The 57,671-nt window shown below is 41.3% G+C and carries 46 protein-coding genes and 2 pseudogenes; 4 read left to right on the top strand and 44 right to left on the bottom strand.

Features of this window, described 5'->3' with window-relative positions; genetic code table 11:
• Positions 1–125: 125 nt before the first annotated feature.
• Entirely contained in the window at positions 126–647 is a 522-nt protein-coding gene (locus tag QR40_RS06105; protein WP_027296290.1) for a peptidylprolyl isomerase, read from the bottom strand.
• Positions 648–991: 344 nt separating this feature from the next.
• Here QR40_RS06105 and QR40_RS06100 point away from each other — a divergent pair, with 344 nt between their 5' ends.
• Complete coding sequence (locus QR40_RS06100; protein WP_044293895.1) at positions 992–2,407, top strand: alanine/glycine:cation symporter family protein; 1,416 nt, start codon at positions 992–994, stop codon at positions 2,405–2,407.
• Between the two features lie 59 nt (positions 2,408–2,466).
• Here the strand turns inward: QR40_RS06100 and QR40_RS06095 are convergent, their stop codons facing one another.
• The 10 genes from QR40_RS06095 to QR40_RS06050 form a co-directional block, all read right to left on the bottom strand.
• A complete protein-coding gene (locus tag QR40_RS06095; RefSeq protein WP_027296288.1) occupies positions 2,467–3,000 on the bottom strand; it encodes a hypothetical protein in 534 nt (177 codons plus the stop codon).
• Positions 2,991–3,608, bottom strand: coding sequence for a J domain-containing protein (locus tag QR40_RS06090; protein WP_027296287.1), 618 nt, complete (start codon positions 3,606–3,608; stop codon positions 2,991–2,993). The genes QR40_RS06095 and QR40_RS06090 overlap by 10 nt, the downstream gene beginning before the upstream one ends.
• Positions 3,598–4,446, bottom strand: coding sequence for a DUF5685 family protein (locus QR40_RS06085; protein ID WP_027296286.1), 849 nt, complete (start codon positions 4,444–4,446; stop codon positions 3,598–3,600). The genes QR40_RS06090 and QR40_RS06085 overlap by 11 nt, the downstream gene beginning before the upstream one ends.
• A gap of 100 nt (positions 4,447–4,546) precedes the next feature.
• The gene (locus tag QR40_RS06080; protein WP_152614174.1) at positions 4,547–5,611 is read right to left on the bottom strand and encodes a hypothetical protein; all 1,065 of its coding nucleotides are present in this window, start codon (positions 5,609–5,611) and stop codon (positions 4,547–4,549) included.
• Between the two features lie 285 nt (positions 5,612–5,896).
• Positions 5,897–7,711, bottom strand: coding sequence for an ABC transporter ATP-binding protein (locus QR40_RS06075; RefSeq protein WP_242858457.1), 1,815 nt, complete (start codon positions 7,709–7,711; stop codon positions 5,897–5,899).
• Between the two features lie 254 nt (positions 7,712–7,965).
• Positions 7,966–9,000 carry an ArsR/SmtB family transcription factor gene (locus QR40_RS06070; RefSeq protein WP_044293893.1) on the bottom strand — a complete coding sequence of 345 codons (1,035 nt, stop codon included), beginning with the start codon at positions 8,998–9,000 and terminating at the stop codon, positions 7,966–7,968.
• Between the two features lie 176 nt (positions 9,001–9,176).
• Entirely contained in the window at positions 9,177–9,512 is a 336-nt protein-coding gene (locus QR40_RS06065) for a cyclic-di-AMP receptor (protein WP_027296282.1), read from the bottom strand.
• A 21-nt stretch (positions 9,513–9,533) separates the two neighbouring features.
• Positions 9,534–9,875 (bottom strand): hypothetical protein, encoded by a 342-nt coding sequence (locus QR40_RS06060; protein ID WP_044293892.1) that lies wholly within the window; start codon positions 9,873–9,875, stop codon positions 9,534–9,536.
• Positions 9,872–10,828, bottom strand: a complete 957-nt coding sequence (gene dapA, locus QR40_RS06055; RefSeq protein ID WP_027296280.1) for a 4-hydroxy-tetrahydrodipicolinate synthase — start codon at positions 10,826–10,828, stop codon at positions 9,872–9,874. Before dapA ends, QR40_RS06060 begins: the two co-directional genes overlap by 4 nt.
• Positions 10,829–11,144: 316 nt before the next feature.
• On the bottom strand, positions 11,145–12,272 hold the full coding sequence (locus QR40_RS06050; protein ID WP_044293891.1) for a glycoside hydrolase family 88/105 protein: 1,128 nt from the start codon (positions 12,270–12,272) through the stop codon (positions 11,145–11,147).
• Positions 12,273–12,480: 208 nt separating this feature from the next.
• Between QR40_RS06050 and QR40_RS06045 the strand changes: the two genes are divergently transcribed.
• Complete coding sequence (locus tag QR40_RS06045; protein ID WP_027296278.1) at positions 12,481–13,368, top strand: AraC family transcriptional regulator; 888 nt, start codon at positions 12,481–12,483, stop codon at positions 13,366–13,368.
• On the opposite strand, the gene QR40_RS06040 is transcribed toward QR40_RS06045, so the two are convergent.
• The 16 genes from QR40_RS06040 to QR40_RS05960 form a co-directional block, all read right to left on the bottom strand.
• Positions 13,358–14,665 (bottom strand): TRAP transporter large permease, encoded by a 1,308-nt coding sequence (locus QR40_RS06040; protein WP_027296277.1) that lies wholly within the window; start codon positions 14,663–14,665, stop codon positions 13,358–13,360. The genes QR40_RS06045 and QR40_RS06040 overlap by 11 nt on opposite strands.
• Position 14,666: 1 nt before the next feature.
• Positions 14,667–15,134: a TRAP transporter small permease gene (locus tag QR40_RS06035; RefSeq protein ID WP_027296276.1), complete on the bottom strand. Its 468-nt coding sequence runs from the start codon at positions 15,132–15,134 to the stop codon at positions 14,667–14,669.
• Between the two features lie 69 nt (positions 15,135–15,203).
• Positions 15,204–16,226, bottom strand: coding sequence for a TRAP transporter substrate-binding protein DctP (gene dctP, locus QR40_RS06030; RefSeq protein WP_027296275.1), 1,023 nt, complete (start codon positions 16,224–16,226; stop codon positions 15,204–15,206).
• 351 nt (positions 16,227–16,577) lie between these two features.
• Positions 16,578–17,390, bottom strand: coding sequence for a sugar phosphate isomerase/epimerase family protein (locus tag QR40_RS06025; RefSeq protein WP_044293890.1), 813 nt, complete (start codon positions 17,388–17,390; stop codon positions 16,578–16,580).
• Positions 17,391–17,480: 90 nt separating this feature from the next.
• Positions 17,481–18,272 (bottom strand): zf-HC2 domain-containing protein, encoded by a 792-nt coding sequence (locus tag QR40_RS06020; RefSeq protein ID WP_044293889.1) that lies wholly within the window; start codon positions 18,270–18,272, stop codon positions 17,481–17,483.
• Positions 18,257–18,760 (bottom strand): RNA polymerase sigma factor, encoded by a 504-nt coding sequence (locus tag QR40_RS06015; RefSeq protein ID WP_027296272.1) that lies wholly within the window; start codon positions 18,758–18,760, stop codon positions 18,257–18,259. Before QR40_RS06015 ends, QR40_RS06020 begins: the two co-directional genes overlap by 16 nt.
• Before the next feature lie 352 nt (positions 18,761–19,112).
• Positions 19,113–19,319 carry a hypothetical protein gene (locus QR40_RS06010; protein WP_027296271.1) on the bottom strand — a complete coding sequence of 69 codons (207 nt, stop codon included), beginning with the start codon at positions 19,317–19,319 and terminating at the stop codon, positions 19,113–19,115.
• A gap of 106 nt (positions 19,320–19,425) precedes the next feature.
• Positions 19,426–20,118 carry an Ig-like domain-containing protein gene (locus tag QR40_RS29550; RefSeq protein ID WP_052430719.1) on the bottom strand — a complete coding sequence of 231 codons (693 nt, stop codon included), beginning with the start codon at positions 20,116–20,118 and terminating at the stop codon, positions 19,426–19,428.
• Positions 20,119–20,136: 18 nt separating this feature from the next.
• Positions 20,137–21,261 (bottom strand): anti-sigma-I factor RsgI family protein, encoded by a 1,125-nt coding sequence (locus QR40_RS05995; protein WP_052430718.1) that lies wholly within the window; start codon positions 21,259–21,261, stop codon positions 20,137–20,139.
• Between the two features lie 2 nt (positions 21,262–21,263).
• Positions 21,264–21,845 (bottom strand): RNA polymerase sigma factor, encoded by a 582-nt coding sequence (locus QR40_RS05990; RefSeq protein ID WP_027296269.1) that lies wholly within the window; start codon positions 21,843–21,845, stop codon positions 21,264–21,266.
• A gap of 291 nt (positions 21,846–22,136) precedes the next feature.
• Positions 22,137–22,829: an L-ribulose-5-phosphate 4-epimerase gene (locus QR40_RS05985; RefSeq protein WP_044293888.1), complete on the bottom strand. Its 693-nt coding sequence runs from the start codon at positions 22,827–22,829 to the stop codon at positions 22,137–22,139.
• 1 nt (position 22,830) lies between these two features.
• Positions 22,831–24,507: a ribulokinase gene (gene araB, locus QR40_RS05980; RefSeq protein WP_027296266.1), complete on the bottom strand. Its 1,677-nt coding sequence runs from the start codon at positions 24,505–24,507 to the stop codon at positions 22,831–22,833.
• A 50-nt stretch (positions 24,508–24,557) separates the two neighbouring features.
• Entirely contained in the window at positions 24,558–26,054 is a 1,497-nt protein-coding gene (araA, locus tag QR40_RS05975) for an L-arabinose isomerase (RefSeq protein WP_027296265.1), read from the bottom strand.
• A gap of 22 nt (positions 26,055–26,076) precedes the next feature.
• Entirely contained in the window at positions 26,077–27,174 is a 1,098-nt protein-coding gene (locus tag QR40_RS05970) for a GntR family transcriptional regulator (RefSeq protein ID WP_044293887.1), read from the bottom strand.
• A 299-nt stretch (positions 27,175–27,473) separates the two neighbouring features.
• Positions 27,474–28,115, bottom strand: a complete 642-nt coding sequence (locus tag QR40_RS05965; RefSeq protein ID WP_044289697.1) for an NUDIX hydrolase N-terminal domain-containing protein — start codon at positions 28,113–28,115, stop codon at positions 27,474–27,476.
• A gap of 30 nt (positions 28,116–28,145) precedes the next feature.
• Positions 28,146–28,631, bottom strand: a complete 486-nt coding sequence (locus QR40_RS05960; RefSeq protein WP_027296262.1) for a flavodoxin family protein — start codon at positions 28,629–28,631, stop codon at positions 28,146–28,148.
• A gap of 481 nt (positions 28,632–29,112) precedes the next feature.
• Between QR40_RS05960 and QR40_RS05955 the strand changes: the two genes are divergently transcribed.
• A complete protein-coding gene (locus QR40_RS05955) occupies positions 29,113–29,754 on the top strand; it encodes a YczE/YyaS/YitT family protein (RefSeq protein ID WP_156043041.1) in 642 nt (213 codons plus the stop codon).
• 130 nt (positions 29,755–29,884) lie between these two features.
• Here QR40_RS05955 and QR40_RS05950 read toward each other — a convergent pair whose 3' ends face one another.
• The 10 genes and pseudogenes from QR40_RS05950 to QR40_RS33025 form a co-directional block, all read right to left on the bottom strand.
• Complete coding sequence (locus tag QR40_RS05950) at positions 29,885–30,205, bottom strand: putative signal transducing protein (protein ID WP_063837261.1); 321 nt, start codon at positions 30,203–30,205, stop codon at positions 29,885–29,887.
• Positions 30,206–30,551: 346 nt separating this feature from the next.
• Entirely contained in the window at positions 30,552–32,567 is a 2,016-nt protein-coding gene (locus tag QR40_RS05945) for an endonuclease MutS2 (RefSeq protein ID WP_044294023.1), read from the bottom strand.
• Between the two features lie 148 nt (positions 32,568–32,715).
• On the bottom strand, positions 32,716–33,507 hold the full coding sequence (locus tag QR40_RS05940) for an ABC transporter permease (RefSeq protein ID WP_044293886.1): 792 nt from the start codon (positions 33,505–33,507) through the stop codon (positions 32,716–32,718).
• Positions 33,504–34,298, bottom strand: a complete 795-nt coding sequence (locus QR40_RS05935; protein WP_044293885.1) for an ABC transporter permease — start codon at positions 34,296–34,298, stop codon at positions 33,504–33,506. Before QR40_RS05935 ends, QR40_RS05940 begins: the two co-directional genes overlap by 4 nt.
• Complete coding sequence (locus QR40_RS05930) at positions 34,295–35,287, bottom strand: ABC transporter ATP-binding protein (RefSeq protein ID WP_044293884.1); 993 nt, start codon at positions 35,285–35,287, stop codon at positions 34,295–34,297. The genes QR40_RS05935 and QR40_RS05930 overlap by 4 nt, the downstream gene beginning before the upstream one ends.
• Before the next feature lie 592 nt (positions 35,288–35,879).
• A complete protein-coding gene (locus QR40_RS05925) occupies positions 35,880–37,052 on the bottom strand; it encodes an NAD(P)-dependent malic enzyme (protein WP_027296256.1) in 1,173 nt (390 codons plus the stop codon).
• A gap of 24 nt (positions 37,053–37,076) precedes the next feature.
• The gene (locus QR40_RS05920) at positions 37,077–38,030 is read right to left on the bottom strand and encodes an L-lactate dehydrogenase (RefSeq protein ID WP_027296255.1); all 954 of its coding nucleotides are present in this window, start codon (positions 38,028–38,030) and stop codon (positions 37,077–37,079) included.
• Positions 38,031–38,274: 244 nt separating this feature from the next.
• Positions 38,275–38,706, bottom strand: a complete 432-nt coding sequence (locus QR40_RS05915) for a DUF1648 domain-containing protein (RefSeq protein WP_027296254.1) — start codon at positions 38,704–38,706, stop codon at positions 38,275–38,277.
• A 187-nt stretch (positions 38,707–38,893) separates the two neighbouring features.
• On the bottom strand, positions 38,894–39,946 hold the full coding sequence (locus QR40_RS05910) for a hypothetical protein (protein WP_044293883.1): 1,053 nt from the start codon (positions 39,944–39,946) through the stop codon (positions 38,894–38,896).
• A gap of 806 nt (positions 39,947–40,752) precedes the next feature.
• Positions 40,753–40,983, bottom strand: a pseudogene (locus tag QR40_RS33025) (DUF6783 domain-containing protein); the annotation flags it as partial.
• Between QR40_RS33025 and QR40_RS33020 the strand changes: the two are divergent.
• Positions 40,873–41,133 (top strand): annotated as a pseudogene (locus tag QR40_RS33020) (DUF6783 domain-containing protein). The pseudogenes QR40_RS33025 and QR40_RS33020 sit on opposite strands and share 111 nt — an antisense overlap.
• Here QR40_RS33020 and QR40_RS29545 read toward each other — a convergent pair.
• The 7 genes from QR40_RS29545 to QR40_RS05875 all read right to left on the bottom strand — a co-directional run bounded on the left by QR40_RS29545 (position 41,051) and on the right by QR40_RS05875 (position 57,654).
• Positions 41,051–47,011, bottom strand: coding sequence for a beta-N-acetylglucosaminidase domain-containing protein (locus tag QR40_RS29545; RefSeq protein WP_052430716.1), 5,961 nt, complete (start codon positions 47,009–47,011; stop codon positions 41,051–41,053). The pseudogene QR40_RS33020 and the gene QR40_RS29545 sit on opposite strands and share 83 nt — an antisense overlap.
• Positions 47,012–47,129: 118 nt before the next feature.
• Positions 47,130–51,947 carry a discoidin domain-containing protein gene (locus tag QR40_RS29540; RefSeq protein WP_052430715.1) on the bottom strand — a complete coding sequence of 1,606 codons (4,818 nt, stop codon included), beginning with the start codon at positions 51,945–51,947 and terminating at the stop codon, positions 47,130–47,132.
• Between the two features lie 274 nt (positions 51,948–52,221).
• The gene (nagE, locus tag QR40_RS05895) at positions 52,222–53,673 is read right to left on the bottom strand and encodes an N-acetylglucosamine-specific PTS transporter subunit IIBC (protein WP_176731027.1); all 1,452 of its coding nucleotides are present in this window, start codon (positions 53,671–53,673) and stop codon (positions 52,222–52,224) included.
• A 76-nt stretch (positions 53,674–53,749) separates the two neighbouring features.
• The gene (locus QR40_RS05890; RefSeq protein WP_044289696.1) at positions 53,750–53,998 is read right to left on the bottom strand and encodes an HPr family phosphocarrier protein; all 249 of its coding nucleotides are present in this window, start codon (positions 53,996–53,998) and stop codon (positions 53,750–53,752) included.
• A gap of 10 nt (positions 53,999–54,008) precedes the next feature.
• Complete coding sequence (locus tag QR40_RS05885) at positions 54,009–54,488, bottom strand: PTS sugar transporter subunit IIA (protein WP_027296244.1); 480 nt, start codon at positions 54,486–54,488, stop codon at positions 54,009–54,011.
• Between the two features lie 18 nt (positions 54,489–54,506).
• Positions 54,507–55,334: a BglG family transcription antiterminator LicT gene (gene licT / locus QR40_RS05880; RefSeq protein ID WP_027296243.1), complete on the bottom strand. Its 828-nt coding sequence runs from the start codon at positions 55,332–55,334 to the stop codon at positions 54,507–54,509.
• A 298-nt stretch (positions 55,335–55,632) separates the two neighbouring features.
• Positions 55,633–57,654, bottom strand: a complete 2,022-nt coding sequence (locus QR40_RS05875) for a beta-galactosidase (RefSeq protein WP_044294016.1) — start codon at positions 57,652–57,654, stop codon at positions 55,633–55,635.
• Positions 57,655–57,671: the final 17 nt, after the last annotated feature.

Genomic DNA, 57,671 nt, shown 5'->3' with positions numbered 1-57,671 from the left:
TGTAAATTGACCTAGTATTTCCAAATAACAAAAAAATATTCCCCAGGTCCGGCGGTTTATTTCGTTAATAAAATGCCAAACTCTGAGGAATATTTATATGAAATTTGTTTTAGTTTGTTAAAAAATTAGCATTTCTCCGGTTCCGGATAATCAACACCAAAAGTATCTACTGTCATAGATTTAATCTTTTGCTCATCTAATGGACGGTCGCTGTAATCTGTATCTGTTTCTGCTATCTTATTTACAACATCCATACCCTCCGTAATTTTACCGAAAGCCGCATAAGATCCATCCAGATGAGGTGAATTCTTATGCATAATGAAGAACTGGGAACCTGCAGAGTTGGGATCCATAGCTCTTGCCATGGAAAGAACACCCGGTGTATGTTTAAACTGGTTTGCAAAACCATTCTGTGAGAACTCTCCTTTAATACTATATCCCGGACCTCCCATACCATTTCCGTTAGGACATCCGCCCTGGATCATAAATCCATTGATTACACGGTGAAAAATAATTCCATCATAGAAACCTTTTTTTATAAGGCTGATAAAATTGTTTACACTGTTTGGTGCAATCTCCGGATATAATTCTGCTTTCATAACATCGCCATTTTCCATAGTAATGGTTACAATTGGATTCTGTGCCATAGTTTTATTCCTTTCATTAAATGTAATTCCCGCCATAAAGGAGGGCTGTGTTACAAACAGTTACTTTTTCCTGCCTGTACCAATAAATTATAATATGTAATCTTCAATGTTGCAAGGCATATTTACAGCATATCTCTACATAAAATCACAAAGAAACACTCCTTGCCCCCACCTCTTATCCATGCTATAATTATTTAATTATACACTACCGTGTTAACTTGTTAAGTCAAATATCCCGCCTCAGGCGACGGGGGATTTGAACCTCGTGGCAGTCGCCAAATGAACACGCAAGCGCGTCCGTCTGGCTTGTTGCTCACGGGAATAATTATCAGGAGGAAACCAACATGAATTTCTCAACGATCTTATCCGATGTTAACAGTTTTGTCTGGGGGCCTGTCATGCTGATACTGCTGGTCGGAACCGGCATTTTCATGACTATTCGCCTCAAATTTCTTCCCTGGCGCAACCTGGGTTACGCTCTGCGGTCCGTTTTTCAAAAAGCCGATCCGGATATGGACTCTAACAGTGGTGACATCTCACCTTTTCAATCTCTGATGACAGCTCTTGCTGCTACAATTGGTACAGGAAATATCGTTGGTGTTGCTACGGCTATGGTTATAGGTGGTCCCGGAGCTCTTGTCTGGATGTGGATCAGTGCTCTGTTTGGACTTTCTACCAAGTATGCAGAAAGCGTTCTCGCTGTAAAATACCGTGAAACCAATGTATTTGGTGAAATGGCAGGCGGCCCTATGTATGCCATGAAAAACGGTTTTCGCATCAAATGGATCGGCTCTGTTCTTGCCGCACTCTTTTCCGTCTTTGCGGTTGTGGCATCTTTTGGAATCGGCAACATGACCCAGGCAAATTCCATATCCCTTGCCCTGCATGATACCTTTGGCATTCCGCTCTCTGTAACGGGTGCAGTGATTATGATTCTGGCTCTGATCGTGCTTGTGGGAGGGATTAAAAGTATCGGTAAAGTATGCTCCCTGATTGTTCCTTTCATGGCCGTCCTCTACTTTATATGCGGTCTTATTGTCATAATTCTGAATTTTAAAAATCTTCCAGCCGGTATTGCACAGATCATACATATGGCTTTTTCACCGGACGCCATTGCCGGAGGGGTGGGCGGTACCATTATCGCCAGCATGCTTTCTGCAATGCGCTGGGGCGTCGCAAGAGGGGTATTTTCTAATGAAGCAGGGCTTGGATCTGCTCCAATCGCCGCTGCTGCCGCCAAAACGGATCATCCGTCCAGACAGGGTTATATCAACATGACAGGTACCTTCTTTGACACTTTGGTTGTCTGCTCCATAACCGGACTTGCAATCGCTTCCTCCGGTGTTCTTGGTACACTGGGTGTGGACGGAAAAGTAATCACCGGAGTAAACCTGACCATACAGGCTTTTTCTACCGCTCTTGGTGGTGCCGGGGGTTGGCTTGTCACCATCGGCATTACATTATTTGCTTTCTCCACCATTTTAGGCTGGGAATACTATGGTGAAAAATCTTTGGAATATCTGGTGAAGTCCCCAAAGATCACTTATCTTTACCGTATTATCTTCTGCCTGATCATTTTTCTCGGCGCTACTACTACTTTGCAGGTAGTATGGGATTTTTCAGATACAATGAACGGACTTATGGCAATTCCCAATCTGATCTGCCTGTTAGTATTGAATAAGACAGTTGCAAAAGAATGTTTTCATTTCCAGGATACAGTAATAACCCCGGATCGTAAAAAGAAGAAACGATTGAAGTAAAAAATGTAAAAAAGCCCATATCGCTGACGCACAATTACGTACAGCCATATGAGCTTTTTTTAAAATCCTAATTGTTTCCGGTATTTTCCCCATATACTTGCCTGAAAATACTCGTATGCTTTATCATAAATAAAAAGAACAATCTGTCCCAATACTACTGCTACCAGAAGAATCCATCCTGATATCTCCCCAGCAAACAGAAGCTTTGGAAAAAGAAACAGCATCGGTAAGAATAATACATTAAAAATGAGATATTTGAAAATCCAGAATATCCTGCGGCCTTTGGCATTTGGACATACTTTTCCAAGTTTCAGCCATACAAATTCAATCGCCAGAACATAGAGTCCCATAATCGCAAAAGTAAGGCAGTGCAGTTTATCCGGCGCTATCAGCAGGCCCAGAATGACCGCTCCTATGTAAAAGCCGGCGCCCAGCTTTAATCCAAATTCCCGGATCATAATTCCCACGAAAAACGAAGCTGCTCCCAGTAAAAACAACGTGTTAAACTGAAAGACACCGCTCAGCACCATAAGTACAATCGTAAGCGCCAGTAACAGGCCTGAAAATGCCATTTTTTTGCCACTTACATGCATGAACAAAGATCTCCTCCCATACATTCGCAAAGTGAATCTGCACACCACAGATCACAACAACAATTACCGGTCGTACATCCGCCGGCAGAACGCCCGTTCCCATAACTGTTAGACTGGTAACGCTGACCGCTCCACTGCAATTGATTAACCAGATTTCGGTACTCCTGGTTGTTTGGTTCCATACTGCATGCCTGCTGTGCCTGGTTCATCGCCTGCACATTATTGCCGATACCGGAATTAGCCACCGCACTGTAGTAATACCACTTCGCGGTACGATTCTGCATTCTTGATAACATATTCAATGCATCCTGATAATATCCCGAATTTATATAATTCGTTACAGACTTCATCTCATTGGAATCATCCTGGCTGCTCTGATATCCTCCGGCAGTATAACCGCCTGAACTATAGCCGCTTTCCCGTTCCTTCATAATCTGATCATAGGCTTCCTGCACTTCTTTAAACTTTTCTTCAGCCAGACCCGCCAGTGGATTATTCGAATAAGAATCAGGATGGTATTTCCTGCTCAAATCTCTGTATGCTCTCTTTACTTCATCATTGGTCGCATTGGATGAAATCCCCAATACGCTATATGGATCACTTACCATTTTTCTGTTCCTTTCCTTCTTTCATTTCTTTTTGTATTTTATCATATTTTGTCCATACTCCGACGTAGAGTATATTTTTCAGGATATCCACATCCCAAAGACAGGGCAGCAGCTCAAATTCTCTGCTGCACTCTCCCATCATCATATTAAGCATCTGCTCACAAACCGCTTCATAATTCTCTTTTCCCTGTAATGGGATGAGAGGATTATAATTACCTTTTTCAATATCTTTTTTCACATCCTCATAGGCATCCATGATATATATAAATTTACCAAGGAAAAATCCCATTTTACGAAGTCTGTCTTCCCACTGGTCTTTCCTGTAAACCAGAAGTTCACCCATTAATTCGCCAAAGCTTCCGGCAACGGCATCCATATCCGTTATCTGCTTTTTTTCATATTCCTGAAGTTTTTTTAAACAGCGCTGTATGGTTTTACACTTATCCGGATATTTCGAAATGATGCTTTTTACGCTTTTGCCAAGCAGCTTACTGCCTGCAAGCCCAGCCATACTCTTTTCATCTTCCCAGTCATCTATAAAATGATAATAAGATAATATTACATTCATCTCTGCTGCATATTCTGTAAAGTCATTTTGCAGCATGTCCATTTTTTTAACCGGATGTACTACACAATGATATTTGCTGTTCTTCATTTTATGTTCGTACAGTGAAGTAAGCAGAATGACTACAAAAGTCATATCATAGGTCAGCGTCATTTGGCCGCGGAATCCGAAGTTCTCTTTTAGGGTTCTGCATAAACCGCAATAATATGCTTTATATTTATAATAATCTTTAACTTTTAACTCCGGTTTATAAATGGTAACATAGCCAAACATGTACAATCTCCTAATCTTTTTGCCTTCATAGGGGATTATACTATATTCGTTTCAAAAATACCAGTTAACTTTATATAAAATATTGGCCTTATCCCAGTATCTACTGCCAGCTGTCATTCTCCTGCGGCAAAGACTGATTCTCTATATCACCAGGCCCGCTGACATCCGGCTCCTGGTAATTTTCCTGCCCATCTGTTACTTCTGGCTGTTCATTTTCTTCGCCACCCTGCACTCCGGGCTGCTGGTAATCACCTGCTCCATCCTGCACTCCGGGCTGCTCATAAGCTCCACTCTCTGCTGTCCCCGGCTGTTGGTAACCTTCCTGCCCATCCTGTACTCCAGGCTGCTGATAGCTGCCGTCTCCTTGTACCTCCGGCTGTTCATAATTTCCTTGTCCATCTGTAGTGTTACCTGCATCCGTCTGTCCATAAGCTTTAGATCCCCGAACATTACCTCCTGCATTCGTTGAACCAGTACCGGTAGGTGCATCAGCATGCTGAAACAGCTTTGCCAGCACTTCATGGGTATAAGGCTGATCCATGGGAATTGTAACATCCAGATTATCAATGCGTATGGGCACATTCCCTTCCATACAATAATAAATATCTACACTTTCCGGATTTTTTGGACTCGCATAAGTCTGAAGTGTTTTCTGGATACTGTCCAGTACGGCATACACCATACTTTGCGCATCGTAAACATGGAAGTTTTCCTTCTGGTTAAATGGTGGTCCCATAAAAACAGCGCTTTCTCCGGTAATGCACACCGTCATTCCGCCTTTTCCCGTGGTTATCTGATCAGCCAGAGATATATTCCATCCGGTCAGTGTTTCCATTGCTTTTACCAGGCTGTCGGGCGTGGCTTCCTCTGTCTCAGAATAGTCGTAACTCTGAAACTTACCATCTCCCGTAGATATGTATAATTTCACTCCTTCTGAATTCTGGGAATCACCGACAGCATTTGTCTGTGCTCCGCCGCCGCTTTCCGTTACTTTCATAATTTCAGAAGTACTGCTTTCTGCCGTTCCTTTTGCTGCATCTGCTTTGCCATCTTTCTGGCATCCTGCATTAAATCCCAATATACTGCATAGCAAAACTAGTAAAAGTACCTTTTTTCTCATATTTATTCCCATTGCATATTGCAGGTAAGGCTGCAATACTGCCACAATCAAACAGATTGAAAGAATCACATCGTGGCATCCTTTCTGCGTTATTTTCTTTCAACCCTTCTACTCCTCTTTCGGCAATACATTTCTTATGTATCCTGATTATATGCCAGTCGATCATGAAATTCAATAATATGGAATGAACGACTGTTATATTAATTATTTACAATCCTAATTCTTTTAGCGCCGCTTGTCAAACGCTTCTGCATAAAAGTAGATAAAATCTTTTTTCTCCTGTTTGTAGTTTAAACCATTACATTATGAAAAGAAAGTACTTTTATAAAATTAGTTCTCTATTTTTTCCTGTAAATTCATAAAATCAAAAAATGCTCCCTGTTTTTCTTTTAACTGATTGTAAGATCCTTTTTCTACAATCTCTCCATTTTTCATAAAAATTACCTGGTCATACTGTTTCAGCAATTCTTCCTTCAGATTGTGGGTAATGGTAATCAGCGCCAGTTTTTCCTGGGCCAGAAGCCGATTTTCCATATCATATGCCGTCTGCATATCTACCGCTGAGGTGCCTTCATCCAATATTAACAGGGGGGTTCTTCGGATCAGTGCTCTTGCTACTGCTACTCTTTGGCGCTGCCCCCCGGACAGGTGTATTCCATTTTCTCCAGCCGGAGTCTTTAGCCCATTTTCCATCTGGTCCAAAAATAAACTGATGCCGCTTCTGTCTATTACATCCTGCAGTTCTGTGCCGGAATACTCCCGCTCCAGGCAGATATTCTGGTAAATATCCGTATCAAATAAATATACATTCTGATGAATCATCGATACAATATTACTTAAATCCTTCCCATTCATATCCCTGATTTCACGTCCGTCAAACTGGATACTGCCACTATATCTGTCTGAATATCCGGTCAGCAATTTTACCAGCGTGGACTTTCCGCTCCCGCTTTCCCCAATAATGGCATATTTTTTGGCAGGTTCTATTTGCAGATCCACTTCGTTCAAAATATTTCTTTCCTCCTGGTATGAAAAACTAACTTTTTCTATGTTCAACAGACTTTTAAAAGAAGATCCGGATACCCCTTTGCTCACTGTTCCCAAAATCCTGCTATCCTGTGTGTCTTGTGTGTCTTGTGTGTCCTGTTCCTGGCTAAGCCGTGAGAGACGCTCTAACACAGGTTTCATTCCCGTAATTTTAGGTAAATTCTGCATAATCATCATTACCGGCGTTATAAATGTTCCGCTTAACTGGACAAGTGCCAAAAGGGTTCCTACCGTAGACCTGCCTGTCAAGACAAAATAGGCTGCTACAAAAACGATAATTACAGTGGAAAGCGCTGATAAAATACTGGCAAAACACTCATTAACCGCCAGCAGCCGGTCAGCCATAAACTTGCTCTCTGCAGTATCCCGGTTTTCCTTTTGGAATTCTTTTCGAATATAACCCTCAATGGCAAATCCCCGTATTACCTCATAACCGGACAAATAATCTTTACATTTTGCCGTAAACTCTGCTATTTTTTCTGAAAAATTGTTCTGCCTTACCTGAAGCGCTTTCCCAAAAAATGCAGGTATTAAAAACATTAACAGCATAAAGAAGATTAGAATCACCGTTACCAGCCAGCTTAAATAAAACAGAATTCCAAGAGTTGCTACAAACAAAACGACCATTTTAGCCAGGAGCTGAATTGGTACTAAATAATTTTCTTCCACAAGCTTCACATCGTTTACTATTGCTGACAGATAATCCGCGGTATTAACCTTATAGAAACCCTCCGGGTTCCTGCTCAGCAATCCCTGAAACGTCTTTTTTCTAAGACTCTTCGTTACATTCCGGATCAGAACCTTTCCACAGTAAGCTTCCAGAAAACCAAATCCGCCCAATATAAGAAGATAAATCATAGTAAATGTAAACAGACGCCAGAAAGTATTTACATCCTGCCCAATCGCCGCATCCACTATCTTTTGCAAAATAATTGATATAAATGCGGATGCTACTGAACTTAGTGCTCCAATGCCAATTACCAATGCAAGAATCCACTTATTTTCTTTTAAACATGCTTTCAAATCAGATACCTCTCTTTTTCGTTTATTGGAATGCATTGTTTTATATATTCTATATTCATCAAATACATTCGTCATTTACAGAATATATTACTATTTTATTTTTGTCAACTATATTTGATCATTATCGAATAACTTTAATGCAGGATCAGGATTTTTTATTGAACCTTTCGAATTTTGGGCAAAAAATCAACAGAAGCCTTAAGTCTGCAATAAAATACAGATTTAAGACCCCTGTTGATCTCAACTTTTTCCTATATAACGGGATTCTTACAGTAGAGTGTGTTTGAAAATTGATTTCCTGCAGCTGTGCGTCACGCATTCCCTCATTTTTATAATAGCAGCTGCTTCAGATCCCCGATCAGATCCATAACTGCGTCTTCTTCCAGGCAGTAGTATACTTTGCCATTCTTTTTCTCAATATTCACCAACCCACAGGAAAATAATACATTCATATGATGGGACATGGTGGACGCTGATAATTTCATGGTTCCCGCCAGTTCCAGGTTGTACTTTTTGGATTCCTTTAAAATACACAGAATATCCAGTTTGCTTCTGTCACTCAGTGCCTTCAGCTTCATGATAACAGCATCTTTTGCGGCATCCGTACTTTTTCCTCTCCTGGGCAGGAGCTCTAAGAATAATCCCTGATAACCATGGGAATATAAAATCAGCTGTATTGCCGGAGCCACCAGGGTAGGATAGACTACTGCCTGGGATAAGAAACTCGTAAACAGCCGGTCAAATCTCTCAACCTTGTGTGCTGCATAACGTTCCAATAAGGTCTGCAAAGGTTTTTCCACTGATGCAAGCGCTTTCTCATACACAGGTATATTTTTACGGATTGCTTCCATGAGGTATTCCATCCAGAACCTGGGCCGGTGTAGAAATTTAAGTAAATGCCACTTTTTTCCTTCATCCATGTCCAGAGGTTCTAAAAACTCAATAATATCCAGCTCGTTTTTGATACAGGGAATTTTCTGTCTGGAAAGCTCTTCCGAATTAACTCCATCATCAATAATAATTGACATCAGTGTATCTCTAAGCTCTTCGTCTGTTACTCCATCCAGGGATTGGATCCATTCCTTGTTTTCTGTAACCGATACAATCAAAATGAGTATCCATTCCTGATCCTTATCCTTAAAAAAGAATTCTTCATTTTCCGTTTTCACGTAATGATCTTTAAAATATTTTTCATAACGTTCCAGGATTTTAAAATGCTTTTGATAAAATGCCTCACCATCAATCCCAATTTCATTCAATTCCTTTATTGTTTCATCTCTTGTCTCTTCACTTTGATAACAACTGCATAATAAGCCAAGTGTTTCAAATACCGGATCCAACTCATTTTTCATGATCATGCCCATAAAAAAATTCCTCCTGACTGCCTGCTATGATTTCATTTGCTATACCGGCTGTCTGCCAGTCTGCCTATTATAACAAATCTTTCCGCTCATAACAAGCGGAAGCGTGTCTTAAAAATCTATGCCGCAGCAATTTTAAGACACGCTTCCGAGGGTGTTTGAAAGTCTCAATATATAATTTAAATTTTTACATGCTGTTCCACATCTACTACGAATATGGTTGCTCCGCCAAACTCAACAGTCATTGGTACTGTGGCGTAGCTGATTGATTGTACGCCGCCGGATACATAAGGGGTGTTCACATTTACTTGCTTTCTGGTTGAGCACTCTTCTTTAATAATATCAATAACCTGCTCCACTTTATCATCTTCCGTTCCAATCAGCAGTGTCGTGTTCCCCCTGCGCAGGAATCCTCCGGTAGTGGCAAGTTTCGTCACAATAAAATTGCTCTTATTTAGTTTGTCAACTACAAATCCTCCGTCCTCGTCATGGACAATTGCAAATATCATTTTCATATTGGACACCTCCATCACTTTTTACATCTCGCAGATGTACTTTTCAATCATTTTACCGGAACTAACCGATTTTCCTTCTACAACCATCTTATCATAAATCACTTCTTTGTTGTTCATCAAAATAGTAAATATCCGCCATTCGTTTTGAAAACCGCAGATCGCATAGACATGATTGTGATAATAATCGTTCAGATACTGGAATAAGACATCTTCACTTTCATTCTCGCCTAAGGACAGCATTACAAGATGATAAGATCCCGCACATTTTTTCAGAATATCACTGTTATCCCAGTCCGTATGTTCCTCGTCATGAAGTATCACAATGACTCTGTCATTTTCTCTTCCAAGTTCGTGGATAATCATAATGTCTGCCTCCTGTTTTCATGCAAGATGGATGCTCTTTTATAATAAACGCTGCCGGGATCTTTTGCAACTAATTTATACTTTTTCATGACTTTTAACAGCTTTTCTGCCATCACCGGCTCCATTTCACAGAGCGGAAGGCGGCATTCCCCCACATCCCATCCCATGTAGTTGAGAGCCTGTTTCACTGGTATGGGATTCACGTCATAAAACAGCGCCTCAATCAGCTCCAGATACTCAATCTGCAATTCATCACTGGTTTCCGGATGATGGTTAAAAAAGCTTTCGCAAATATCATGGGCAACCTTAGGCATAATATTCGATAACACCGAAATTACTCCTTTTGCTCCAAGTGCCAGTGCTGATGTGATCTGATCATCATTGCCAGAATAAATATCCAGTCTGTCCTTACAGAGAGAAGAAATTTTAGCAATCTGGGAAAAGTTACCGCTGGCCTCTTTAACTGCTACAATCTTCTCATTTTCACATAAACGAAGATAAGTCTCCGGCTGAATATTCAACCCGGTCCTGGACGGAATATTATACAAAATTACCGGCAGATCAGACGCATCCGCAATTGCATTAAAATGGTAAACCAGTCCCTGCTGTGAAGTCTTATTATAATACGGCGTTACGTGAAGCAATGCATCTGCTCCTGCCTTTTCTGCCTGTCTGGAAAGTTCAACAGCATGTTCGGTACAATTGGAACCTGCCCCGGCGATGACTGGAACACGATGTCCCACACAAGATGCAATAAACCGGATAACTTCAAAGTGCTCTTTATCGCTTAGCGTTGATGCCTCTCCTGTTGTACCTGCAGCAACAATGGCATCCGTATGGTTTTTCAGTTGAAAATCAATCAGCTCTTCGAGCTTTTCAAAATAAACACTTCCATTTTCTTTGAACGGAGTGACCAATGCAACTCCTGCGCCTGTAAAAATTGTATGCTTCATATTCTTTACCTCTTTCATACATTTTATTTTAAAACTATCTGATTCGCTGTCAAACAGCTAAGTTAAATTTCCTACATCATAGCACAAAGCATATTAAAATGAGATACAGCATCTGCTTTTTTTCATTAAATTTACATAAAAGTCTTGTACTGCCTCTTATTTAATATGCAAAAAGAAGATGTATTTTATTATATTCATCTAAAGTAAGTCAGGAACTTTAAAAAAAGTGAAATTGAACGGTCATGGCAGCCGTTTCCTGCCTGATCGTCCAATCTCACTTTATATTACCCGATACAGCTTATATTATATTGTACTTTTATGACAAATGCAGCAAGGCTTCCGCCAAAGCCAGTATGGTCAGAGACTGCCCGTAAGCCATTGGTGCAATTAATATATTTTTGTAATGATCTGCATCATATCCCATTCCGGTTCCACCGGATACATTCAGCACGGTTCCATCCCGGTCGATATTTTTCAAAATTCCTTTCACGGCTTTCTGGGCACATTCCATATAGGAATCATCCAGAATTCCATAACGGATTCCTTTTAGGATTCCTGCTGCAATTGCCGCTGAACCGGACACCTCTTCATAGCTTGAAGGATCCAGAAGCACCGTATGCCACAAGCCGCTTTTACTCTGTACCTCTTTTAGCTTATGTACCTGCGCCTTATATGTATCTGTGATAAATTGTTTTACGCCAGCATTCATGGTTCCTTTGAACATATCAATATAATCCAGTATCCCCAGGGTAAACCAGCTGTTTCCACGACACCAGAAGATGCCCCCGAAATTATTTCTCTCATTAAAAGTCCACCCGTGGAAGAACAATCCGGTATCCTTATCACAGAGGTACTTTATATGCATCAGAACCTGATGTATGGATTCATCTATCCATTCCTGCTTTTTATATTTCTGACCCATTTTATTCAAGAATAATACTGTCATAAAAATAGTATCAATCCACATTTCATTTTCATTCAAACGAACGCCCAGACGATCTCCGTTTGCACTGGTAACATGCTGAAAGCCTCCTTCCTTTGTCCGGGGAAGGCAGTTCATCAGCCAGTCAGCCCACTTCAGGCAGAGATCTTCAAATTCCGGATCATTATACTGCTCATTTAATTCTACCAGCGTTAGCAGCGGCGTAGTGGTATTGATATTTTTTGACGGAAGCCCCTGTTCTACATTTTCCTTAAACCAGTCATATAGAAACTTCTGATATTTTTCATTTTTTTCTGTCTTCATTATTTTTAACAGCCCGTACAGACCTACACCCTGAGGCCAGTCCCATTCCCGGATACCAAAATCTCTTTTGAAAAATCCAATTGATTCCCCACCATTTTCTTCCAGTTCCTTTGCATTATCGGGACCGTCCAGATTCAAAAGCTTATCAATTACCAGATCTAACTTATCTCTCAATTCTTTTTCGTTTATATTTTTCATTAAAATCCTCCATATATTTCAAACAGGCGCCAAGCGTGCAGATCCGGAACAAGGATTTTCTGGCACGTTGGGTCAGGCACTGGCTTTTTTAAGTTGTTTATTATATAATGTACTAAATATATCACACAGCCTGTCTTATGGACAGACTCCGCAGGTGGTTATATTCATATTTATTCCTTAAACAATTCCAAAGAAAAGGTGGTAATCCATGGAAAAAGTGGTCTATTATGCTGAAATGGAAGGAATCTCCCTGGAGCATATGGTGCGAAACGGTAAATTCGACATGCGTGTCAAACATTTTCACAATGAGTATGAAATTTTTTATATCTTAGAAGGCGAACGCCTCTTTTTCTTTAATAACCGTAATTATCTGGCATCCAAAGGTGATCTTATCCTTGTGGATACTAATCTTATACATATGACTAAATCTGTTACTGAGGAAGATCAGGGCCATAACCGGATTATTCTCTACATTGGTAAAGGGAAAATGCAGGAACTAAGTGAAAAATTCCCTGCCCTTGGCCTGGTTCGCTTCTTTCAGGATAACTATGGTGTATATCATCTGAATAAAGATCAGCAGTATCTGTTTATGCAGATGTACGAGCATCTGCAGACAGAATTCAGTAAAAAGCACCGAAACTACAAATATGCTATTGAACTGGAAATCCTCTCTTATTTTCTCAAACTGGTACGTGATATCTCACATAAGAACCAGGAAACTCCACAGTTTGGTAGTGAAAGCAAATACCGGACAGCTTACGCCGTTGCGGATTATCTCTCAGAGAACTGTCAGGAAACCATATCCCTGGAGGATTTGTCCAGCCATTTTTACTTAAGCAAATACTATATCTGCAGAGTTTTCAAAGAAGTAACCGGCTATACCATCAGTGAATATATCAATATCCACCGTATTAAAAAAGCAAAGCGCTATTTAGAGGAAACAGACATGAGCATCTCATCCATCGCACATGCCCTTGGTTATGAAAGCATCACCTATTTTGAAAAAATGTTTAAAACTTACATGACCATCTCTCCTCTGAAATATCGTAAAACATTAAATACAGTCACTCATACAAATATACCAACTAACCCATAAGCCCAAGAACAGACGGCAGCCAGGTGCTGAGTGCGGGTATGAAAGTAACAAACAGCAAAGCGATCAGTATCGCACCAAAAAATGGCAGGAGTTTCTTCATAACATCTTCCACCTGGAGCTTTGCCACACTGCATCCTACGAACAATACACTTCCCACTGGGGGAGTTACGGTTCCAATGGATAAGTTCATTACAATCATAACGCCAAACTGAATGGGATCCATACCAAGATTCGTTGCTATCGGAAGAAAGATCGGCGTAAAAATCAACAGCGCCGGAGCCATATCCATAAAAGTACCTACTATTAACAAAATCAGGTTAATGATCAACAGGATGACAATTTTGTTATCGGAAATGCCAAGGAGCAGATTACTGATTGCCTGGGGCAGCCCCGTAAAGGAAAGTACAAAGGATAAAATGGATGATGCCCCGATGATCAGCATAACTACTGCTGTCATAACTCCGGTATCAACCAGAATAGCCGGTATCTCTTTTATTTTAATACTTTTATATACGAATACCGATAATAAAAATGCATACACCACCGCTATCCCGGATGCTTCTGTAGGAGTAAAGTATCCGGAGAGAATTCCGCCGATAATAATTACCACCAATAGTAAGCTTGGAATTGCATCCCAGATGGTTTTCAAAACCACAGATCCGGTAAGCTTCTCTCTTTTAATCACATATCCGTGTCTTTTCCCATAGAAAAATGCTACGATCATACATAGTCCTGCCCATAACAGACCCGGTATCCAACCCGCCATAAATAAGGTAGCTACCGACGTACCACCGCTTGCTGCGGAGAATACTATAAATGCAGTAGTCGGAGGGATTAACTGTCCTACCGGAGCAGTTGCAATATTAACTGCTGCTGAAAACCCTTCATCATAACCCTGTTTCTTTTCCAGTGGATTCATAACACCGCCGATTGCCGTAGCTGCTGCAATACCGGAACCGGAAATGGATCCAAACATTGCGTTTCCGGCAATATTAGTCAGTGCCAGAGAACCCGGAACCTTACCCAATACTAATAATGCCAGATTTATCAGTCTCTGTGCAATACCGCCGCTGCTCATCAAAAGACCTGCCAGGATGAAAAATGGCACTGCCAGCAGGGTAAAACTATCAATACCGCCAACTAATTTCTGTGCTGATATGAACATCCCGAATCCCGGGGATAAAAACATGATAATAGTCAAAAGTGCGGAAGCAATAATACTAAAAGATACGGGTGCACTCATTGCCAACAGAAAAAAGAACGTAATAACCAGAACAATAGCTGCCTGTAATTCCATACTATTTTACCTCCTTTAATTTTTTTACAAAGCTAATCATCCGGTTTACACTGTAAATAATCATTAGAACACCACTGATTGGCACACATGCATAATACAGCTGCATCGGAATCTGCATAGCCGGAGAAATCTGTCCTGCGGAGTTCATCGTTACCAGCCATCCTCCCGCGATCATAACAAACACACTCAGTACAATAATTAATACTTCAATTCCTATTTTGGTTAAAACATTATTTTTCGGCTGAAAACTCTTGGTAAGAATACCGATGGATAAATGCTTTTCTTTTCCGTAAGCATACGGAACTCCCAGCATCGTTACCCAGATTAATACATACCTTAGAAACTCTTCTGTGTATTTACTTGGATTTCCTAACAGAAATCTTGTAATTACCTGCCAGAAACAACCGATTACCATTACCGCAACCAGAACAGCGATCACAATTTCCAGAACTTTATTTAATACTTTCATCTTTGTACCCATTGCATAGTGCAGAACCACCTGCAATTTCCTTTCTATTTCTTTTTTTAACTCTGCTGTTTATTCCGCATATTTTTGAATATCCTCGTACAAAGTTTTATACGAATCTCCCTTTGCACAGAATGATTCCCGAATAGGATGTACGGCTTCAATCAATGCAGATTTATCAATATCCCTGTAAACGGTAACGCCATGTTCTTCTGCTTCTTGTATCGCTGCTTCCATCATTCCTGTGTAGAGACTTTTAAAATTCTCATTCGTACTTTTCAGGCTTTCTCTTAAGTAATTCTGCTGTTCCTCTGTCATACTGTTCCATTTTTTCGTACTGATTATATAAATATCCGGTGAATACTGATGCTCTGTGTAAGTATAGGATTTTACCAGATCCTGATGTCCGTCGACGGTCAGTGCCAGCTCTGTATTTTCCGCACCATCCACAATTCCCTGCTGAAGTGAAGTATAGGTCTCTCCTGCTGCCATCGGTACCGGTGAGCCTCCCATTTTTTCAATCATATCCATGGAAGTGGTACTTGGCATAGAACGTATCTTTTTCCCTTTAAGTACGGAAGGATTATCACACTTCACATCTTCCTTAAGATAAAAATTTCTTGCACCATTTGCATAATAACCAATTGCTATGTATCCTTCTTCTTCTGTGGAAGTAAAAAGTTTTTGTACCTCTTCACTTTTTTCCATGGCGTCATAGTAATGCTGCTGCCCATTGAACAGATACGGTACTGCAAAGATTGAATACTCATCCTGGAACTGTCCCAGGGTGTTGGAACTGACTTTTGCCATGTCCAGAATTCCCGCTTTTACCATTTCGATGATTTCTTTTTCCGTTCCGAGAACACCGCTTGGATAAATCTTAACTTCCATTTCCTTAGAATCATCTTCTGCAACTATGTCAGAGAGCAATGCAATGGAATCTGCAATCTCAGATCCTGCCGACTGGTTATGCGCCAGCCTGATCTCCACTTTTCCGCTGGAATTCGCACTTACTACTTTAAAAAATGTAACTGCTACAATAACAATTCCTATCAAGCCAACTGCAATTCCGAGTGTTTTCTTAATGCTTTTCATGTATTTCTTCTCCTTCTTCATCGTGAATATATACAAATTTTTGATCTATTTTTTAGTAATATTGCATAAATTCTCGATATTTTTTTCAGCACTATTACAGCACTTCTTATAGTTGCATTATAACATAGTTAAAAGGCTCTTTCTTCTTTTATGTTGCAGTCCTTTGTACTTTTTCAAACTATATTGCACCATTTTTTTGTTGAAATTTGATTATATTTATGTTTTTTTGTATTTTCCGTTTTATCCAGGCAGAAAAAAGGAACCTCTGACTAAAGAGATTCCTTCTGTTTCATTTATCTCATTGCATATTGCAGATTTGTGTGCCATGCTGGCTTCTTTCAATCTTTATGATCAAAACTTTTTCAAAAAAGCGATATCCGCTCTTGCAAACTCCGGATTCATCTCTTCTCTGAGGAGATACATATCCGGTTTGTTTTGTCTCAGCCATTGAATGATGGTATCGTAAGCAATTATGCCTTCTCCCAATCTGGCAGGAACGTATGTACGGTTATCATCCAGTGTGAAATCTTTAATATGCATCACATCTATGTATCCGCCAATTTTATCCAGCCACTGGCTCCAATATTTCTCCTGATCCGTATTTTCCGGAAATTCCAGGAGATTAGAAGCATCAAAAATCAGACGCAGATGCTCACTGTCCTGTACCTGGTCAATCACATCCAACACTGCTTCCACATTTTCCAACGGATGCCAGTATACCGGTTCTACTGCCAGTTTTACATCCAGCTTTTGCGCTTCTTCCATAACGCGTTTTATGCTGTCCATCATGAATGGGTACCAGATTTTCTTTTGTTCTTTGCTCAGGTGAGGATAAGCCGTTTCTGTACCTACCACCTTTGCTCCTACTTCTTTACTGTAAGCAAGGCACATTTTTAAGTTCTGCACCCCGTTGGCGCGAATCTCCTCATCCGGGTTTCCAAGATCCATATAACAGCCAAATACCGGAATTTCAATCTGATGCTCCTCAAATGCTTTGCGGATTCTCTCCAGATGCTTCAGGCTTATATCACTGTATTGTTCAATTCCTTTAAAAGCCTTTGGCAGCGCCAGCTGGGCTGCCTGATAGCCCTCTTTGTGCAGTACTTCTGCCAGTTCTTCGATCTCCATTTTCCCATAGTCATGGGCACGAACTCCAATTTTCATAGTCTCCTCCACTCAAAAGCGTATTTGCAGCATGATCTGCTGTATCATTCTATTAAACTACCACAACTGAATTTTCTTGTCAAAAGTTTTCTACGCTTTTTTTCCTGCTGCTTTCTTTTTATTCCGGTACCAGTTCCCAGCGATCCAGAAAATAACCACGAGAATCAGGCTTGACAAACTATTTATTACAATAACTCCGATGGATGAATTTTTTGTTCCCTGCATTGCCAGGACATAGGCATTGCTCAAGGTGTTGGTAACTATATTTCCCGGTATGCTAAGTAATGTCAGAAATGCCAGACTATGCCAGATATTGAAATGGAAAAGCCGAATCGCCAGATCAGTCACCCAGACAATTACCAGCCACACACAGGTGATCGGAACACCCAGTCTCCACAGCCAGGCTCCTGTATATTCGACGCTAAAATCCTTTAGTGTATATTGAATAATCATCAGTAACGGTATAATGAGTACGGTAATACATAACAGCGTCTTCTCTGGTTTATATTTTTTCGATTTAACTAATACATACCCGCAGGCCAATGCAAATACTACGCTTCCTGCTACAATCAGCGACCAGGTAAATGTTCCGTCGATGGCGAAATTTACGATCATACACACGATAATGCCAATGAAGCCAAGGCCTGCCAGCCCCCCTGTGATATACCTGAGTTGTGTCCATCCCAGATACTTCTTAAAGTTCTTAACCTCGGGAGCAGTCTCTACCTGTATCTCTTCACGCATCTCAAGATAGATTTCTTTGCACTTTGTACATCCTTCCAGATGTTCTTCGATACTTTCATTCGTTGCCCTGCCAGTCATATGTTCTATATAATTAGGCAGCAAATCCCTTACAATTTCACAATCTAATTTTTGTCCCATTCTTTTCTTCCTTTCACTAATTTCTGTTTTCCTCTGTAAAAAGTTACTCTAGCCCATGTTTCTGATTTCCCAAGTATGTCTCCTATCTCTGCAAAACTCAGTTCCCCGGTAAGCCTTAAATATATCACTTCTTTGGTCTGTTCATCAAAATGATGCAGCTGTTTAAAAAGCTCTACTTTTTCAATATTCAGCAAATAATCATTTTCAATATTTTCATATGACGGTATCTCTTCTGTCAGTTCATTAACAGATACCTGCTGTTTTTGCCGCCTTCCCAGTTCCCGGTACCAAAGCCTTTTTGCAATCTGGCACAGCCAGACCGATACTTTACAGTCACCCCGAAACTTTTCAATTCCTCTTGTAGCCTGATAGAAAGTTTCCTGGGTCAACTCCTCAGAAATGTCAGCATTATGGGTCAGGCAGAACAAATATTTATAAACTGCTTTCACATTATTTTCATATATCTGCTCCATATTCTGCTTATCCATCTCATCCACCAAGACCGCCCATTCAAACAGTTTAAAAGTACTGGGCAGAATCGCTTCCTTTCGTAAAATTATCTTTCAAACTTAACCCATGAATAGCTCAAGCAGGCTTGTGCTATTCCCAACTCATCAGTGTGAAAGCGATTTTTCTTTCACACTTTCACCTCCTGTCTATAAGTTACACAAATACACGATTCGTTACAGTAATTTAAAAAATATTTTTATTCAATAAAAATACCGCTATTCCCTTAACCGGGAACAACGGTATTTACATTTTCCATAGTCATAAATCCAGTTTCTGCAGTTTACAGACACCGATCCCGCAGCCGTATCATTTCTCCAGCAAAATCATTTCTCAATCAATTTTATTGAAAATTACCGTCTTTTCTTTCAAAGAAATTTTACCTGCCTGATATCCATATTCCGTTAGTTCTTTTTTATAATTCAAAAAAGAGTGATCTATCTCAATTCCTGCAATGTTTTTAATTTCTTCAAACGTCAGCTTTAATGATGGACTGTCAGTTTCTTTAACGTATTCCCAAAGAGGATTATATTTACTCATCGTACATTTCTCCTATCAATATTCCTGTTGATCTGTAGGTCATATTTTACCACACACATACATTAAAGTCATTCTTTTTTTGCTTTTTGTTATATATCTACCCGACTTAATCGTCATATCTTTCATTTATCAGCTCATACTTATCTTCCAGATAATCTTCTATACTGTCTTTGTAATCTTCCAATTTATCTAACTTTCTCTCAAGAGACTTCATCTGGCTATAGGAAAGTTTCCCATCATGATAAGCATCTTCTATCTGGTCATCTAAACGGTCTGCCTTTCGGTCAATGGCATCCAGTTCCCGTTCAAAATTCAAATATTGCTGTCTCGCTGTTAACGCATCCGCTTCAACGTTTGTTTTCTTAATATTATTGAACACTTTTTTATACTGTTTGCGGTAACCATCAATCTTATCTTCCTGTTTTTTTACAGAAACTCCTTTTGTCTTATTCTGTACCGTAATCTGGAAATCTGCTTTTAACTTTGTATTCTTAATTTTGACTGAAATGACTGCATCTCCAGTTTTCATAGCTTTTACTTTCGTATCATCATCTCTTTTTTCCACCACTTTAACTACTTTGGGATCACTGCTGGTCCATATAATGTTACGGTCTCTTACTTTTGCTTTCCCCGGGAGAATTTCGCTGTCCAGATCCATGGTCTTACCTACCCGCATAACATTATTGCCACCTTCAATCATAATCTGCTGCGGTTTCGGTGCCGCTAATGCTGTTGCTCCCATCATCAGAAATGTACATCCCATTAAAATCACTGTTTTTGCCATCTTTTTCTTCAACATAATTATTTACCTCCATTATCAATCGTCATTATCTGGTTCATCGTCATCGTCTAAATCATCGGATCGTTCATCCAGGTCCTCGTCATCCCAGTTTTCGTCATCGCTGTTCAGGTCTTCTGCATCGTTATCTAATTCGTCTGCGTCATCATTCAAATCCTCCAAATCCTGATCGAAATCATCTGCATCATCATTTAAGTCGTCCGGATCATTATATAAATCATCCTCATCGTCCCTATCATCTATGTCATCCTCATCGTCTGAATCATTATCCCGGTAACCCCCATCTCTCTGATCGGATCCTCTCTTCTGCATTTTCTGCTTATTCCCGGTGCTTCTTGAATCACTACTCTCTTCAATGATATCTTCCACATTTTCTAAAATAGATTCATCGGATTCATATCCTGCCATATCTGAAATATCGATGCTCCTAATCCTGATCAGCTGGGCAATCTCCTGCATGGTCATTTTTGCCAGCTGTTCCATTTTCAGTTCCGGATCTTTTTTGATCAGCTTTAATAAAAATGCCGCCTTACCCTGGGAAATCTCATATTGCTGCGCAAGACCAGATATTTCTTCACTGCTTGTAATCTCCTGGTTATAGATGACCCCTTTGATATTTTTTTTATCCAGTACCTGCCTGATGTCTCCTACAATAGACTGACAGATTTCATCTGCTTTCTTTGTGTCTTTGTTTTCCACGGATACCAGAATAGAATTATTCGCCTCTGTTATATAGCCTTTTCTCACCATAGAGCCAATTAACGCATTCACAGCTGTGTTTAACTCCACATTTTTAAGATTCATATCTGCTATTATAATTTCACCATCTTTATTGAGAGCCTTTACCTCCTTAACCAGATTCTTACGGTTTGTCTGAATCTCAACACTTGGATTGACATCAATATCAATTGTAGAATCAATCTGATTGTTCCAAAAAATACGGATACCCAATATAAGAATCAGACAGGCTGCTAACGCTGCTGCGCCTCTAAAAGCCAAATGAATTTTATGCCAGGATTTTGGTTCATCCAGCAGCCATTCTTCTTTTTGCAGCTTCTCATCTTCAGATGCTGCCACTTTGTTAAAAACGTCAGGAGTAATGTCTTCTACTGCTTGTTTCAATCCTTGCTCGATCTTTTGCATATCTAAGACATCCTCCCTTCTATGTAATTTCGTAGTTTCTTCATTCCGCGGTTATATTTAGACAGTACTGTAGAAAGGGGGAGTTTCAGTAAGGCTGCAATTTCCCGGTGTTTCATCCCGGTATTGGCATGCAGAATAATAATCTGCCGCTCTTCATCCCCTAAAATGGAAAACGCTGCTTCCAGTAACAATTTATTTTCCTTATCTTCTACTGCTGAAAAGTCCAGCATATTCTCAAGCTCTTCATAAGGTGATGTCTGAGTATTTTTATCTTTTCGAATCTTCATATAAGAGAGATTTCTTGCAATGGTAAATATCCAGGCAAGGGGCTTTCCCTGAGGCTTATACAAATGCGCTCCTGTTTTGATCTTGATATATGTCTCCTGCAATATATCCTCTGCATCATACTGATTCTTCAATATCGATAAAATAAATCCATAGACTGCCTTGTAAGTTTGGTAATACATCGTCTCTAACGCCTGCATATCTCCCTCTGCAATCTGAATAAATAACTCTTCTTTCACAATCTGACCCAGCCGTTGATTTTCATTTTGCTCTTCCGGAATTAAACAAAATAGAATCATTCGTAATTCACCTGTATAAGATTGTCTCTTTCCCTTTCTATTTAGTTAATGCCTGTGGTAGCTGTTTTATTGCATGGTAAATAAAAAAATTTGCAGAAATTTATTTATAGGTTTAATATAACATATCAGGGGGTTTGGAACAATCAGCATTGGAATATTTTAGGTGATTTGCTGGAAAGGCACTTTGTGGTTAGTAATTAGTAAACTCAAAAAAGGACCTGTCCCCAACATCCTTCCACCAGACATTGAGCATAGGCCCTTTTTCCTATTTTAGAATTTTACATCCACACTCTATTTTCCCTGACCGTAATAAGCACCCTCGCCGTGTTTGCGGTAATAATGTTTATCCTGCAGTTCCTGTGGAGCCGGCTCTACCTGTCCGTTGATGCGTTCACAACGGGCTGCCATTTTTGCCACTTCCTCTAAAACCACAGCATTATGTACTGCTTCATGTCCGTCTTTACCCCAGGTAAATGGTCCATGGTTTTTACATAATACTGCCGGCATAGCCTTATAATCATTTTCCTTAAAATAATCAGTAATCAGAAGTCCTGTATTTTTTTCATAAGCATCTTCAATCTCGTCTTTGTTCAGGCATCTTAAGCATGGAACTTCTCCATAGAAATAATCAGCATGTGTTGTACCATAGCATGGGATACTTCTTCCGGACTGTGCCCAGCTGGTTGCCCAGGATGAATGGGTGTGCACAATTCCGCCTATTTCCGGAAATGCTTTATATAATTCTACATGAGTGGGCGTATCGGATGAAGGATTGTATTTTCCTTCTACCTTATTGCCCTCAAGATCCATTACTACCATGTCTTCCGGTTTTAATTCATCATAGGGAACACCGCTTGGCTTAATTACAAATAATCCTTTTTCTCTGTCTATTCCGCTTACATTACCCCAGGTAAAAGTAACCAGCCCGTATTTTGGCAGATCCATATTTGCAAGGTAAATCTCTTTTTTTAATTCTGCTAACATCTTAATTCTCCTTACGTGCTTCTGCTTTAATGGTTTTCAGGCGCTTCATAACATCATTTGCACCGCGTCCGAAGTAATCGTGTAAAATCTTAAACTCTGCGTAAAGTTTCTTATATGCCTCAACATTTTCCGGAATCGGCTTATATGTCTTCTCTTCTACTTTACCCATAACCTTTGCTGCGTCAAAAATGGAATCATATCCGCCGTTTTTGGAACCTGCCGCTACCGCACCGAACATTGCTGCGCCAAGTGCCGGAGACTGATCCGATGCTCCGATAAAGATTTCTTTTCCGGTTACATCTGCATAGATCTGCATCATCATCGGGTTTTTCTTGGAAATACCGCCGCATGCATACAGTTCATCTACCGGAACTCCGGATTCTTCAAAAGTTGTAATAATCATATTTTTGCCATAAGCCGTTGCTTCGATTAATGCACGGTACATTTCTTCCGGTTTCGTTGTCAGGGTCATTCCCATCATTAAACCGGTCAGATCGACATCAACTAGGCAGGAACGGTTTCCATTCCACCAGTCAAGTGCGAGGAGTCCGCTTTCACCGATTTTTAATTTGCTGGCTTTTTCAGTAAGAAGCTGATGGATTCCCATACCTTTTGCTTCAGCCTCATCATAGTAAGCCTTTGGCACACAGTTTTTCACAAACCATTCAAAATGATCGCCTACACAGGACTGACCTGCTTCATAGCCATAAAATCCTGGAAGAACACCATCTTCCACAACGCCGCACATGCCCGGTACTACTTTTTCCACTTCACTGACCATAATGTCACAGGTAGAAGTACCAATAATCATCAGCATTTTGTTTGGCTCTGTAATACCAACTGCAGGTACCGCAACATGGGCATCTACATTGCCGACTGCAACTGCAGTTCCGGCTTTTAAACCAATCCTGGATGCCATATCTTCGGTTAATTCCCCTGCTTTTGCTCCCTGCGGATAAATATCTGTACTGAGTTTTTCTTCCACCAGATTTTCAATTCTTGGATCCAGTGCTTTATAAAATTCCTTATCCGGATATCCTTTTTGTTTATGCCACAGTGCCTTATATCCAGCAGTACAGCTGTTTCTTGCTTCTTTTCCCGTTAACTGCATGGTTACCCAGTCAGCTGCCTCCATAATTCTGGCTGCCTTATCATAAATATACGGTGCTTCATCCAGAATCTGCATAACCTTCGGTACTAACCATTCAGAAGAAATCTTACCGCCATACCTTGCAAGGAAATCTTCGCCCCTCTCCTCTGCAATCCGGTTCAATTTATTAGCCTGCCCCTGAGCAGCATGGTGTTTCCATAACTTCAGCCATGCATGAGGTTCTTTTTTCAGATCTTCATGGAAACAAAGAGGTGTTCCCTTTTCGTCAACCGGCAGAATGGTGCATGCCGTAAAGTCAATGGACATACCGATCACATCAGCCGGATTTATCTGCGATTCCTTTAAAACAGCCGGTATGGTGATTTCCAGCACTTCCAGATAATCAGCCGGATGCTGTAACGCCCAGTCCGGACCCAGTTTTGTTCCGTCCGGAAGAAATTCATCCATAACACCATGGGTATATTCTTTTACTGCCTGTGCCAGAATTTCCCCATTAGTGACGTCAACCAATACCGCTCGTCCTGATTGTGTTCCATAATCCACACCAATCGAATATTTTTTCTCCATTATCCACATTTCTCCTTTATTTTTATAAATTTTGTACACATCGCATATTTCTATCTGTAGTAAACCTCTCCTAAACGTAAATCACTTCTAAATGAACGGATATTCGTATCCTTATCAATATAAACTGCTTCAATGCCCATCGCTGCTGCCCAGTCACCCATCTGCTCTGCTGTCAGGTCATAAGAAAATGCGGTATGATGTGCTCCTCCTGCATAAATCCATGCTTCAGCTCCTGTTGCAAGATTTGGTTCCGGTGTCCAGAATGCAGTTGCTACCGGTAATTTAGGCATCGGTTTTTCCACTTTCTTACAGTTCACATTGTTGATAATCAGACGGAAACGGTTCCCCAGATCAACCAGTGAAGTAGCTACTCCTGCTCCTTCTTTGGATGTAAATACAAGACGTGCCGGATCTTCTCTGTCACCCATTGACAACGGATTTACTTTAATGCCAATCGGGCCTTCTGCGATCGTCGGGCAAACTTCCAGCATATGAGCCTGTAAAATTCCTTCTTTGCCCGGTACCAGGTTATAAGTATAATCCTCTAAGAAAGAAGTACCCTTTGCATCTTTCACGCCGTCAGCCATAATCTTCATCAGACGTACCATCGCTGCTGTTTTCCAGTCACCTTCGCCGCCGAATCCATAGCCTTTTTCCATCAGCCGCTGTATAGCAAGTCCAGGAAGCTGTTGTAAAGAACCTAGATCACCAAAATGTGTTACGATTGCCTGATAATTTTTCTCTTCCAGGAAACGCTCAAAACCAATTTCAATACCGGCCTGTACCGCCATGTGTCTGCGGAAATCCAAGGGGTCCCTGCCCTCTAAAATCATCTCATATTTATCATAATACTCTTCCACTAATACGTCAATGTCACCTGCTGTTACATTCTGGACATATTCTGCGATTTCATTTACCGGATAAGCATCAATCTCCCAGCCAAACTTAATCTGTGCTTCCACCTTATCACCTTCGGTAACCGCAACATTTCTCATATTGTCAGCCACACGGCATACACGGATATGACTGCTTTCCATAATACCCACAGCCGTTCTCATCCACTGTGCAATACGTTTCTGCACTGCTTCGTCATCCCAATATCCTACTACTACTTTTCTCTCGATCCCCATGCGGGTTACGATATGTCCGTATTCACGGTCTCCATGAGCAGACTGGTTTTCATTCATAAAATCCATATCAATGGTATCATAAGGAATTTCCTGGTTAAACTGTGTATGTAAATGAAGCAGTGGTTTTCTGTATTCCTGCAGTCCTAAAATCCAGGATTTTGCCGGGGAAAACGTATGCATCCAGGTAATCACACCTGCACACTCTTCATCCGCATTTGCTTCATTGAATGTTTTACGGATTAATTCATTTGTAATCAAAGTTGGTTTCCATACCACTTCAAAAGGAAGTAAACCAGATGCATTCAATCTCTCTACAATAATTTTAGAGTGCTCCGCTACCTTTCTCAAACATTCATCACCATATAAATCCTGTGATCCTGTGGCAAACCAAAACTTGTAATTTTTTGCTGCTTTCATTTTAATAATCCTCCTTAATAATTTATATTTTTTGTTTTGTAGATTCTCTTATAATTAACTCGGGCTTAATCAGCCGTTCCACCCTGCTTTCTTCCGGGGGAACCTTACGTATCTGCTCTAACAGCAGTTCTGCAGCCATCTCTCCTAATTTTTCCTGTGGATGGGCAATAGTCGTAAGGGGAACCAGCCCATTTTCGGATATAATAGAATTATCATATCCCGTTACGGATACATCCCGGGGAACTTGTACGTTCCTTTTTCGCAGTGTCTTAATAACTTCCAGGGCAATCTGATCATTGTAAGAAACCACCGCATCCAGGGGAATCTTTTGCGTGACCATGCGTTCCACCATCAGTACCGGCTTGCTTTTCCTGTCTTCCGTATGAAACCAGATCACCATATCCGGGTCATAGGGTATTCCCGCCTCGTTCAGTGCTTTCACATAGCCCTTGTGGCGTTCTTTTCCCTGACTGTCATCTGCCTTAAATACACCTGCAATATGTACGTGTCCCGTATCCAGCAGATACTTTGTCAGTAAATACCCTCCCATACAGTCATCCATCAGTATATGAGGCTTATCTTCCATCTGAGGATACAGCCCCTGGATAAATACATACGGTATTTCATACTCATCCAGCATTCCATACAAGTTCATATGCCTGCACAGAATCTGGCTTTTACTGGGCTCAATAATCAATCCGTCAATATCCTTTGTCAGAATATCCTCCAGTACTTTTGCCTCATTTCCACGACTGTTTCCTGTATTCTTCAGCATAATGCTGTAGCCGTTTGCCGTCAGCACCTTGTCTATACCCTGGATCAACCTTGGGAATATGTAATCCGAAATATAAGTAGTAATTACCGCAATATTCCTGGACTTTTTCTGATGTCCCATACGTTCCGAGCAAAAAGTACCACGTCCATGCTGCGCTGTCACATACCCTTCATTCGTTAAAATGGAAAGTGCCTTACGCACTGTATGCCTGCTGACTTGAAAGGTTTCTGACAGTTCATTTTCTGACATCAGCTTCTCTCCGGGTTTAATCCTGCCGGATAAAATATCATTTTTCAGCTGCTCCATTAACGAAAAATATTTTGTTTTTCCATTCTCACCTGTCATAGGCACCTCCTTGTTTTTATTATATAACTTGTATGCTCATACCTACAAGTTGTTGTTTTAAATTTTTATTTAGAATAGTAACCAGAAACTGAATATCCGCATTAACAAAGCATTCACTGCTTGTATAAAATTATATCGCTGTATTCTTAAATTAGGATCTCCTGTACACTGTATGCATAATTAAAGCAACGTCTTAATTTTAGATAAAGCAAGAGCCGATAGTATGCGGGAAATATGATATCAATATCCTCACAAATTATCGGCTCTCATGCTTTGCATATGGCTCTTTAGTTTCATCTTTAATCAACCGGCACTTCCCACGCCTCATCGGCAAACGCCCGAAAACACATTTCCACCTGCTCCCTGTTATTTTTCTCTTCCGCAAGTTTCGGCAGATCATCCAGTCCAAAGTATCCGCTTCCGATGGTTTCTATATTTTCCTGAAAAGTACCGCCTACAGCCTCGCATAACATAAAGATCTTACAGATTCCATATGCGTACACCGGTAGATTATGCAGGTTTCTGTCCTGGACTGCAATCAGTTTCACCGCCACAACATCCAGACCTGCCTCTTCTTTTACTTCTTTTATAGTATTAGATTTTACCGACTGGTTTACGTCAACCCAGCCGCCGGGCAGTGACCAGGTTCCATTCTTCTCTTTCACCAGAAGTATTTTCCCATCCTTGAATATCGCCGCCCTGGTATCCAGCTTTGGTGTCTGAAATCCGGTCTCATTACAGAATAAATCTTTTACTTTTTCCATAGATAATCCGCTTTTTTGGCTGACCATTTCGGCTGCAATTTCACGGATTCTTTCAAACCGTTCCAAGTCAAAGTGATCCTTTGAATAGGTCAATCCTGCCTGTGCTATAAATTGAAGTTCCACTGCAATATCCAGCCATGTGGTATCTGAGCTGATTCTGTCATCCTTCTGTCCCATATTTCCATCCTCCGGTTACGTAAATACCTGTCATTCAAACAATTCTTTCGTTTTTTCTGCTATTCTGGTTCCAAACACTTCGAAAACTGCCTTGCTTTCTTCAAAATTCTCTTTTAATGCCACTGCCCCTAAATGTATAAAAGGCTGTCCCTGGGAGGAACCGCCGGAATATAACAGCATACCGTCTACCATGAGATGCATCAATATCGTGGAAATAGCAATATCTGCACCTCCCTGTGGATAGTCAGCAGTTGCAAATGCTGCACCGATTTTCCCTTTGAGGTAGGTATTGCTTGTTTCATCCAGCCACTTTTTGATCTGCCAGCAGGGATTTGCATGATAAGTAGGTGTCCCCACAACAACAGCCCTGCTTTCCCGGACAAACTTCATATCAACATGGTCAATATCAAATACTCCTGTTTCTACCTGTGATACTCTTCTCATGCCTTTTGCAATCATCTCCGCCATTTCCTTCGTCCTGCCCGATTTACTGTAATAAACAACCGACATTTTCATCGTATATTATCCTCCTTCATCTATTCACCTGAAACTAATCCATAAATCAGCCTAACACAACCAACGCTCCATATTTTCTGCTTCACTAACTAAACCTGATCCGACAACATCAATCAGCTTCTTATCTATGCCCTATCTTACCAATCATGTACTGCTATAATTCATTCTATAACGTATCCTCCTACATTGCAAATAAATATTACACAATTCTTTTTATCTGTGATGAGCTTCAAGAATCCTGTGCCTGGATGGTGAAATTTGAAGTATCCTAACATTTAAACAGGTTATCATCACTTTTTGTCATTGCAAATCTTTCATTTTTAATTATAATAAACTGTGGCAGAAAACATAACTGCCTGTAGAAGGAGAAGAAAAGGTTGAAGGAAATTTATATATGGAAAGGAAGCCACTGGGTGATTCTTTCGACCTGTTTTATTGTGGCAGTATTGCAGTCATGCATGCAATATGCAAGGGTATAATTATGAAAAATAAAAAGAAAAGAATCGGTATGACAATCGTTGGAGTATTTCTGGTTGGCTTCAGCATTGGACTATTTAAAATGGCTGTCTGGGGGACTGATCCCTTTACCGTATTCTGCAATGGTTTGGCAAACTTATTTCATTCCAGTTACGGTGTTATCTTTCCAATTATCAGCATCGTGTTATTTACGATTATCTGGTTTCTAAACAGGCATTTATTTGGATTTGCAACCATATTTACCATGTTTGGAATGGGCATTGTTGTTGACTTTTTCTCAAATCTGCTGCAGCAAATATTTCAAAATCCTGGAATTCCTGCACGGGGTATTTTTCTGGCAGGAGGAATTCTGATCATGTGCTTTGCTTCTTCTCTCTATTTTACCGCTGATATGGGAGTATCTACATATGACTCAATTGCCCTGACTCTTTGTGAAAAGACCAGGTTTCCTTTTAAAATATGCCGTATTACAACGGATCTGATTTGCGTTCTGATCGGATTCGCTTTCGGAGCTCCTATTGGTATCGGTACTCTGATTACCGCATTTTTTATGGGACCGCTGATACAATATTTTAACAGAAAATTTTCAGAACCTTTCCTGTACGGACACACTCTGGGGATCGCAGAACGTCTGAAGCTCCGTTAACAGGAAAAGCAGAGTAGCCGGGTGCTTTTCCACTCTTATCTACTCTGCTTATTTTATATTCGTAATTCCTTATCTTTTTGATATAAGCTTTACTTACATGCTGGTTTCTGACATACCCGCTTCCCGCAGACTACTGCTCCTCAGTTGCTTCTTCTGCTGCCTTTCCAAGCTCTTCATCTGTCATCTGACTGTTTTCATCCCAATCCACTTCATCCATAATTGCTTTTGCCTGATCAAAATACGTTTTTCCCACCATAATATCAGTTCCATAAATGGAAGACCCTGCATAGATTCTCAGATATCCGCCTACGCCTCTGTCCTGAACCAAATACGGGATATGATTATCTTCCAGCAATCCTTCGATAAGCCCCAATTCATAATTGTTACTTGCCGTACGAAGTAAAATCAGATCACTGTCCTGTTTATTATCTGTATCTTTTTTTCCGAACATATAGATACCTCCCTTTCATAGGCTAAATGCCATTCCTAACTCCTTATTAACTGTTACAATTATTATAACATTTCTGACAATATAATACAATCAATCTTTCAATCTGCCTGGGATGTATGATTTGAAATTATTTCCTCTATACCCAACTATAAACTATTGCGATTATATTACAAAACTGTTACAATTCTATTGTACTTAGCTAATACAAATAAAGGCAAAGGAGGATAATACCCATGTGTTTTACAAACTGTGAAGACTTATTAGCCTTTATCCGTAATTGTTTCGGATGTTAATATCATGGCTCTGACATTTGTCAGAGCCATTTTAAATTTATATATCTAAAGTTTTACGATTCTTTCAGATTAACCGGAACCTCTAATCCTTTTACATATTTTCTTTCCATAAGATGGCGGGCTTTACGGTTCTCCACAGTATCAAAAATAATAGAAAAATCATAATCTTCCGGATACATATCCTCTGCTTTTGTCTTTATCTGAAGGCGCTTATGATTCACCAGAACCTTTTTTTTCTGAATTTGTACCCCTACATCTCCTTTTACATCCGCTGGTTGGTATACGATACCAATTTTTTTCTGTGGATATACCATAACGCTGTCCCCAATATGAAATCCTTCAGAACGTTTTTGTGTTTTGCTTTCTTCTTTTTCCATTGGCGCTTTTTTGGTTCCTGCCGCTTTTAGAATCTGCCCGGATCTTTTATGCTCTATCTTCTCCGGCATATTTTCCGAAATCTCTTCCAGGCCTTTCTCAAATAGCCGCTCATCTAAACCATTTTCTCTCCGCAGTTTTACTTTTTCATTATTATCCTGCTGCTTAGAATCAACTTTATAAGTCGCCTCATATGCTCTTTTCAGCATCTTAGCAGGCATACCCAGTCGTTTTGCAATGTAGAATGCACAGCTTTCTCCGGCTTCACCAATCTCCAGTCGGTATAATGGCTTCAGACTTTCTTTATCAAATGCCATTCTGGCATTTTGTATCCCTTCCGTCTTTTCTGCATATTCCTTAACTTCCGGATAATGGGTTGTAGCGATAAAACTGCAATTACTGTTTTTCAATTCCTCCAATATGGCAATTGCAATCCCCATTCCTTCTGCAGGATCAGTTCCTGAACCCACCTCATCCATTAATACCAGGGACTCCTTATCCACCAGTTCTAATATATCGATGACATTTTTAATATGGGCTGAGAACGTAGAGAGATTTTCCAGAATGCTCTGGTTATCTCCAATATCACATAACACCTGGGTATTCATGGCTAAATCTGCCTCCTCACAGGGAACATGCAATCCGCATTGTGCCATAATCGAGAACAGGCCTACTGTTTTTAATGCTACCGTCTTTCCTCCCGTATTTGGTCCGGTAATGATAATTCCCCGATGATACTCTCCCAGTTCCAGGTTCAGCGGCACGCAGTACTCCCGGCCAAGCAGGGGATGCCTGCCATTAACGATCCGTATTCTTCTGCCGGTATTGATCTTTGGTTCCACTCCCTGCATCGCTGCACTTAATTTTGCTTTAGCAAAGATATAATCCAGTTCTTCTATATATTCCAGATTCAGAAGTATCTCTGCCTTATACTCTCCTACACAGGAAGACAGGGTATATAGTATCCTGCGCTCTTCATTGCTCTGCGCGATATCCAATTCACCCAGTTCTGCTTTCAGCTTTGATACACTGGATGGCTCTATAAAGTACGTTGCTCCTGATGAAGAGACGTCAATCACACTGCCGCTGATCTTCAATTTATGCTCTTTTTTTACCGGGAGTGTATAGTGTCCGTTCCGGTTGGAAATGAAGCTTTCGGAAAAGCACTCTTTCTTACTTTTCAGCATATTGTCCAGTTTCATTCGGATATTGTTCAGAATGCGGTCTTTCTTTTTTCTGATTTCCCTCAGTTCTTTCGATGCATAATCGTCAATCTGTCCACTTCGGATACAGCGTTCAATTTCTTCTTTTAAGATTTCCAGATCTGCCAGGCCGCGTCCGTATTCTGATATCTTAAGCCCCATTTCGTCACTCTTTTTAAGATAACGGGTTAAACGCATCCCCAGTACAGCAAAGCGGCTGACCTGTTCTAATTCTTCTATACTGAGCATTTCTCCTTTATATGCACCTTCTGCAATCATATCCATATGATCCGTATTGGATAACGGAGGCGTTCCGTCCCGGTCTAAAAGCATTCTGGCTTCTGTTGTTTCCTGCTGCCGCTTCCACAATTCTGCTTCATCCATGATCGGTGTCATTTCATCAAATTTTTCCCTTGCCTTTTGCGTCACCGTATATTCTTTTAGTTTCTCTGTCATTTTATCAAATTCTAACATTTCTATATATTTATTCATTTTTATACCCATTACAAATAGCAGGTATGCCTGCTATGCAGCCACACTAAAACCGGTTGAAAGAATCGCTGAGTGGCTTCCTTTCAATTTTATCATTTTCTTTCAACCTCACATCTATCATTTTCCTTAAATAATGTCCGCAGATACATTAACTGCTGGCACTGTTATAATGTCTTAATCCTAATTTCCAAAAACGAAGCATAAGAGTAGTGAAAACTACCACAATTACCACTCCGAAAACAATTCCCTGTATTGACAGTGAATTTGTCAAAACCTGCGTCGGCAGCGTTGCGATTACACCATAGGGTAAAACTACATAAAAAAAGATTTTAAACCCGCTTTGGAACACCACACCCGGTATTTTCATACACAAATCCAATCCGGCCTCTTCCAGTTTCAATATCCCCGTTGTGGAAATAATAAAAAATGCAGTTGTCCGCAGCATCACTTCAAGGTCATAAAATAACAATGTCATAATCAATACAAACAAAATATATCCGACGACATGGATCATACGAATCTGAAATCCTCCGACCGATGCCCCATATGCAATAATTCCTGCACTAAACAGTATCTGTGGCAGAGTACCCGGATTGACTTTTTCAAATGTAATACGCAAAAGCGGATTCACCGGTTTTGTCAGGTACAAATCCAGCTCACCGTTTCTTACTTTATCCGGTATGGTCAGCAATCCGAAAAAGTAAATCGTCATGTTAAGGGCATCAATCATGGAAAATGTCCCTATAAAGATGATCATTTCCCCCTGTCCCCAGCTTCCTATCCTGTCAACATTGGAAAATATAGCCTGAAATACCAGTATCTGTATAAGAAACAGGCTGGTATCCACAAATAGCGGTCCAAAAAATCCTAACCGGAATGCCATCAGATGTGACATTCTGAGTTTCAGCAATTCTTTTATAAATCTATAATTATTTCTCATATTCCAACTCCATCATATTTTATACGGTACCTTCCAAAGAACACCTGGTTTAACACGGCAAAGAATAAACTCCATATCGCCAATACCACCATACCGGTTAAGACCTCATCCTGACATTTGCCAATCAGAACCATGGATGGCAGATAGGTGACATAGTAAAACGGAAATATCTTCATAACCATGGTTACGCTTTCAGGAAGTAATGCCAGCGGGATTAACGTACCAGTAACCAAAGCTACCAGGTTATCCTTTATCATAAGGAATGTGCTGATTTCCTGAAATCGAAAAGTCAGTATTCCCAGAAAATAGTTCAGCTGAACCATAAATAGCATTCCGATTATTACCAGCACCAGTGCCGCGAATATCATCTCCCAATTTCCGGTAAATACAAAACCAATGGGAAATACCATCATCCAAAGGGCAAGGGCTCCCAGAATACATCCGCCATAAAAAACGGTCGTTCCTATCTGTCTGGCAATGTAATACCGCAGGGTTCCCATCGGAAGAATCATATAACTGGAAAATGTCCCGTTCCTTATTCTGTCGCTGATATCCTGACCGATTTCTCCGGAAGTATCAATCTGGGACAGGAAGGAACTTACGATATAGTAGGACAGCATGGCATGAAATGTAAATCCGGCAACTTCCTGCTGTTTTCCGAAAATAGCCCCCCAGAGCAGATATGCAAATAATATTTTTGTAACCATTATAATTAATTGGAATACGGTATCCGCTCTCCAGATCAGCTGCTGCTTTAAATAAATTTTTGTAACCTCCATATATTTCCTCAAACTTCCACCTCCCCGCTTTTATAAATACGTTCCACCACATTACCTACTTCTTCTTCCTCAACTGTGATATCACTTGGACCAAAAGACTGCATTAAGTACTCCAGCAGGCATCCCGCCTGACTTTTTTCCACTTGTATTACTACTTTAAACGGTGTAGACTCCAGGATTGTACAGGTACATTTTTTATCAGCTTGTACAGCCTCAACAGGATGGTCAAATACAGCGGTAATCTTCTTAAAGCGCTGGTATTGTTCGAATAGCCGTTGTGTCTCTCCGTCATATATTTTCTTTCCGCTATTTACTACAACCGAACGATGGCAAAGCAATTTAATATCCTCCATATAGTGGGACGTCAGCAAAATGGTCGTGCCTTTTTCTTCATTTACCTGCTTCAAAAATTTCCGGATCTGTTTCCCGGCAACCGCATCCAGTCCAATGGTTGGTTCATCCAGAAATAATATTTTCGGATTATGTAACAGTGCCGTCATTAACTCCAGTTTCATCCGCTCGCCCAGTGACAGGGTACGGACCTGAACGTTCATTAAATCTTCTACTCCAAATAACTGTACAAAATACGCCTTACTTTCCAGGAACTCCCTTTCAGGGATCCCATATATCTCTTTATAAAGACGAAGTGTATCCTCCGCCGTCAATTCAAAAAACAACTGACTCTTCTGCCCCATTACAATTGCATATTGCCGCTTAAACTCATTTTCCAGCTTATTCGGTTCGAATCCCAGAACACGAATTTTTCCGCTGGTAGGTGCAATAATACCGGTCAGCATCTTCACCAAAGTGGTCTTTCCGGCCCCGTTAGCTCCAATCAGCCCTACAAATTCCCCTTCCTTAACATCCAGATCAAACTGATCTACTGCATTTTTAGCCGTATATTCCCGCCTGAACAGCCCCTTTATACTTCCGGAGAGCCCTTCCTTTTTCTGATAACGCTTATACTGTTTACTTAATCCGCTTACTTCAATCACATTCATATTGATTCCCTTTCTCTAAATACATCATAAAAGCCCACCGAAGGTTCTGCCTTTCATTAATACAGCATCATTCCTCTCCTCCCTGTAATCGGAGTTGAGAAAAAACGCTGTACAAGACGTACTGCTTCGGTGGGCTTAATCATGTTTCAGGGAATTGCACACGTATTCCTGTTTTCAGACACAAAAATAAAGCCAGTGACAAAATGGTCTGATGTGAGAACACATCTCCCTTTGTCATGAAAGTATAAAGCAGTCTGTAAGGCAGAGTGAAACAGGCATTTCTTTATCAAATGCCGGTCTCCAGGTTCACTTATAGCGTGAATTCACGCATAGTTTCAACCCTGGTAACTATTTTGTTACCGCACTCTCATTTACAGACACACTTAACATACAATCTTCCTCGCTTTATTATTAATGAGTTTATTATAACTTATAAATGCAAATTGTCAATAGAATTTTTTTCCTAAATATCAAAAAATACCTGCGTTTAAAAAAAGAGAACCACAAAGCAGGTTCTCTTTTCATTATTTATCTAAGTATACTCAAGCTTTATGCCATACTTGGGCCTGTTTAAAATAATTTAAAACACGCTCTAGATTCTGGCAACTCCGGTTTCTCTTGCTACTTTTGCAACAGCTTCAGCTACTGCCTGAGCAACAGACTTGTCCAGTGCGCTTGGAATAATATATTCAGCACTTAATTTGTCATCCGTAACGAAAGATGCAATTGCTTTTGCAGCTGCAATCTTCATTTCATCGTTGATTTCGCTTGCACGTACATCCAGTGCTCCACGGAAGATTCCCGGGAATGCAAGTACGTTGTTGATCTGGTTCGGGAAATCACTTCTTCCTGTACCAACTACTGCTGCTCCTGCTTCTCTTGCAAGGTCAGGCATAATCTCTGGTGTAGGATTAGCCATAGGGAAGAGAATTGGATTTGCGTTCATTTTCTTAACCATTTCCGGTGTTACACATCCAGGTGCAGAAACACCGATAAATACGTCAGCACCTGTTAACATTTCTTCTAAGGTACCTTTGCGGCAGTCTAAGTTTGTGATCTTAGCCATTTCTTCTTTTTCCTGGTTCATGTTATCGCGTCCCTGGTAGATAGCACCCTGTCTGTCACAGAGAACTACATTCTTTAATCCCATAGCGATTAATAATTTAATGATAGCGATTCCGGCAGCACCAGCTCCGCTTGTTACTACTTTAATCTCATCAATTTTCTTACCAGTCAGTTTTAATGCATTTAAAAGTGCTGCAAGTGTAACAACAGCTGTACCATGCTGGTCATCATGGAAAATCGGGATATCACAGCAAGCTTTTAATTTTTCTTCGATTTCGAAGCAGCGTGGTGCGGAAATATCTTCCAGATTGATTCCACCAAAGCTTCCAGCAAGTAAACTTACTGTCTTAACAATATCGTCTACTTCTTTAGAACGAATGCAAAGCGGAATTGCATCTACATCACCAAAAGCTTTGAATAATGCACACTTTCCTTCCATAACCGGCATTCCTGCTTCCGGTCCGATATCTCCAAGACCTAAAACTGCAGTTCCGTCTGTAACAACAGCTACCAGATTTGAACGTCTTGTGAGGTCATAGCTTAAGTTTACGTCTTTCTGGATTTCCAGACAAGGCTGAGCTACACCCGGTGTATATGCTAAAGATAAATCGTCCTTATTTTCCAATGGTGCACGGCAGATAACTTCGATTTTACCTTTCCACTCGCGATGTTTCTTTAATGATTCTGATGCGTAATCCATTTTTTATTCCTCCTAGATTGTCTCTTAAAATTCAAGAGTTGATATTATATTTTTCAGCACGTTAGCGCTGTTTAATAACTTCTCTACTTCTTCCTCTTTTAACTGAGGTTCAAGTGTCTTAACAAGACCTGAGCTGTTGACGATGCTTGGGATACTTAAGCATACGTCTTCCATTCCATACTGTCCTGTCATAAGACTGGAAACTGCCATTACGGTATTACCGCCGCGCAGGATGTTATCGCAAAGATAACGTACAGACATAGCTATTGCATAGTTTGTGGCACCTTTATTCTGAATAACTTTGGCTCCGGACTCTCTCATTTCTTTTTCCATAGACATTAAGTTGTCTTCCTGGATAAATTCTTCTCCAAATCCTGCTGCTTTCTCATAAGCATCGATCGTCATACCTGCAATGCTAACTAAAGACCACGGAACTACAGATGAATCCCCATGTTCGCCTAAAACATAACCATGAACATTTCTGGAACTGATTCCCAGTTTTTCTGCTACGATTGAACGTAAACGACTGGAATCAAGAAGTGTACCGGATCCGATTACCTGATTTGGTGAAAGATTTGTTACTTTTAATGTTGCATATGTAAGAATGTCTACCGGATTACTTACCAATACATAAATTGCATTTGGCGCATATTCAGCAACCTGAGGCATAACACTTTTGATTATGTCTACGTTGGATTGTGCCAGTTCGATTCTGGTCTGACCTGGTTTTCTGGCTCTGCCGAGGGTTACGATAACAATATCGGAGCCTGCCACATCTTTATAATCACCTGAATAAATATTCACTGAATTTGAGAATGGAGTACCCTGGATAATATCCATAGCCTCTCCTTCTGCCAACTGCTTAGCAATATCCACTAAAACGATTTCAGAACATACGCCTCCAACGGTCAGCGTATAGGCGATGGAAGATCCCACTCTTCCTGATCCCAGAATACTAATTTTATAGCTGTTACTCATCTGTACTTACCTCCACATTTTAATGTGAAGATAATAACACATTTAGAATTTTTTTACTAGTGCCTTACGTCATTTTCATATAAACTTTACATAAATTTTACAATTCACTTATACCACATTTTTAGTTACAAATCAACTATGTATTTTTATACACTCTGAAAATCATTGATTATTAGACCACAACTCAATATTTTTTTATCAAAAAAAGCAGAAGATTTTTCCTGCTTCTGCTTTGACATTCATATTATTTATTTTTTATTCTTTTTTGCTCCCATTTCCAGCATACCACACCGGATATAACAGCAATAACACCGCTGAGAAACAGACTTTGGTTAATACCCAGCCAGTCTGGTAACCGCATTCCCTTTGCTCCACAATAAGCCCCGGCAATAAAAACTACTTCCATCAGATTGAAATATACCAGAGTTCCAATGTTAATACCAAAAGCGCCGGCTATTGACTTTTTTTCTGATTTAAACATTTCTTTCAAAAACAGCCCCATAAATCCTGCAGCAAAAGGCAGAAGCAGCAAAACAAATTTACTGCCATATCCATCCGCCTCTCCCCTGATATTCCAATGCATTACTACTTTAGATGGCAGAAAAAACAACCCGGCAACAGCAATAAAAAACGGGACAGCCATTAAAACAGTGAATATACGATATTCCAGTTTCACAGCCCATCACTCCTTTCACCCCTGATCTGCCACCATTATACCCTGATGTTGTCCCGTTTTTCAACACTAACTGCCCAAATACAGATTTCGGCGTTCAAAATACAATTCTGTAATTCGATGCTTTACCTGTATGCTTCACTTTTGCGCTTTACTTTCATCGGCGCACCACATTCATGCTGCGATTTTATTAAAAAGCACTTTCCTGGGCTGCATTTGCGCTTCCTTCAAAATTGAAATTTTCTTTACTTCTATAATACTCATTTACCCGTTCTTTGGTATTGTCTATATCACAAACTTCGAATCCGGTCAGATCACCATTCTTATCCCGCAAGGCAAATACATCAACTTCTCCATCATTCCCGCTGGACATAGAACCGCTAAAACTTTGTCCTTCCCATACTCCGTCCTCAAAGTAACGTACTTTTTTCCCGTTATAATAATATTCGTGTTCTTTTTCATCACGCTTCAAACCATATTTTTCGTATATCTCAGTTGTCTTATCTGTTATTTTCTGATAAATGTGGCTTAACTGCAGAAAGTACCTGCGCTGAAGAGATGCGGCTGCTTCAAAAACGGAATCCCATTTCTGGTAATTCACATCATAGTTTTCGGATCCGTAAACCAGTGCGTCCAGATTATAATAAGCATCATCCTGTACCGTACTTAATTTATCGCATATGTCATGCATAGACTCTTCCAGGCTGTCCAGTTCACTCTGAAAACCGGGATTGCTCCAATCTTTTTCTTTTCCAAGCAGCGTCTTCCGGTCAGCTTCCTTTTTTTCCAGGTCTGCCTTTAGTTTGAGAAACTCGGAATTCACTTCATCGAAAGATTTTTTTAATGCTTTTTCCTGGGAATCATCTCTTTTTCCATCCTCCATAGCGCTCTCACAAGCGTAGGTCTCAGCTATATCGGTCACATTTGATCCAAATACCGACATATCCTTCATCCAATAAGTATCCGCACTTCTGTCTGAGCTGGCTTCACTGACTGCACTGGCTGCACTGACTGCACTAATTTCATTGACTGCGCTGATATCCCTTACACCACTTACTTCACTGACTGCGCTGATTTTATTTATCCGGGATGCGCCTTCGCATCCAGCAGTCTCTTTTTGTCCGGCTGCAAATGCCGTCACTGTCACCCCTGCCAGGACAACAACCCCACAGATTCCCCCGATTACTTTGCCTGTACTTTTGACTTTACCATTTTTGTTATCCGTACATTTCATTTCTTTCATGACTTCTTATCCTCCTTATTGTTTTTTCATATCAGTTTATTCTATCGTAGTAGAATATCTTAAAAACATTCTACTACGATAGAACGTTTTTGTCAAGATTATGTAATAATGATATTAAATAACACATACGAAGCTGCGAAAGATTTGATATTATGATACGTTTTTCTTAAACTAAAGCCAGGTGATCCAGTCCTGATAAATACCTCATTCATATATTCACCCCAATCTTAGAATAGACCCAAATACAAAAGCAAATTGGTGTATGTGCTTGTAACCGCCCCTATGCTTGCCATCAATATCAGCTCTAACTATTACTTTTATCAGACTGAAAACTACACCGCCGTATTTTACTGTGACATTTTAATGCTGCTGGTGATCGGAATTGCATTAAAGCTTTTTACCAATCAACTGATGCAGTGGTGTTTTAGCTACATTAGACAGTTTCCAACTTCATGGAGAACGCGGTCGCCGCCTGCGCCGCTGTCCCCGAGGGGAAGCGTATCCTTTGCTTCACCGCCGTGGATACCAGGCTGCTGCTACTTGAAATGACAAATCCCTATGTAGGCGAAGTTATGATGGACAAACGTGGTCTGCCAGCCAAGTAGAAGACATGGCTGGGGCAGCCGAAGCGTTGCGGCTTTTGTAAAAAGATGCGACGGAAATCTGGTGTATGAGATGGCGAGGGCATATTTCGGGTGCGGCTGATGCTGTGAGAAAAAAGTAAACACTCCCTTCTTTAACGTGCTATCCTGTTCTGGGAACTCACGGTAATGAAGGGAGTGCTTTTTATTTAAGAGTTGAATTGATCAGCCGCTTCCGGCTCCCAATGCGCATCTACAGACGACAGGCGCTGGCACGGGACATTTTATTTTCGGCTGTCGCCGATTTCGCTGACCATTCCAGCCACTCAGGATATCTAGTACATCATTACACAATGCTGTACTAGAGCGTGTTTTAAAATTGCTTTCTGGCAGCTGTGCGTCACAGTTTGTGGGAGATTTGTCCCGGATGAAGGGCGCGTAGCGGGCTACGTAACCTGAATTCGGGGCAAATATGCCGCAAAGTGGGGCGTACAGATGGCAGGAATGAATTTTCAAACAGGCTCTAGGACATCTTCACCTTTTTCACACTGGAATAGCTGCTATAAATTTTCTTGCTGCCAACTCTCTTGTATCTTCTCATTCTGAACTGATAAGTTGTGCCTTTTTTAAGTCCGGACTTTTTCAGACTGGAAGCAGATTTTGATTTGGATGCAATCTTTTTATATTTCTTCCTGCCCGCTTTCATGTAAATCTCAACTCCGTCACACCTTGATGTTTTCTTCCAGGTGATCTTCACCTTTTGGGTACCCGTTTTGCTCACCTTTAACGATGGTTTTGCAGGTACGGTAGCCGTTTTCAAAGTGGAGGAAAAGCCGCCTTCTTTTATTTCCGAACCTATTTGATTGTATGCTTTTACTTTATAGCTGTAATTTGTTCCGTCTTTGAGTCCCGTATTTTTATAACTGAGAGAAGTGGTAGTCTTTACTTTTTTCCACTCCTTCCGGCGGCTGTCGTAACGGTATACATGGTATCCTTTGGCATTGGCAGCCTTTTCCCATGTAATTTTAATACTCTTAGTCTTATTGTAAGACGTCTTCAAGCCTGTTACATTTGAAGGCACCGCCACAATTTGTTTCCAGTGTGCATATACAGTCATGTTTGCAGTGATCCGCGTGGATGCCGTAAACTGTGTTCCTCCGTCTGCTGCCGTAAACCATCCCAGGAACTGGTAACCATTTCTGGATGCGGCTGGCAGTACGGAAATAACGCTTCCTTCATTGACCGTTATGCTTGGTGTATTGGTATTTCCGCCGTTTGCATGAAAGTTAACTACATATGCCGGTACCGGCTTCTTCCCCCATACTGCGGTAAAGGTAATATCCTGAACCAACCTGTACTCGCTGCCAGGCTGATAAGTATTCATACCGTCGTTCCATCCCTGGAAAACAAATCCCTCTTTTGTATAACTGTTATCCGGAAGGGCAAATGAACTTCCCGCCAAAATGGTTACCGGTTCCGGAGATTCGCCTGCTGCTCCTTCTCCGCCTTCAAAATAGGCTGTCACCTCAGTCTCCGGAACATCGCTGAACCATTCTGCTGTGAATACGGTATCCATTCCAGGAACGAGATAAGTATCTCCAGGCTGATAGATGCCGTTTCCGTCATTCCAGCCGTTGAACGTAAATCCTTCTTTCACAAAAGTATTGTCCGGTAACACAACCTGTGCTCCCTCTTCCCCTGTAATGGAAACCGGAGCATCACCAATTGCCCCTTCTCCGCCTTCAAACGATATTGTATAAATCTCAGCGATTTCTTCCTGCCACTGTGCAGTAAATATCACATCATAGGAAGGAACCGTATAAGCATCCCCAGGCTGGTAAATTTCTTCTCCATCTGCCCATCCCATAAATGTGAAGCCTTCTTTTGTAAAGGTATTATCCGGAAGTGCGATCTGCTGTCCTTCCTTTCCCGTCATGGATTCCGGTGCATCTCCGGTTGTTCCTGCTCCGCCTTCAAAAGTAATCTGGTAAGTCTGTTCTTCCTCTTCCGGAATAATCTCATATACATAAAATTCCGCAGCCGAGATAAATTTATCATTGCCGGAATCCCCTCTGGTAGAAGTTGCCCTGATCTGGATTCTTCTGGCATTTATCGTATTGAATATGATTTCTTTTTTATCAGCTGTATCGCTAAAGGTTCCGGTTCCTCCCGGCACTTCCATGAAATCGTCCCCATTTTCCGTAGGGCTGTAATAAAGCTGATAGCCAAGAATTCTTCCATTGATATTATTGGGTCTCGGTACATATTCCAGTTTGCGGAGTATGCGTGATTTTCCAACATCGATTGTAAATTCATTACGGATATTATTTGGAATATCCGGTTTTACAGCTGCACTTCCTGACCAGTTGCTGTGCCAGTAGGTGGTTTCATTGCCATCCACTGCCTGATCTGCATTGCCGTCTGCACCGCTGCCTTCCTGACTTCCCGCCGTGGCAATTAACTCACCGGAATTGATCTTCGTGAGCGTTCCTTTGATTACCAGGGCATCTACTGCCTCTGCCAGTCCCGCCAGTTTTTCATCCAGCTCTTTCTGTTTTACATCCTCTTTTTCAAGTATTTCTTCTGCTGCCGCAACAGCCTGGATTACAGCCTGATAGGAATCTTCTGTATAGAGTTTCGCATCCAGCTCTTTTGCTTTGGCTACTGCTTCCTGAAGTTGTGTCTTGTCAGCCGGAATATCTTTCAGTTTTTCCAATGCATCGGTAATCGCAGCCAATGCTGCCGCTACCTCTTCCCTGGAAGCTTGTGCATATCCAATTACGCCTTCTGCGTCATCCATGGCATTTTTCAATGCGGCATAGGTTTCTTTAGTGTAGTATTTTTCGTCAATCGCTAAGGCTTGAGTGTACTTTTCAATTAAAGATGATTTGTCCTCCGGTACCACCGGATCCGGTTCTGCTGTTACCAGATACATCTCATGAAGTTCCGGTGCTGTCTGGCTCCAGGAAATTTTTATTTCAAATACATCGCTCGCTTCCTGTCCGAAGTCTTCCAATACATTCAGGCTTTTATTTAAAGTGCCGATACTCTTCCAGTCGTCTTTGCCGTAACGTATGGAAACATCTGCATCCGATAGGGTATTCGGGCTTTGAAGAATGGTAATACCAGTCACTTTTGTATTGCCTGATACCCGGTAGGTAAGGCTTCCTTCTCCTTCTTTTTTGGATGAGCGGTAGGTTGTGGACACGTCATTATCGGTTATATAAGAAGGCCGGTGCCCTTTTTCTTCCACATCAGTGGTCACAAACGTTGGATTGTTTTCAACCGGTATATACTCGTTGTCGTTGATTTCCAGCTCATTAAAGCGGATCCATCTTGCATTATAGTCTTTGGTCACCGATATTTTAACATATCTGGCTTCCTGGTTTACCGGTTCTGCTGTAGATAACGTGTAATAAGATATTTCGTGATCCGGAAAACATTCATCAATGGTCACCTGCCCCGGATCTTTATCCGGATTGCCAATCGTAAGGACATCTGTCCAGTTTTCAAGATCTGCGGAAATGGATACCTTTCCATTCCGGATAAAATCCACTTCACTGTCATGCTGCACCATTTTCAGTTTCTTAACAGGAATGGTCTGGCCCAGATCATAAATCATATACTGGCCTTCCTTCTGGGATACACTGAAGTTTGCCTTTGAGCTGCGGTCTCCGTCCACTGCAAGATCCGCATTGGTTATTGAGGATGCTGCAATATTAGATTCCATAAAATGGGGCGCCGCGATTTCTTTTGACCTAACGGCAAACTGGGACAGTTGAAAAGTAACCGGTGCGCTGCCACTGTTTATCAGGCGGACATACCTGATATCCATGCCGCCGGACAGATTCCCCGGATTCACAGCCTCCCATTCCGTTCCGTTGACTGAAGCCTCCATGGTCAGTTGATTCTGCTGTGTATAGTCCGTATTAATTTCGATTACGTTTCGGATTCTTGGCAGCATAATACCCAGATACTGGTTTTTTACAAGTGTAATATTACGGTCATTCACTTCTAAATTAGCGGTATCGGCAGTAGAGACAACGCTCCTTCGGCTTAAAGATGCCACATTTGTATATGCCACCGTGGAAGGGAGCACTTCACCTTCGCTTACCGCAAATTCCCTCACCGCCAGCCATTTGTTCGTGGCAGCCTTTGCCCTTACTCTGACATATCTGGCTTTAATTCCAAGCTCTTCCGCATTAAAATAAATGTCCCGCTTATCGGAATAAGACTCCAGTTCTGTGTAATTTTCTCCGTCCAGGGAATATTCCAGTGCAGCACTTGATATCAGATCTGTTTGCGCCGTGGTAGTTCCCCCCTGAAGGAATTTAATGGTTCCAAGGGTTACTTCCCTTCCAAGATCCAGTCCCAGCCAGCCCCCTGCCGGAAGAGAATCATTTGGTGTGGTTTTGAACCAGGCAAAAGTATTGTCGTCCTTATCCGTTACCTTGTCTTGCGTATATTCATTATAAGTGCCGTTAAATCCATCTGATTTAAGCAGATCTGAATCTACCGGTACAAACGGCCTTGTTTTATCCGCATTTGGATTCACTACGCTGTTTACTTTCGGTCCCAGCAATTCAGATAAATTTTTCACAAATGGAATCAGCCGTTTTGCCCCTGCCTCTACATTCGGAACCGCATCAATATTTACCACCGGGCATTGTCTGGACAATCCATAGTTACTGGATGCTTCAGAGAAGTAACTCCATACATTTTCATAGTCATTATTTTCATACGCCATTGCAGTATTGATATAATTGATTGCTGCTTTCGCCAGATATCTTAAGGAGTCGGTCCATGGAGACAGTTGTTCCTTTAGGTCTGCATTTCTGGAATCCCGTTCAAAAGCGTCTGCCGCATCGGCTATTTTCTGGAATTCATCTGCCAGACGGCCTCCTTTTTCCTGAATAGATGCCCCTGATTGATAGAGTGTCATGAATTCTTCCAGTAAAGGTGCCAGTTCTTCCGATTCTCCCAGTACCAGCCCATGCCCGTTGGGAGAAGGGTCTGATAAATGTTTCGCCATGGTATGTAAAGCCTCGGAAGCATCCGGTTCCACATATTTAAAGGAATCTGCCCAGCTCTTGTCCCGATTGAAATCCTGAATGTTCCAGGCATAATCGGCAACCGCAAAAATCGCAACCTTGGATGGCTCTGACTGCTGCATGGGATTGGTAATCACCCCTGCCAGATTCGTTACATCGGTATTGAGCATCTCACCTTTTCCCATGAGCATGCGCACTTTATTAATATCATTTACCGGCCAGTTCAGCCAGAAAAGCGGTTTTCTTCCTGCCTTTGCATCGGATGTAAGGCCATTGACAAACCCATCCACCGTTTCTTTTGTGACATGTCCGCAGACACTCTGCCCCGTCCAGAAAAAGTCTACATCGTCATTTACCAATTGGTTTGCATTTCTTAAATTTGTCCAGCTGTATCCTGCAAAAGCCCAGTTATATTCCGGTGGGCAGTATAGGATATCTTTTACATCATTTTTACTCTTGCACCAGTCTGTCAGATCATTCAGAAGTTTGGCAATAAGATTTACGGATACTCCGCCCGCATCATCTGCCAGAACACCAAAACGGCGTACTCCTGCATCATAGAGCTGCTGGAATTTCTTTTTAATCGTTGCCAGACTGTCATCATAATTGCTTTCCGTAATACGGTCACTCATAAAAGGATGGATGGTCCAGACAAAATCACACTTGGATTTCCTGCCAACTTCTGCCATCTCCCTGATTTCAGCCAGTTTTTCTTCCGGATACATTTCTCTCCATTTAGAATTGTGGTATGGGTCATCCTTTGGCGCAAATACATAAGCATTGCATTTGATTTCCCCACCGAATTTCATGAGATTCATGCGGTCTTCATTGGACCAGGGCAGTCCATAATACCCCTCAATAAATCCTCTAAGCCCGGTATCTGAAAAATCCGTAACTGTAAAATTCTGCACCTGTTTTCCGGTGATCTGGCGCAATACCATTTTCAGCGTGGATAACGCATAAAAAGCAGCATTGGTATCTTTCCCAACGGCTGCAATGGTATTGTCCTGCGCTGTTAACACATAGGCATCTGTCTGGTTAAAATGATCATCCGTAACTGCCGTATGGTCTGCGGCAAATTGGTCCGCAGCATCTTTTGCTCCTTCTGACCGGTGGATACCTACCAGTAGATTGGTCTTCCCCTCAGCAGAAGCGTCAGTAACTGCGTGTGATACGCTGGCTGTCTCCAGCACATCGTCCACTTTATCTTTTGTTGCCTGGTCTATACCTTCTCCAAAAATTACATTTACTTCATCTGACAGTGTAAAACTGCCATCCGGATACTCCACGTCATGAGGCGTGGGATAGATTTCGTATGCTGTATTTTCCGCAGCCGAAACCTGAAGCGACCCTGAAATTCCACTTAGCTGCACCGATGTCATGGTTAAAACAATAATCAGTAAAAAACTAAGTGCTCTTTTTAATCTTTTCATTCTTAATCCCCCGATCTTTTTATTATTTCATCTGCCTGATTTATTGTCAGGTAATTTTGCCCGCAGCGTGTTTGAAAGCTGGAAGTTACCTTCAAACACGCCCGGACCCTTTCATGGTTTATTTTTTGACATATCTGGCATTTTTAGAAATGTTTGCTTTATTCAGTAATCTTTTGTAGCTGCCGTACTTTTTCTTTGGAACTGTGACTTTTATCTTCTTTTCGGTGTTTTTAAAAGCGTTTTTGCCAATGGATTTTAGTACCTTTGACGAAATCGTCACATATTTTAATTTCTTGCATCCCCGGAAACTTTCTTTTCCGACTTTCTTAATATTGCTGCCCAGAATCACTTTTTTCAGCTTCTTCTGGTTCTTAAATGCCTTATCGGATATTGCGGTAACCTTAAAGGAATAACCGTTTAATTTTACGGTTGATGGAATCTTGATACTGGTACTGTTCTTTTTAGCCGGGCGCCATACAGTTACGGTTCTGGATTTGGATGAAGCAGCAGTTACCTTGTATTTTATACTTCCTACCTTGTGGGTAGTTCCCTTTTTCGGAACCGGTTTTACTTTTACAAGCTCATTTCTGGCTGTATTTAATGCCTTGTAAGCCTGATCCACCGTTGTCTGTACCGCTTTCGGATCACTTAATACATTTGCAGCTGATGCCAGCGCACCGGAGAATTTCTTCCAGGAAGTGCTGGTGTAATCAGAAGCTTTTAAATTCTTGCAGGTTTGGTAAAGATTTTGCAGCGCTGTTTTATTTACCACTGGCTGCGGGTCCTTTTTCTTTAATGCTGCCAATGCGTTCTGTAAGTCAGAAGCCGCCTTGTTTACCTCTTCCTGGGATGCCTTTGGATTATCCAGTACATTCTTTGCTTTTGCCAGGGAATCTTTAAATACCCGGAAGCTTTCATCCGTATATTCCCCCTGGACTTTTTGTTTGTTATCGTCATACAGTTTCTGCAGGGCGGATTTATCAACAATTGGTTTTACGGCAAGATTTTTCACTGCGTTTTGAAGGCCCGTAACTGCTTCCGCTATCTCTGCTTCCGTAGAATCCGGATTGTTCATAATTCCCATAGCTTTATCATAAGCCGCTTTAAATGCGTTCCAGCTCTCCTGGGTATAATCCCCGCGCAGGATACCGGATGCATCTGTCAGCTGTGCCTGCAGTTCTCCTTTGGCATCAGGCTGGTTTAAATTGATTTCCGCTGCTGAACCAAAACCGCCCTCACCTGAGGTAACCTTAAATTGTACATATCTGGCATCCACCGGATCAAAGGATATGGTTTTGGAGGTATTGTCAGCAGCCAGTGTGCCGCTGGAAACCACCTCATAATTACTGCCGTCCTGACTTACCTTTATCTGGTAACCGGTCACAATACCGTTTATGCCTCCGCTTTGACGGGGCAGGTATACAAATTCATGGATACGGTTTACCTGATTCATATCAATGGTAATGGTAGCCGGCAGTTCTTTCATGGATGGCGAATACTGGGTATGCCAGATCGTTCCCGGCTTTCCATCGAATGCAAGTGAAACAGGTCCCTCATTGCCATCAGCTGTTAACGCCTGTTCATTGTCAGAGGATACCGTCCAGCCGCTGGTCGGGATTTGGGAAGGATCATTGATATCATAGCTCTTAGTGATTCTGACATTATCGACATAGCCCTTAAAAGCATTCGTTTTAGAACCGATCCTTGCAAGCGGCAGCACAAAAGAACTGCTTGAAATATTTGTCTTCTTTACCAGTCCTTTATTGGTGAAGGAACCTTTTGCAGAGGAATTAAATGTCCCATTTACATACAAGTCTGTCTTCTGGGGGTTTACACTCAGAATAATATTATAGGTTTTTCCGGCTTCCGGAATAAAGTCAAACTCATATTCATACAATTCCTGGGTATAACCCAGTTTGTTGTTCTCCACAATGCGGATATCATGTGTCCCGTATGGAGAATCCTCTTCAAATATAATCTGCCCGGGCTTTACTTCATCCATCTTAAGGGTAAAGGAAAGCATATTTCCGTCTGATCCCAGCTGTTCTACAGGCGTGGCAGCATAACTTTCACCACCGCCAATTTTTAACATACTGCCGTTTAAATTCTCAGCCTGTCCTACATTTACCATATCGGTCAGGGTTCTTCCATTTGCACTGCTGTCATCTCCAATGCCGCCGTCAAAATTATATTCTGCATAGATGCCGTCTACATCTGTTTCTGTAGAATACGGATTGGAATTAGGAGCTGTGGATATCTGGGATGCCAATGCATCAATGCTGGCAACACTGCCCTTTTCCTTGCCGTTTGCCCAGCATTTTTCGGACATCAGCGCAAGGGAATCGTAGAATCGCTTAAACTCATCTGCTTCCGTCATTCCGGTTGCCCTTTTATCTATATTGTCATTCCATATGGCATAAGCGGCTCCCAGCATCTGCTTGTCCCCGGCAGGAATTGTGGTAAATCCGCCTCGAACGGCAACTCTGTTCGGTGAAAAATCATTAAAAATGGAGTTCTTATTCAGATAATCCCCATAAGCTCCCCGGCTGCCGTTTCCGCTGGGTACCATATAAAGGTATTCATCCTGGGTATTAATCAGGTCATACCCCATATCATACATTTCTTTTCCATCCGCCCAGGATCTTGCCCAGAGATTGATCTGCACATCTTCCACTGCTTCCGGTCTGATCTGCGTAACCGGGTTATCTTTTAACCAGGTAAGTCCTCCCCAGAAACGGACGGTATTCGTTTCTTTCACATGAGGTATCAACTGGTTCAGCAGATTTCTGTATGCTGTAGTACCAGCCTCAAATTCATCTGCCCCTACATGAACTACCGTCTGGGAATCAAATGTGCCGTCTTTGGTGTAGTCATCAAAAATTCCTTCTGTAAAATCAATTACTTCCTGTTTGGATATATCCAGATGATCTACAATGGAACGTTCCTTAAAACGGGGATTCCATCCATTCACCGCATATTCCGGGAACACTTCCGTGATTCCCATGGCATGTGCCGGTACATCCAGTTCCGGAACAATATTGACGCCGTAATTCCTGGAATCCTGAATAAACTCCTTAAATTCCTGTTTGGAATAGTGGTAATCATCGGATGCCAGTGTCTTTCCTTCCTCATTTGCAATAGATGACTCTAAACGGAATCCGCTGTAAGCATCATATGCATCAGCAGGGTTTGGATCACTGCTGTTCTGGTAATCCTCCAGGAATATATAATTGTCACTTAGATGCACCTGGAAATCATTCATTTTGTACCATGCCATATTTTTTACGATATCCTGGAGCATGTCCATGGATACCGGTTTACGTCCTACGTCATATACAAATCCGCGTACCTTATACTTTGGATAATCCCGTGCTTCCCCATAGGGCAGTGCATTTGTATCACTGCTTAATTTCAGTGTCTGAAGAATGGTTCTGGTTGACCAATATGCCCCGGTTGTATGAATGGCATCTACCCTAACCGATTCCCCAATTACCAGATGGTATCCCTCATCTCCCATCATCGTGTCTTCACTGCCCAGCCGGAAATAGAAATCCCCTGCTTCCGGCTGTCCGCCTGTGACAATCTCCAGTTTTTTACCGGTGATATCTTCCAGATCTTTCTGGAACTCCATGGCTGTGGATGCCAGATCTTCGGTCCCAATGACAATTCTTGCATGATCAGAGAGAACAAAATTTTCTGTACTGTCGCTGTACCATTCGGATATCTCCGGAATGACCTGCGGCTTATTGTTTCCGGTACTGTTGTCATGAATTCCCGGGATACTGATGGTATATTCTTCGGTCAGTGTTTCGCTTCCGGTCAGATTATTTTTCATCTTCAGGGCAAGTTTTACATCTTTTGTGGTCAGCGGCTTATGTACAGTCAGGTCATCTGCCACAATCTGTTCCAAATCTGCTCCGTTACTGGTAATAGTAAATCCTTCTTTGTCCGGAATTTCAACAAGGTTTGTATCGGGATTATACACAGGAACAACCGGTGTTTCATCCGGAAGAGGCTCAGCATATGCTTCAAATTCCATTACGGATACATTATTCCAGGTAATAACCTGGCCATCTCTGTTAGCTCCTTCTGCATTATACTGCTCAATTAAAAGACGCAGGTGTCTTGTCTGCACTTTTGTATCCAGATTAATGACATCCCGGAATTTGCCGGGCAGTTTTGTGAACTCTTTAATATTCGTCCAGTCTGTTCCGTTGTCTGATTTCTGGATGCTGTATCTGGTTGCATTTAACCGCTCCCATTCCACTACAACAGAACCAATTGTTTTAACCTCCCCCAGGTCAAAACTTAACCATTTCTGCCCATTTGTGGTGGTACTTGACCAACGTGTACTGAGGCTGCCGTCATTTGCTTTATTTGCCGGAAAATCTGCCGTTTCGTTTCCGCTGGAAGCGGCTTTTGCATTCAGTGCCAGATTCTGAAGTCCGGCTTTTTTATTGGCTGCCTGGCCGGTCGTTTCTCCTTCTGAAAGTGTTTTATCTTCTGTTTTTGTTTTATCTTCTGTTTTTGTTTCACCTTCTGTTTTTGTTTCACCTTCTGTTTTTGTTTCACCTTCTGTTTTTGTTTCACCTTCTGTTGTTATTTCACCTTCTGTTTTTGTTTCTCCTTCTGTTTGGAATTCCCCTTCTGTTAATGCTTCACTCTCTGTCCGGGGTATTAATTCTGTCTCCGGCAGATTTACATTTGCTTCCGTCTCCAGAAGGTTTTCCCGGGTACTCTCCCCGTTTTCTCCTGCACCCTCTTTTGCCAGCCCGGATGTATCTGAATTCCGTGCTGTATTGTGGGATTCTACTGCAGCATCTTCGGAAACCGGACCATCCTGATTAGCCGCTAAGGCATTCACCGGCGGGGCTGCCATTAACATTCCCGCTAAAAACATTGACATTCCTCTGTGTACTAATTTCTTTTTCCACATCTTTATACCTCCTGCATATCGCAGGTCCCACCTGCGATACTACTTTAATAAGTAGTTTGAAAGTTCCTTTCGAACTTTCTCCCTTTCTACATTGATACAGGCTCTCACCCCTATATTTAAGTGTTACAAATTGCCATAGAACAAAAAAACCAAACCTTAAGCATAAAATATATATTTTAAATACTTAAGATTTGGTTTTGCCTGCATTACCAGTAACAATCCACTGTTTATGCAATTGTAAAATCCGTATTGATAAAACGCATTAACGAATCAGTTATTTACACATTTTCTTAAATTCATCAGCCACAAACTGTACCTTAGGTCCTATAATAACCTGGACACTTGTTTTTCCTGGCCGGATGACCCCTGCAACCCCTGCAGATTTAATTTTCTTTTCATTTACTAAAGTATAATCTTTGATTTCCAGCCTTAACCTTGTAATACAGTTATCGATACCGGTAATATTGTCTTTTCCCCCAAGACCTTCCAGAACAATTGCCGCTACCTGGGTAAAATCATTATTGGAAAGTGTCACTTCTGCCTCTTCCACGTCATCATCCTCACGACCCGGAGTTTTTAAGTTAAATTTCTTAATTACGAAACGGAAGATTACGTAATAGATCACACCTACCACTAAACCAATCGGAATGATCAGCCATGGGTTTTCAGCCATCGGCGCTTTGATACTTAATAACCAGTCTACAAATCCTCCGCTGAACCAGAAACCGGAACGTACGGGAAGCATAGCTACAACCAGCATACAAATACCTGCTAAAATAGCATGAACAAGATATAACCCTGGTGCCAGGAACATAAATGCAAATTCCAGAGGTTCTGTTACACCGGTAAAGAATGCACAAAGTGCTGCTGCAAACAGCAAACCGTATGCAGTTTTCTTTTTGCTTGGTTTCGCTGTATGATACATCGCCAATGCTGCTGCCGGAAGACCAAACATCATGAATGGGAAGAAACCTGACATATACATACCTGTCTGCCCATATACAGCTCCGTCAACGGTTCCCCAAAACTTAAACAAATCATTGATTCCAGCAACGTCAAACCAGAATACAGAATTCAACGCATGGTGAAGTCCAAACGGAATTAAAAGTCTGTTAAAGAATCCATAAATACCTGCGCCTATCGGTCCCAGTCCCAGGATCGATTCGCCAAATGCTACTAATCCGGAGTATACGATCGGCCATATAAAGAACAGGACTAAACATGCAACCAGTGAGATTACTGCCGTGACAATGGATACACACCGTTTTCCACTGAAGAAAGCCAATGCATCCGGTAACTTTGTATTCTTAAATCTATTGTAGCAGGAAGCTCCAATTAAACCGCACAGAATACCAATTGCCTGGTTATTGATCTTGCCAAACGCCGGATTTACGGCTGCAACGTCTATGCTGCTTAATACTGCAACAACTCCCGGAGACAGAATCATCTGAACCATCAGCCAGGATACGATGCCGGCAAGCGCTGCCGTACCATCATTATCATCAGCCATACCAAGCGCAACACCAATGGCAAATAAGATTGCCATATTGTCAATCAGCGCACCTCCTGCTTTAACCAGAAAGAATGCAATTACATTTGGATCCCCCTGTCCTGACATAACAGCCGGACTGATCCAATAACCGATACCCATCAGGATACCAGCTGCCGGTAAACAGGCTACCGGCAGCATTAATGATTTGCCTAACCTTTGCAAATACTTCATCATAACTATGAATCTCCTTTCTCTCGCCTTTTCAGACATTTTTTATCTGATCTTGCTCTCCCGCAAGTTCAAATCCACACTATAACAATAATTTCTGAAGACCCGCAAATGCGGCTTCTTCATCCGCCCCGTCAAAACGAAACAGAATCTGACTTCCATATTTTGCTCCCAGTCCCATCAGTTCCAGGAGGCTTTTGCAGTCTGCCTTTTTATTCCCACACAATGCCTCAATCTTACATTCATATTTTCTCGCTTCCATATAAACCCGGGATGCAGGTCTCGCATGTAATCCCAGTAAATCATTTATTTCATATCCAAACTCCCTCATAGGCATTTTCCTATAACTCAATAATCGGATCCAGCTCATTGACATGCATATCTGTGTGGCATTCCATATTGGGATATTCAGATGCATTGCAGATAATTACAGGAGTAATCACTTCATAACCATCTTCAATAATAGCCTCCATGTCAAATTCCAAAAGCAGATCACCGGCCTTAACCCGATCCCCCTGTTTTGCATATGCTTTGTAATGTACCCCTTTTAAATTTACTGTATCCAGTCCTACATGAACAATAAGCTCCACCCCTGAGTCAGTTGTGATGCTGACTGCATGAAGCGTCTGGAACAGCACGGTAAGTTCTCCGCTTGCCGGCGCCACAACCCGTCCTCTCTCCGGGATAATGGCAACCCCTTTTCCCAGAATTTCCTGGCTGAAGGTTGGGTCATTTACTTCACTTAACGGTACAACCTTCCCTTCTACAGGTGCCAGGATCTTCTCTTTGGAACCAAACATTTTTTTTATTGATCCAAACATATGTATTCTCCTCTCTTCTCACATTCTCATTCTCTTAATATGTACAGCCAGATAAGCGGTTTCTTCATCCGTTACATCGTGGCGGTATATCTCTTTGATGTAATCCTTAATCTTCAAACTGCATGCATATTCTTCCGGATACAGCTGCAGAATCAAACGGTTAAATTCACTGTTTTCGCTGTTTAACAATTCTTTTGCTATAATTCTTTGTGCCAGAAATCTCAGATGGGTAACAAAACGCTGATAATTCAGGGACATTTCATCCAGATTCATTCCAAAAAATTCTTTTACGATTTTTACAACATTTTGTATCAGATTCGTAATATCGATGGTATCACGCATACCAGTGTTGAATTCCGCATTTACAATGTGCAGGGCAATAAATCCCGCTTCATCCACCGGAAGGGTTACACCGATCCACCGCTCAATTAATGCAATGGCATATTCCCCGATAAGGTATTCCTCTTTATAAAAAGCCTTTACCTCGTGCAATAACGGATTTGTAAATGTCATATTCTCATTCAGACGCTCTATAGCGAAATTAATATGGTCGGTAAGGGTAATGTAGATATTCTGGTTCAGCCTTCTGTTCAGGACACTTTTTGCATAAGTGATAATCTCCATAGATGCCTGAATGTGTTTAAGCGGCATGTTTTCCAGGAGCTGTTTGAACTTATCCACTGTATTCTGACTGTCCATCCTGAATATTTTTTCAATTTTCTTCTCCTGAATCTCCTTGCCGGGCTTTGTATTGAATCCAATCCCCCGTCCCATCACAATAATCTCTTTCCCATCGTCTTCCAGAGCGCTGACAATATTATTGTTAATAATTTTATCTATCTTCATAATTCACTTCACCCCAGAAATAAAAAAAACCAATTTTGTAGTAAGAAAACATAAATTTTTCTTACGTTCAAAATTGGTTTTGCCTGCCTGCCAGTAACAATCCATATGTATTTAATTCGTTTTAAATATAACAAATCTACCAAAAATTGTCAACAATAATTTTAGACATTTTTTATAAGTTTAGAATTACGTAATATTTACTATATCTTTTTACCATAAATTTGTTTTATTCGACGGAATGAAACAGGCAAATTGCATGTGTGTTTGCAATTTGCCTAATTTCAAATTCAGCACTATTTTATTTCCCCTGTTTTCTGATGACCAATACATCCCTTCCCCCGATATTACAGGTTCCGGATAATACTTCATCATTCAGCAGATTTTTATATTTCTGTGTTCCCAGATTAATCCATCCGGTATCCACACCATGGTTGATTACAAACGTAACATCTCCGTCTTTTCCTGCTCTTGTTGATAGTTCTACTTCCCCGCCGGTCTCAAACAGCGGCGCCAATCCCTGGTCTTCACAAAGCCTGCCTATAAAGTCTGACAGAAATGCATCCTCCGGTTCACAGCCCAGATAATATGCTTTTCCATTTCCCAGATCATTTACCGTAATGCAAGGAACTCCTTTGTAGAAATCTTTTCCATATACCGCCAGGGTTTTTGCGGTAGTGGGACGGATGACATCACATAAAAATCCGGATTTGTATTTCTCCTTTAGCGGAAGACTTTTTACGTTTACCAGAATGGAATTCTGCTCATCCGGGAACATGGCATCAGTTTCTTCCACCCAAAGCCCCAATGTCCCGGACAGCTCTCCCGGTGCGGCACCAAAGATACACCGGTCATTTTCATCTGCCACACCGGTCATATAAGTAGCCAGGAAAGTACCTCCGTCTGCCGTAAACTTTTCAATTTTTTCAGCCACACCAGGCTTCATCATATACAGCAAAGGTGCCACTACAATCTTGTATTTACTAAGATCCGCAGTTACCTTAATGATATCCACCGGAATATTTTTCTCATAAAATGCTTTGTAATATTTATGCACCTGAGCCAGATAATCCATGTCCTGTGTAGGACCGCTAGTCAGTTCCAGTGCCCACCAGCTGTCCCAGTCAAACAGGAAGGCTGCTTTCGCCTCTATTTTTCCTTCCAGAAATGAATCGCCCAGCTTCTGTAATTCCTGTCCCAGTCCGGCTATTTCCCGGTAAATTCTGGTGTCAGCGGTCCCTGCATGGGAAATAACCGCTCCATGGAACTTTTCCTGTCCGCCCACAGACTGGCGCATCTGGAAGAAGAGGCAGGCATCCGCCCCTCTGGCAAGCCCCTGATATGCGATAGTACGCACTTCTCCCGGTCTTTTCAGTTTGTTATATGGCTGCCAGTTCTGCTGATTGGGAGACTGCTCCGCTATAATATAGGACTCTCCGTCCTTTAAAGCTCGCATAATATCGTGTTTTAGCGCCGGCAGGCTTCTTTCGTCCCTGGGTCCCGGATAATTATCCCATCCAGCCGCATCCATATTCTCTACCATCTTAAACTGATTTAACTTTTTAATGAAGCCTGAAATATTACTGAATACAGGGAGATCCGGGGTATATTTTTTCAATATGTCTGCTTCGTTCAGATAGCATTCTACCGTAGAATCCGTAACAAATCTCATATAGTCCAGCTGGATCGCCGGGTTAAAGCGATAATCGTCGTTTAACTCCGTAGGCAGCATAATTTCATCAAAATCATAGACAATACGCCCCCAGAAAGCCGTATTCCATTTATCGTTTAAATTTTCAATGGTTCCGTATCGTTTTTCTAACCAGATCCGAAACTTCCGCTGACAATTTTCGCAATAACAATATGTACCATATTCATTTGCCACATGCCATGCCACAAGTCCCGGATAAGCAGAATAGCGCTTTGCCATCTCGTCTGCAATAGCCGCTGCCCTCTCACGGTACTTTTCGCTGTTCACGCAAAAGAATACACGCATTCCATGAGTTCTTTTCCGCCCTGCGATATCCACAGGCAGCACTTCCGGATAATTTTTAGACAGCCACGCCGGCTGTGCCGTAGTTGGCGTCGCCATAATGACATATATTTTGTTTTCCCACAGCTTCTGTAAAATCTTATCTAACCATTCGAAATGGTATTCACCTTCCCTGGGCTCTATTTTTGCCCATGCAAACACCGGTAATGTCACAAGATTAATTCCAGCTTTTTTAAACAATTGCATATCTTGTTCTATGGTGGCATCATCCCACTGCTCCGGATTATAATCACCGCCATACAATACAAATGGTGTTTTTTTACTATGCATAATTAATACTTCTCCTT

The organism is Robinsoniella peoriensis (assembly GCF_000797495.1).
GTDB classification, from domain to species: domain Bacteria; phylum Bacillota; class Clostridia; order Lachnospirales; family Lachnospiraceae; genus Robinsoniella; species Robinsoniella peoriensis.
The sequence above is the reverse complement of the archived record's forward strand: the minus strand, read 5'-3'. Positions and strand labels throughout refer to the sequence as shown.

What these genes read in the sequence shown, in the direction of transcription:
- araA (WP_027296265.1), bottom strand. Translation starts at nt 26,054, where the DNA reads ATGAAAGCAGCAAAAAATTACAAGTTTTGGTTTGCCACAGGATCACAG.
- licT (WP_027296243.1), bottom strand. Translation starts at nt 55,334, where the DNA reads ATGAAGATAGATAAAATTATTAACAATAATATTGTCAGCGCTCTGGAA.
- QR40_RS06100 (WP_044293895.1), top strand. Translation starts at nt 992, where the DNA reads ATGAATTTCTCAACGATCTTATCCGATGTTAACAGTTTTGTCTGGGGG.
- QR40_RS05970 (WP_044293887.1), bottom strand. Translation starts at nt 27,174, where the DNA reads ATGACAGGTGAGAATGGAAAAACAAAATATTTTTCGTTAATGGAGCAG.
- QR40_RS06035 (WP_027296276.1), bottom strand. Translation starts at nt 15,134, where the DNA reads ATGAAAGTATTAAATAAAGTTCTGGAAATTGTGATCGCTGTTCTGGTT.
- QR40_RS06060 (WP_044293892.1), bottom strand. Translation starts at nt 9,875, where the DNA reads ATGATTATCCACGAACTTGGAAGAGAAAATGACAGAGTCATTGTGATA.
- QR40_RS29540 (WP_052430715.1), bottom strand. Translation starts at nt 51,947, where the DNA reads ATGTGGAAAAAGAAATTAGTACACAGAGGAATGTCAATGTTTTTAGCG.
- QR40_RS06105 (WP_027296290.1), bottom strand. Translation starts at nt 647, where the DNA reads ATGGCACAGAATCCAATTGTAACCATTACTATGGAAAATGGCGATGTT.
- QR40_RS05940 (WP_044293886.1), bottom strand. Translation starts at nt 33,507, where the DNA reads ATGAGAAATAATTATAGATTTATAAAAGAATTGCTGAAACTCAGAATG.
- QR40_RS06075 (WP_242858457.1), bottom strand. Translation starts at nt 7,711, where the DNA reads ATGACGAATGTATTTGATGAATATAGAATATATAAAACAATGCATTCC.
- QR40_RS06050 (WP_044293891.1), bottom strand. Translation starts at nt 12,272, where the DNA reads ATGAAAAATATAAACGAAAAAGAATTGAGAGATAAGTTAGATCTGGTA.
- QR40_RS05925 (WP_027296256.1), bottom strand. Translation starts at nt 37,052, where the DNA reads ATGGATTACGCATCAGAATCATTAAAGAAACATCGCGAGTGGAAAGGT.
- QR40_RS06065 (WP_027296282.1), bottom strand. Translation starts at nt 9,512, where the DNA reads ATGAAAATGATATTTGCAATTGTCCATGACGAGGACGGAGGATTTGTA.
- dctP (WP_027296275.1), bottom strand. Translation starts at nt 16,226, where the DNA reads ATGAAAAGCATTAAGAAAACACTCGGAATTGCAGTTGGCTTGATAGGA.
- QR40_RS05960 (WP_027296262.1), bottom strand. Translation starts at nt 28,631, where the DNA reads ATGAAAATGTCGGTTGTTTATTACAGTAAATCGGGCAGGACGAAGGAA.
- QR40_RS06090 (WP_027296287.1), bottom strand. Translation starts at nt 3,608, where the DNA reads ATGGTAAGTGATCCATATAGCGTATTGGGGATTTCATCCAATGCGACC.
- QR40_RS06010 (WP_027296271.1), bottom strand. Translation starts at nt 19,319, where the DNA reads ATGAGTAAATATAATCCTCTTTGGGAATACGTTAAAGAAACTGACAGT.
- araB (WP_027296266.1), bottom strand. Translation starts at nt 24,507, where the DNA reads ATGGAGAAAAAATATTCGATTGGTGTGGATTATGGAACACAATCAGGA.
- QR40_RS05885 (WP_027296244.1), bottom strand. Translation starts at nt 54,488, where the DNA reads ATGTTTGGATCAATAAAAAAAATGTTTGGTTCCAAAGAGAAGATCCTG.
- QR40_RS05995 (WP_052430718.1), bottom strand. Translation starts at nt 21,261, where the DNA reads ATGCAAAAGATCGAGCAAGGATTGAAACAAGCAGTAGAAGACATTACT.
- QR40_RS05930 (WP_044293884.1), bottom strand. Translation starts at nt 35,287, where the DNA reads ATGAATGTGATTGAAGTAAGCGGATTAAGTAAACAGTATAAGCGTTAT.
- QR40_RS06045 (WP_027296278.1), top strand. Translation starts at nt 12,481, where the DNA reads ATGGAAAAAGTGGTCTATTATGCTGAAATGGAAGGAATCTCCCTGGAG.
- QR40_RS06070 (WP_044293893.1), bottom strand. Translation starts at nt 9,000, where the DNA reads ATGGGCATGATCATGAAAAATGAGTTGGATCCGGTATTTGAAACACTT.
- dapA (WP_027296280.1), bottom strand. Translation starts at nt 10,828, where the DNA reads ATGAAGCATACAATTTTTACAGGCGCAGGAGTTGCATTGGTCACTCCG.
- QR40_RS05955 (WP_156043041.1), top strand. Translation starts at nt 29,113, where the DNA reads ATGAAAAATAAAAAGAAAAGAATCGGTATGACAATCGTTGGAGTATTT.
- QR40_RS05985 (WP_044293888.1), bottom strand. Translation starts at nt 22,829, where the DNA reads ATGTTAGCAGAATTAAAAAAAGAGATTTACCTTGCAAATATGGATCTG.
- QR40_RS05965 (WP_044289697.1), bottom strand. Translation starts at nt 28,115, where the DNA reads ATGGGACAGAAGGATGACAGAATCAGCTCAGATACCACATGGCTGGAT.
- QR40_RS29545 (WP_052430716.1), bottom strand. Translation starts at nt 47,011, where the DNA reads ATGAAAAGATTAAAAAGAGCACTTAGTTTTTTACTGATTATTGTTTTA.
- QR40_RS05990 (WP_027296269.1), bottom strand. Translation starts at nt 21,845, where the DNA reads ATGATTCTATTTTGTTTAATTCCGGAAGAGCAAAATGAAAATCAACGG.
- QR40_RS05875 (WP_044294016.1), bottom strand. Translation starts at nt 57,654, where the DNA reads ATGCATAGTAAAAAAACACCATTTGTATTGTATGGCGGTGATTATAAT.
- QR40_RS06040 (WP_027296277.1), bottom strand. Translation starts at nt 14,665, where the DNA reads ATGGAATTACAGGCAGCTATTGTTCTGGTTATTACGTTCTTTTTTCTG.
- QR40_RS05920 (WP_027296255.1), bottom strand. Translation starts at nt 38,030, where the DNA reads ATGAGTAACAGCTATAAAATTAGTATTCTGGGATCAGGAAGAGTGGGA.
- QR40_RS05945 (WP_044294023.1), bottom strand. Translation starts at nt 32,567, where the DNA reads ATGAATAAATATATAGAAATGTTAGAATTTGATAAAATGACAGAGAAA.
- QR40_RS05910 (WP_044293883.1), bottom strand. Translation starts at nt 39,946, where the DNA reads ATGAAAGAAATGAAATGTACGGATAACAAAAATGGTAAAGTCAAAAGT.
- nagE (WP_176731027.1), bottom strand. Translation starts at nt 53,673, where the DNA reads ATGATGAAGTATTTGCAAAGGTTAGGCAAATCATTAATGCTGCCGGTA.
- QR40_RS06025 (WP_044293890.1), bottom strand. Translation starts at nt 17,390, where the DNA reads ATGAAAATTGGAGTTCGTGCCCATGACTATGGGAAAATGGAGATCGAA.
- QR40_RS29550 (WP_052430719.1), bottom strand. Translation starts at nt 20,118, where the DNA reads ATGTTGAAGAAAAAGATGGCAAAAACAGTGATTTTAATGGGATGTACA.
- QR40_RS06020 (WP_044293889.1), bottom strand. Translation starts at nt 18,272, where the DNA reads ATGGGACAAAAATTAGATTGTGAAATTGTAAGGGATTTGCTGCCTAAT.
- QR40_RS06095 (WP_027296288.1), bottom strand. Translation starts at nt 3,000, where the DNA reads ATGCATGTAAGTGGCAAAAAAATGGCATTTTCAGGCCTGTTACTGGCG.
- QR40_RS05950 (WP_063837261.1), bottom strand. Translation starts at nt 30,205, where the DNA reads ATGTTCGGAAAAAAAGATACAGATAATAAACAGGACAGTGATCTGATT.
- QR40_RS06015 (WP_027296272.1), bottom strand. Translation starts at nt 18,760, where the DNA reads ATGGATAAGCAGAATATGGAGCAGATATATGAAAATAATGTGAAAGCA.
- QR40_RS05890 (WP_044289696.1), bottom strand. Translation starts at nt 53,998, where the DNA reads ATGAGGGAGTTTGGATATGAAATAAATGATTTACTGGGATTACATGCG.
- QR40_RS06085 (WP_027296286.1), bottom strand. Translation starts at nt 4,446, where the DNA reads ATGTTTGGCTATGTTACCATTTATAAACCGGAGTTAAAAGTTAAAGAT.